The 57,671-nt window shown below is 66.8% G+C and carries 45 protein-coding genes (2 of these 45 cut by a window edge); 24 read left to right on the top strand and 21 right to left on the bottom strand.

Annotated features, from left to right (window positions below; all coding sequences use genetic code 11):
* Positions 1-984, bottom strand: the 5' portion of a protein-coding gene (locus ACSU04_RS07410) for an L-aspartate oxidase (protein WP_439288928.1). 747 nt of this gene lie to the left of the window's left edge; only the first 984 of its 1,731 coding nucleotides appear in the window; its start codon is at positions 982-984; the stop codon falls past the left edge of the window.
* Between the two features lie 70 nt (positions 985-1,054).
* On the opposite strand from ACSU04_RS07410, the gene ACSU04_RS07405 reads away from it, so the two are divergent.
* Complete coding sequence (locus tag ACSU04_RS07405) at positions 1,055-1,987, top strand: LysR family transcriptional regulator (protein ID WP_439281449.1); 933 nt, start codon at positions 1,055-1,057, stop codon at positions 1,985-1,987.
* 107 nt (positions 1,988-2,094) lie between these two features.
* Here the strand turns inward: ACSU04_RS07405 and ACSU04_RS07400 are convergent, their stop codons facing one another.
* Both ACSU04_RS07400 and ACSU04_RS07395 read right to left on the bottom strand, forming a co-directional pair.
* Positions 2,095-2,358, bottom strand: coding sequence for a hypothetical protein (locus ACSU04_RS07400; RefSeq protein ID WP_439288927.1), 264 nt, complete (start codon positions 2,356-2,358; stop codon positions 2,095-2,097).
* 276 nt (positions 2,359-2,634) lie between these two features.
* Positions 2,635-2,904: a glutaredoxin domain-containing protein gene (locus ACSU04_RS07395; protein ID WP_439281447.1), complete on the bottom strand. Its 270-nt coding sequence runs from the start codon at positions 2,902-2,904 to the stop codon at positions 2,635-2,637.
* Positions 2,905-3,088: 184 nt separating this feature from the next.
* Between ACSU04_RS07395 and ACSU04_RS07390 the strand changes: the two genes are divergently transcribed.
* Complete coding sequence (locus tag ACSU04_RS07390; RefSeq protein ID WP_439288926.1) at positions 3,089-4,732, top strand: beta-N-acetylhexosaminidase; 1,644 nt, start codon at positions 3,089-3,091, stop codon at positions 4,730-4,732.
* A 20-nt stretch (positions 4,733-4,752) separates the two neighbouring features.
* Positions 4,753-5,931, top strand: coding sequence for an ROK family protein (locus ACSU04_RS07385; protein WP_439288925.1), 1,179 nt, complete (start codon positions 4,753-4,755; stop codon positions 5,929-5,931).
* Here ACSU04_RS07385 and ACSU04_RS07380 read toward each other — a convergent pair.
* Positions 5,812-6,813: a DMT family transporter gene (locus ACSU04_RS07380; RefSeq protein ID WP_439288924.1), complete on the bottom strand. Its 1,002-nt coding sequence runs from the start codon at positions 6,811-6,813 to the stop codon at positions 5,812-5,814. The genes ACSU04_RS07385 and ACSU04_RS07380 overlap by 120 nt on opposite strands.
* A 40-nt stretch (positions 6,814-6,853) precedes the next feature.
* On the opposite strand from ACSU04_RS07380, the gene ACSU04_RS07375 reads away from it, so the two are divergent.
* Positions 6,854-7,339, top strand: coding sequence for a MarR family winged helix-turn-helix transcriptional regulator (locus ACSU04_RS07375; RefSeq protein ID WP_439281443.1), 486 nt, complete (start codon positions 6,854-6,856; stop codon positions 7,337-7,339).
* Here ACSU04_RS07375 and ACSU04_RS07370 read toward each other — a convergent pair.
* The 4 genes from ACSU04_RS07370 to ACSU04_RS07355 all read right to left on the bottom strand — a co-directional run bounded on the left by ACSU04_RS07370 (position 7,329) and on the right by ACSU04_RS07355 (position 9,944).
* The gene (locus ACSU04_RS07370) at positions 7,329-8,357 is read right to left on the bottom strand and encodes an FUSC family protein (protein WP_439288923.1); all 1,029 of its coding nucleotides are present in this window, start codon (positions 8,355-8,357) and stop codon (positions 7,329-7,331) included. The genes ACSU04_RS07375 and ACSU04_RS07370 overlap by 11 nt on opposite strands.
* 64 nt (positions 8,358-8,421) lie before the next feature.
* On the bottom strand, positions 8,422-8,655 hold the full coding sequence (locus tag ACSU04_RS07365) for a hypothetical protein (RefSeq protein ID WP_439288922.1): 234 nt from the start codon (positions 8,653-8,655) through the stop codon (positions 8,422-8,424).
* A gap of 99 nt (positions 8,656-8,754) precedes the next feature.
* Positions 8,755-9,495, bottom strand: coding sequence for an SDR family oxidoreductase (locus ACSU04_RS07360; protein WP_439288921.1), 741 nt, complete (start codon positions 9,493-9,495; stop codon positions 8,755-8,757).
* Positions 9,492-9,944 carry a hypothetical protein gene (locus tag ACSU04_RS07355; RefSeq protein WP_439288920.1) on the bottom strand — a complete coding sequence of 151 codons (453 nt, stop codon included), beginning with the start codon at positions 9,942-9,944 and terminating at the stop codon, positions 9,492-9,494. The genes ACSU04_RS07360 and ACSU04_RS07355 overlap by 4 nt, the downstream gene beginning before the upstream one ends.
* Before the next feature lie 92 nt (positions 9,945-10,036).
* Between ACSU04_RS07355 and sigJ the strand changes: the two genes are divergently transcribed.
* The 3 genes from sigJ (at position 10,037) to ACSU04_RS07340 (ending at position 13,825) form a co-directional block, all read left to right on the top strand.
* Complete coding sequence (sigJ, locus tag ACSU04_RS07350) at positions 10,037-10,924, top strand: RNA polymerase sigma factor SigJ (RefSeq protein ID WP_439288919.1); 888 nt, start codon at positions 10,037-10,039, stop codon at positions 10,922-10,924.
* 91 nt (positions 10,925-11,015) lie between these two features.
* The gene (locus tag ACSU04_RS07345; protein WP_439288918.1) at positions 11,016-12,356 is read left to right on the top strand and encodes a M20/M25/M40 family metallo-hydrolase; all 1,341 of its coding nucleotides are present in this window, start codon (positions 11,016-11,018) and stop codon (positions 12,354-12,356) included.
* Between the two features lie 8 nt (positions 12,357-12,364).
* A complete protein-coding gene (locus ACSU04_RS07340; RefSeq protein ID WP_439281436.1) occupies positions 12,365-13,825 on the top strand; it encodes an MFS transporter in 1,461 nt (486 codons plus the stop codon).
* Here ACSU04_RS07340 and ACSU04_RS07335 read toward each other — a convergent pair whose 3' ends face one another.
* From ACSU04_RS07335 to ACSU04_RS07325, 3 genes are read right to left on the bottom strand one after another with little or no spacing between them, the layout of a single operon-like run.
* Positions 13,826-14,230: a VOC family protein gene (locus tag ACSU04_RS07335; RefSeq protein WP_439288917.1), complete on the bottom strand. Its 405-nt coding sequence runs from the start codon at positions 14,228-14,230 to the stop codon at positions 13,826-13,828. It lies immediately after the preceding gene.
* A 14-nt stretch (positions 14,231-14,244) separates the two neighbouring features.
* On the bottom strand, positions 14,245-14,637 hold the full coding sequence (locus tag ACSU04_RS07330) for a methylated-DNA--[protein]-cysteine S-methyltransferase (RefSeq protein ID WP_439281434.1): 393 nt from the start codon (positions 14,635-14,637) through the stop codon (positions 14,245-14,247).
* 34 nt (positions 14,638-14,671) lie between these two features.
* Positions 14,672-15,436: a siderophore-interacting protein gene (locus tag ACSU04_RS07325; RefSeq protein ID WP_439281433.1), complete on the bottom strand. Its 765-nt coding sequence runs from the start codon at positions 15,434-15,436 to the stop codon at positions 14,672-14,674.
* An 86-nt stretch (positions 15,437-15,522) separates the two neighbouring features.
* On the opposite strand from ACSU04_RS07325, the gene ACSU04_RS07320 reads away from it, so the two are divergent.
* The 4 genes from ACSU04_RS07320 (at position 15,523) to ACSU04_RS07305 (ending at position 19,367) form a co-directional block, all read left to right on the top strand.
* Positions 15,523-16,515 (top strand): siderophore ABC transporter substrate-binding protein, encoded by a 993-nt coding sequence (locus tag ACSU04_RS07320; protein ID WP_439281432.1) that lies wholly within the window; start codon positions 15,523-15,525, stop codon positions 16,513-16,515.
* A 74-nt stretch (positions 16,516-16,589) separates the two neighbouring features.
* Complete coding sequence (locus tag ACSU04_RS07315) at positions 16,590-17,573, top strand: ABC transporter permease (RefSeq protein ID WP_439281641.1); 984 nt, start codon at positions 16,590-16,592, stop codon at positions 17,571-17,573.
* On the top strand, positions 17,566-18,615 hold the full coding sequence (locus tag ACSU04_RS07310; RefSeq protein WP_439281431.1) for an iron chelate uptake ABC transporter family permease subunit: 1,050 nt from the start codon (positions 17,566-17,568) through the stop codon (positions 18,613-18,615). Before ACSU04_RS07315 ends, ACSU04_RS07310 begins: the two co-directional genes overlap by 8 nt.
* A complete protein-coding gene (locus tag ACSU04_RS07305; protein WP_439288916.1) occupies positions 18,612-19,367 on the top strand; it encodes an iron ABC transporter ATP-binding protein in 756 nt (251 codons plus the stop codon). Before ACSU04_RS07310 ends, ACSU04_RS07305 begins: the two co-directional genes overlap by 4 nt.
* 3 nt (positions 19,368-19,370) lie before the next feature.
* Here ACSU04_RS07305 and ACSU04_RS07300 read toward each other — a convergent pair whose 3' ends face one another.
* The 3 genes from ACSU04_RS07300 to ACSU04_RS07290 are packed head-to-tail and all read right to left on the bottom strand — an operon-like array spanning position 19,371 to position 21,342.
* Positions 19,371-19,580, bottom strand: coding sequence for a hypothetical protein (locus tag ACSU04_RS07300; RefSeq protein ID WP_439288915.1), 210 nt, complete (start codon positions 19,578-19,580; stop codon positions 19,371-19,373).
* Between the two features lie 40 nt (positions 19,581-19,620).
* A complete protein-coding gene (locus ACSU04_RS07295) occupies positions 19,621-20,577 on the bottom strand; it encodes a DNA-3-methyladenine glycosylase family protein (protein ID WP_439288914.1) in 957 nt (318 codons plus the stop codon).
* Positions 20,578-20,625: 48 nt separating this feature from the next.
* The gene (locus ACSU04_RS07290) at positions 20,626-21,342 is read right to left on the bottom strand and encodes a winged helix-turn-helix domain-containing protein (protein ID WP_439288913.1); all 717 of its coding nucleotides are present in this window, start codon (positions 21,340-21,342) and stop codon (positions 20,626-20,628) included.
* 327 nt (positions 21,343-21,669) lie between these two features.
* Between ACSU04_RS07290 and ACSU04_RS07285 the strand changes: the two genes are divergently transcribed.
* From ACSU04_RS07285 to ACSU04_RS07245, 9 genes are all read left to right on the top strand, one after another.
* Complete coding sequence (locus tag ACSU04_RS07285) at positions 21,670-21,978, top strand: GNAT family N-acetyltransferase (protein ID WP_439281426.1); 309 nt, start codon at positions 21,670-21,672, stop codon at positions 21,976-21,978.
* A 164-nt stretch (positions 21,979-22,142) separates the two neighbouring features.
* On the top strand, positions 22,143-23,162 hold the full coding sequence (locus ACSU04_RS07280; protein WP_439281425.1) for a hypothetical protein: 1,020 nt from the start codon (positions 22,143-22,145) through the stop codon (positions 23,160-23,162).
* A complete protein-coding gene (locus tag ACSU04_RS07275; RefSeq protein WP_439288912.1) occupies positions 23,159-33,358 on the top strand; it encodes a DUF6603 domain-containing protein in 10,200 nt (3,399 codons plus the stop codon). The genes ACSU04_RS07280 and ACSU04_RS07275 overlap by 4 nt, the downstream gene beginning before the upstream one ends.
* A complete protein-coding gene (locus ACSU04_RS07270) occupies positions 33,355-35,364 on the top strand; it encodes a hypothetical protein (protein ID WP_439288911.1) in 2,010 nt (669 codons plus the stop codon). Before ACSU04_RS07275 ends, ACSU04_RS07270 begins: the two co-directional genes overlap by 4 nt.
* Complete coding sequence (locus tag ACSU04_RS07265) at positions 35,361-36,470, top strand: hypothetical protein (protein WP_439288910.1); 1,110 nt, start codon at positions 35,361-35,363, stop codon at positions 36,468-36,470. Before ACSU04_RS07270 ends, ACSU04_RS07265 begins: the two co-directional genes overlap by 4 nt.
* Positions 36,471-36,483: 13 nt before the next feature.
* Positions 36,484-40,530, top strand: coding sequence for a hypothetical protein (locus ACSU04_RS07260; protein WP_439288909.1), 4,047 nt, complete (start codon positions 36,484-36,486; stop codon positions 40,528-40,530).
* A 166-nt stretch (positions 40,531-40,696) separates the two neighbouring features.
* A complete protein-coding gene (locus tag ACSU04_RS07255) occupies positions 40,697-42,178 on the top strand; it encodes an MFS transporter (protein WP_439281420.1) in 1,482 nt (493 codons plus the stop codon).
* A gap of 81 nt (positions 42,179-42,259) precedes the next feature.
* Positions 42,260-43,456 (top strand): exonuclease SbcCD subunit D, encoded by a 1,197-nt coding sequence (locus tag ACSU04_RS07250; RefSeq protein ID WP_439288908.1) that lies wholly within the window; start codon positions 42,260-42,262, stop codon positions 43,454-43,456.
* Complete coding sequence (locus ACSU04_RS07245; RefSeq protein ID WP_439288907.1) at positions 43,456-46,452, top strand: AAA family ATPase; 2,997 nt, start codon at positions 43,456-43,458, stop codon at positions 46,450-46,452. The genes ACSU04_RS07250 and ACSU04_RS07245 overlap by 1 nt, the downstream gene beginning before the upstream one ends.
* Before the next feature lie 22 nt (positions 46,453-46,474).
* Here ACSU04_RS07245 and ACSU04_RS07240 read toward each other — a convergent pair whose 3' ends face one another.
* The gene (locus tag ACSU04_RS07240; RefSeq protein WP_439288906.1) at positions 46,475-47,428 is read right to left on the bottom strand and encodes an aldo/keto reductase; all 954 of its coding nucleotides are present in this window, start codon (positions 47,426-47,428) and stop codon (positions 46,475-46,477) included.
* Positions 47,429-47,529: 101 nt separating this feature from the next.
* Here ACSU04_RS07240 and nadE point away from each other — a divergent pair, with 101 nt between their 5' ends.
* Positions 47,530-48,348, top strand: coding sequence for an ammonia-dependent NAD(+) synthetase (nadE, locus tag ACSU04_RS07235; protein ID WP_439288905.1), 819 nt, complete (start codon positions 47,530-47,532; stop codon positions 48,346-48,348).
* Positions 48,349-48,500: 152 nt separating this feature from the next.
* Entirely contained in the window at positions 48,501-51,974 is a 3,474-nt protein-coding gene (locus ACSU04_RS07230) for a TM0106 family RecB-like putative nuclease (RefSeq protein WP_439288904.1), read from the top strand.
* A 30-nt stretch (positions 51,975-52,004) separates the two neighbouring features.
* Here ACSU04_RS07230 and upp read toward each other — a convergent pair whose 3' ends face one another.
* Positions 52,005-52,637: a uracil phosphoribosyltransferase gene (gene upp / locus ACSU04_RS07225; protein WP_439281414.1), complete on the bottom strand. Its 633-nt coding sequence runs from the start codon at positions 52,635-52,637 to the stop codon at positions 52,005-52,007.
* Between the two features lie 60 nt (positions 52,638-52,697).
* Positions 52,698-52,832 carry a hypothetical protein gene (locus ACSU04_RS07220; protein WP_439281413.1) on the bottom strand — a complete coding sequence of 45 codons (135 nt, stop codon included), beginning with the start codon at positions 52,830-52,832 and terminating at the stop codon, positions 52,698-52,700.
* A gap of 105 nt (positions 52,833-52,937) precedes the next feature.
* On the opposite strand from ACSU04_RS07220, the gene tadA reads away from it, so the two are divergent.
* Positions 52,938-53,393 carry a tRNA adenosine(34) deaminase TadA gene (gene tadA, locus ACSU04_RS07215; RefSeq protein WP_439288903.1) on the top strand — a complete coding sequence of 152 codons (456 nt, stop codon included), beginning with the start codon at positions 52,938-52,940 and terminating at the stop codon, positions 53,391-53,393.
* Between the two features lie 100 nt (positions 53,394-53,493).
* Here the strand turns inward: tadA and ACSU04_RS07210 are convergent, their stop codons facing one another.
* Positions 53,494-54,465: a cation diffusion facilitator family transporter gene (locus ACSU04_RS07210; RefSeq protein WP_439281411.1), complete on the bottom strand. Its 972-nt coding sequence runs from the start codon at positions 54,463-54,465 to the stop codon at positions 53,494-53,496.
* A gap of 99 nt (positions 54,466-54,564) precedes the next feature.
* On the opposite strand from ACSU04_RS07210, the gene proC reads away from it, so the two are divergent.
* Positions 54,565-55,404: a pyrroline-5-carboxylate reductase gene (gene proC, locus ACSU04_RS07205; RefSeq protein ID WP_439288902.1), complete on the top strand. Its 840-nt coding sequence runs from the start codon at positions 54,565-54,567 to the stop codon at positions 55,402-55,404.
* 6 nt (positions 55,405-55,410) lie between these two features.
* Here the strand turns inward: proC and ACSU04_RS07200 are convergent, their stop codons facing one another.
* The 3 genes in view from ACSU04_RS07200 to ACSU04_RS07190 are tightly spaced (at most 5 nt apart) and all read right to left on the bottom strand, a layout consistent with a single transcriptional unit that may run on beyond the window.
* On the bottom strand, positions 55,411-56,445 hold the full coding sequence (locus ACSU04_RS07200) for a DUF2804 domain-containing protein (RefSeq protein ID WP_439288901.1): 1,035 nt from the start codon (positions 56,443-56,445) through the stop codon (positions 55,411-55,413).
* 5 nt (positions 56,446-56,450) lie between these two features.
* Positions 56,451-57,314 (bottom strand): carbohydrate ABC transporter permease, encoded by an 864-nt coding sequence (locus ACSU04_RS07195; protein ID WP_439288900.1) that lies wholly within the window; start codon positions 57,312-57,314, stop codon positions 56,451-56,453.
* On the bottom strand, positions 57,311-57,671 hold the end of the coding sequence (locus ACSU04_RS07190; protein ID WP_439288899.1) for a carbohydrate ABC transporter permease. Its footprint extends 563 nt past the window's final position; the window shows 361 of its 924 coding nt (coding positions 564-924); its start codon lies off the right edge, out of view — the gene reads right to left on this strand; its stop codon occupies positions 57,311-57,313. The genes ACSU04_RS07195 and ACSU04_RS07190 overlap by 4 nt, the downstream gene beginning before the upstream one ends.

The following is a 57,671-nucleotide window of genomic DNA, read 5'->3' as shown; positions in this document are numbered from 1 at the left end:
GAAGACGCGGGGGAGGCGGGTCATGATCGTCTCGCGAGGCAGATGCGACACGTCGAGCCAGACGCCGCCGTTCTCCGTGCCGCGGCCCTCCGCGATCTCGGTGTACGCGGCCAACGCGACACGGTCGCGGGTGGACAGTTCCATCCGCTCCGGGTCGTACTTCGACATGAAGCGCTCACCGAGTGCATTGCGGAGGATGCCGCCTTCACCGCGCGCGGCCTCGGAAATCAGGGTGCCCGCGGCGTTCTCCGGCTCGATGATGCCGGAGGGGTGGAACTGTACGAGTTCGGGGTCGCGCAGCCGCGCCCCCGCGTCGACGGCGAGCCGGAACGCATCGCCGGTGTTCTCGTCACGACGCGACGAGGTGCGGCGCCAGATGCGGGTATGTCCGCCGGCAGCGAGGATTACAGCATCCGCATGGATCAGATAGCGCGTGCCGTCGGACTGATCGAATCCGTAGGCGCCGAACACGACGTTGTCCTTGACGAGAATGCGCGTGATGTAGACGCCATCGAGGATCGGCACATCGAGCTGCTCGGCTCGGCGCACCAGCGTGCGCTGGATCTCCAGCCCCGTGTAATCGCCGGCGAATGCGGTGCGGCGGAACGTGTGCGCCCCGAAGAAACGCTGCGAGATGCGGCCGTCGTCTTCACGGGCGAAGTCCATGCCCCAGCGCTCCAGATCACGGATGCCGCGCTCCGCACCCTGCGTGACGACCTCGACCGTGTGCGGATTGGCGAGGAGATAGCTCTCCTTGATCGTGTCGGCGGCGTGCTGCTGCCAGCTGTCGTCGGCATCCATCGTGCCGAGAGCCGCGTTGATGCCACCAGCGGCGAGCGAGGTGTGCGCGTCATCGCGGTGCCGTTTTCCGACCGCCAGCACGTCGACACCGCGTTCAGCGACCTCTATGGCAGCGCGGAGGCCGGACCCTCCGGTTCCGATGACCAGGACGGTGGTGGAGATCTGTCGTTCACGAGCGCTCATGCTTCCATGCTAAGAACGCACGTCCGATAACTCCAGTGCATTGTTCATATCATCTCGATAGACTCTGGACATGAATCTGGAGCAGTTGAGAGGCTTCGTCGAGATCGCCGACATTGGACACTTCACTCGTGCATCCGAGAATCTGCACCTTGCCCAGCCTTCGCTGAGTCGCCAGATCTCGACGTTGGAGCAGGAGTTGGGTGCCGAACTGTTCCATCGCGCTCGCGGGAACATTTCACTCACCGACGCGGGCCAGACGCTTCTGCCGCGTGCACGGCGCATGCTGGCGGATGCTGATGCCATCCGTTCCGAGATGGCAGAGCTGGCGGGTCTGCAGCGGGGGCGTGTGCGTCTCGGTGCCACGCCGACCCTGTGCATCAGTCTTGTCGCCGAGGCGATGGGGGCGTTCCATGTTGCGCATCCCGGTGTGGAGCTGCTGCTCACCGAGGCTGGCTCGAACGTATTGATCGAGCAACTTGCGGCCGGCGCCGTTGACATGGCGCTCATCACGCTGTCGGATGCGCTGCCGGTCACGGGATCTGCGCTGGTGCGCACGCCGTTGCTGACCGAGGAGTTGGTGGTCGTATCGTCCGCGGCGCACGCGCCTGTCGCCACCGACGAGGGTATCGATCTTGTCGGCCTCTCTCGTCTGCCGCTCGTGTTCTTCGCGGAGAGCTACGACCTTCGGGCGACGACGGATGCTGCCTTCCGTGCAGCCGGCCTCGCGCCGACGCCGGTTGTCGAGGGTGCCGAGATGGATGCAGTGCTGCGGTTCGTCGAGCGAGGACTCGGCGTCGCGGTGGTGCCGGCGATGGTGTTGCTTGACCGACCGACGCTGCGGTCCGCGCGCCTGCGTGACCCACGTCTTGCCCGTACGATCGGCCTCGCTCACCGCTCTGACGTCAATCCCACTCGTGCGGCGGCGGCGATGCGGCGAGTGATCGTGCGAACGGCCGGTGAGCTCGTCGACCGTGACCCGACGACGATGAGCCTGGTTGGGTGAACCGCGCCGCCTGCTCGGCCGGCGCGCCACGAAACAGGTGCTACCACGCACGACGAAGGCGGCTGGGCTGTCCGTCCGAACTGCCTGCCGCCTTCGAAGTCATTCTATCAAGCCTTCTCGACGAACACCACGGCTCCGCTCTTGAGCGTGAGAATCAAGGAAGTCAACCAAGTGCTGTGCTCAAATCGTCGCAACGCCTCACTGTAGATGACTGCGTCACCGAGCTCAGTCCGAGAAGTATCGAGAACAAGGCGTTCAGCACCCTGTTCCTTTGCCCGGCAGAACTGATTTGAAATCGTTCTCCGACCCGATCCTCTGGGAGTCTTGATCTCCCACGTCTGCCCGTTCATCAGGATGTCCAGGTTCTTCACTCGATCACCGTGTCTGAGAGGCAGGAACTCAACCTTCATTCCGACGGACGCGAGGCGTGTGGCCGTCTCCAGTTCGTTGAGTTGAAGTTTCAGGCCTCGTGGTACGCGTACGGGGTGTCGATGCTCTTGGAGAACAGCACCCATGACGTGCGCTCGCGTTTTCATCGCTTCATTACACAAGGCGGTGGACGCGCGGGTGGGGCGTGTTGGTCGCAGATGACGCGATCCGTGGAGAACTCGAGAAGATCGTGTGATGTGCGGAAGATCAGGCGCGGCCTAACCCGCGGGTAGCGCCTTCACCGCCGCGGCCAGCACCTGCGGCACCGTTGGTACTCCCTCGGCGCGGAATACCTGAATGCCGGCGGCATTGCGCACGATCACGGTGGGTGTGGCGCGGATGTAGAGCGCCTCAGCGGCATCCGGATCCTGAGCCACATCGATTTCGGTGATCGTCGCATCGGGGAGGAACCGCACCGCATCGGCGAGCACCGCGCGCGTTCGTGAGCATGCGCCACAGAATGCGGATGTCACCAGTGTCAACTCCACAGAGCAACCTCCCTTACTCCACCCCAACGCACACTCGGGTAATCAAATTCCGTCGAAGGTCTTGCGGTTTAATTAATAAGTGTGGATTATTAATTAACCATCCGGGTCTACTCACGATGGTCTACCTAGTGGCTCACAGAGGAGTTCAGATGCGAGAGATCATGCGAGTGGCGGTGAAGGGTTGATGCGCGCGCACACTCTCATCCCGCGTCCTCGTCTCTACGAGACGGCCGATGGCGCGTTCACAATGACGGAGTCCATCGAGGTCGTGCAGGCCCCGGATGCCGCGGATGCTGTCGCACTGCTCGCTGAACGGCTCTGGGCCGGCGCCCGCATTCGCGTGGACAAATCGGAGTGCGATGGTGCTGGCATCCGCTTCGTGGAAGACGCTGAGCTGGCATCCGAGGCGTATTCGATCGACGTGACACCGCTCGCCGTCACGATCGCAGCGGCAAGTGCCAGCGGATTCGGTCATGCGGTCGCTACGTTGCTGCAACTCATGGGCGAAGGAATCTGGCGGGCGGCATCCGCTCTGCCTCGCACCATCGAGATCCCGGCCTGTCTCATCGAAGATGAGCCGGCATTCGAATGGCGTGGGGTCATGATCGACGTGGCCCGGCATTTCCTGCCGGCGCGCGAGGTGCTGCGCATCGTCGATCTGCTCGCGATGCACAAGTTTAACCGTTTGCACCTGCATCTCACCGACGATCAGGGCTGGCGGGTTGAGATCCGCGCCTTCCCTCGTCTGGCTGAAGCTGCCTCCTGGCGTGATCGCACGCAGGTCGGCGCCGATGATGCGACCGCTCCTGAGATCACGCGTCCGCACGGTGGCTTCTATACGCAGGATGACATCCGCGAGATCGTCGCGTATGCCGCGGGCCGTGGTGTCGAGGTCGTTCCCGAGATCGATCTGCCTGGGCACTCGCAGGCCGCCATCTCGGCGTATCCCGAACTGGGTGTTCCCGGCGCGGGTGGTGCGCTGCAGGGGGTCGAGGTCTACCCGCGCTGGGGCGTTAGTGCGTACCCGCTCAACGCCGAGAACGCCACGGTCGACTTCTTCCGCACCGTTCTCGACGAGGTGCTCGAACTGTTCCCCTCCGTCGACATCGGTCTCGGTGGTGACGAGGTGCCTGCAGGTCCGTGGGAAGTCGACCCGCGTTCGCAGCAGTTGGCGCGTGAACGTGGTCTGACGGGTCCGCGGGAGTTGCAGTTCTGGTTCCTCGAGCAGTTGCGCACGCACATCCAGCAGAAGGGTCGGCGGATGCTGGCCTGGGATGAGGTGCTCGAGCACGAGGTCACCTCAGATGTCACGGTGCTCGGATGGCGAGGGGAAGCCGGGATTGGTGAGGCACTGCGCCGCGGCATCCCGGTCATCGCCTGCCCCGACAATCAGCTGTACTTCGACTACTGTCAATCCGACGATCCGCGCGAGCCGATCCCGGTCGGTGTGGTCGTCGGGCTCCGCGAGGTCTACGGGTTCGACCCGGTGCCTGCATGGGCGACACCTGAGCAGGCGTCGTTCCTGCGCGGCGCACAGGCGAACCTGTGGGCCGAGCATTTGGAAGACGCCCGCGCGCGCGACTACATGCTGTGGCCGCGCGCATGCGCTTTGGCTGAGGTGCTGTGGAGCGGCCCCGGAGGCGACTTCGATGATTTCGCCGAGCGACTCGGCGCCCACCTGCGCCGCCTGGACGAGCGCGGCGTGGAGTACCGGCGCGCGTCAGGGCCGCTACCGTGGCAGGAGCGTCCTGGTGTGAGCGGACGTGTTCAGAATCAAATGGAACGGCAGCAGGAGATCGACGAGCTGACGTCCGCGATCGTACGGTGAGCGTGCGAGAGAAGGATGACGTGGCACGACAGGGTGAGCCGTCTCGTGGGGCGACCGGCATCCTGGCGCTGACCCCGGCCGAGTTGCGTGCGCTGCGACGTGAGCCGCATGCCCCAGGCGGGGCGGCGATCCAGGTCACCAGACAGCACAATCTGTCGGTCATCCGCCGACTGCTCTACGCGAACGGACCGCAGACCAGACCCGAGCTTGCGCGTCTCAGTGGCCTGTCGCTACCTACCGTCGGCGGGCTCGTCTCAACTCTGGTGGATGCCGGCACGGTACAGGACCTCGGGGTTCTCGCACAGGCGAAGGTGGGAAAGCCTGCATCGCGCGTGGCCATAGACGCGGCCGGAAACGTCTCGATCGTGCTCGACCTCACTCATGACGACATGTTCATCGGCGCGCTGGTCGACTTGGACGGGACAGTGGTCGACCGCGTGCAGGTCAGCATTGGAGACGCCAGCGGCGAAGCCGCGCTGGAGCACGCGGTGGATCTCGCGACCCTCCTGCTCGATCGCGCCACGGCGCAGGTCATCGGCATCGGAGTGGCATCCCCCGGACTCGTGGACGATCGCGGGCAGGTTCACGTCGCCGATCGGCTGCGTTGGCGCGATGTGCCGCTCGCCGACGTGTTGCAGGAACGCACCGGCATCCCCACGGTCGTCGGCAACGATGTCAATCTTCTGGCGCTCGGTCTCAGCCGCTTCCGCAATCGCTCAGGGCGCGACGCGATCGTCGTCGCGCTCGACAACGGAGTAGGTGCTGCAGTGCTCGAGGGTGGCAAGCCCGTGCTCGGCGAGCAGTTCGCGGCGGGGGAGATCGCGCATCTCACCGTCGTCGCCGACAGCGAGATGTGCCCGTGTGGACGACGCGGATGCCTCGACATGATCGTTGGCGCTCAGCAGCTGGCGCGCCGACTCGAGGCAGAAGGCGAAGGGATTCTCGAACCGTCCGGGCGGATTCTCGGCGAGGTGCTCGCTCCCATCGTGATCATGCTGAACATCAATGTGATCGTGGTGGTGGGTCCTGCATCGCTCGTCGAGGGTCCGTTCGCGGATGGTGTTGTCAGCGGCATCCACTTACGGCTGCGCCCTGCGATCATCGAGGGCTTGAAGATCGAAGTCGGCGCAAACGATCCCGATCTGGTTTTGCTCGGTGCTGCCGCTGTCGTGATGGAGTCCCAGCTCGGCATGCGCTGAACGCTGCCTGCGCTGGACGTTGGCCAGCACGATGCTGCCGAGCACGAGAGCGATACCCAGCAGTTGCAACGCGCTGAGCGTCTCGCCGCTTATTGCGACGCCGAGTGCGACGCCCGTCACAGGGTTGAGTAGCCCGATCACACCGACGACTCCGGCGGGCAGGTGGCGGAAGCCGCTGAACCAGCAGAAGAAGCCAAGAGCGGTGGCGATCAGGCTGACGTAGCCGAATGCGATGAGCTCGGATGGTGAGACGGCGGGCGGGGCTCCCTCGAACAGGGCGGCGGCGACGGTCAGTTCGATGCCGCCGACGATCAGCTGCCATGCGGTGACGGTGAGCACCGGCGTGCCGTCGTTCCACCGTTTCATGAGGATCGCGCCGAGCGCCGACATCGCCATCGATGCGAACGATGCCGCGATGCCCCAGGCGTCTAATCGCCCGGTCGCGGTGCCGACGATGAGCAGCACGCCTGCGGCGCCGACACCGGCGCCCAGCAGTACGCGCGCGGTGGGGCGCTCGTGCAGGATCAGCCAGGCGAAGCCCGCGATCATGAGCGGCGCGACGGAGGTGATGGATGCCGCGACACTGGAGGGCAACAGCTGGGCGGCGACGTAGACGAGGCAGAAGAACAATCCCATATTCAGGGTGCCGAGCACGATCGAACGCCACCACCACGCGCCCCGGGGGAGCCTCCTCACAACGAGCAGCAAGACGAGTCCGGCCGGCAGTGCGCGGATGGCCGAGCCCCACAGTGGCGAATCGGCCGGCAGGAACTCGTGCGTGACCCAGTAGGTCGAGCCGAACACGATCGGTCCGATCGCGGCGATCAGCGGCCAGCGCAGTGTGCGCCAGACGCTGTGTTGACGCCGAGAATTATTTTCCATGGAAACGAGTATACGTTCCATGGAAAGTAAGATGGCGCCTATGTCAGAGATTGATCGCGTAGCGACGTTCGTGGAGCAGTGGCGTCGGGAGCGCCCGGAGCTCGACCCAAGCCCTATGGCCGTCATCGGGCGGATGCGGCGAGTATCGGATGACTTCACCGAGGCGTTGATCGAGAACTACCGTCGCTACGACCTCGGCGAGGGGGAATTCGACGTGCTCTGTGCGCTGCGTCGCACAGGAGATCCCTTCACGTTGCCGCAGGGAGAGCTCGCCGCGCACACGATGGTGACCGCCGGTGCGACCTCGAAGCGTGTCGACCGTCTGGCTGCGGCCGGTCTGGTTACGCGGCATCCGCATGCCGAAGATGGTCGGGGCCGTGTCGTCGGGCTCGCGGACGAAGGGCGAGCGCTGATCGATGAGATCTACCCGACGCACCTCGCCCTGGAGGAGTCGCTGCTCGCACCGCTCAGCGCCGCGGAGCGCCGGGAGCTCGAGCGCATGCTGCGCAAGCTGATCACTGGCTGACGTCGGAAGGCGGATTTTTCGGCAGCGGCTTCGCGTGCAAGATACCGGACACCGCGCCGAGCGTCGCACCGATGATCGTGTCGATGATGCGCTCAAGGGCGACATCCATCGATCCGATCTGGCCCGTGGCGGCTCCCGTCAGCAGCAGCACGAGCGGAGTGATGATCATGAGTGCGAGTGCGTAATGGCGAACCACGACGAGTTCGACCGAGAACTGCATGATGCCGAGCAGCAGCGCGATCCATAGCCCGGAAGGATGCAGCAGCACCAGCAACGCATAGACGCCGACGCCGAGTACTGTGCCCAGCATCCGGTGCATGCCGCGCTGGAAGGCCGCCTTGCGCGCGGCGGCTGATCCGATCACGGCGATGGCGGCTCCGACGATCCAGTAGCTGCGAGCAGGATCAACGAAGGAACCGATCAGTACACCGAGCACGGACACGATGGCTACGCGCAGAAGCAGCATCTTCGCATCGGTGTCGAGCGCCGGGCCGGGCAGCAACTCGCGCAGAGGGCGCGCGCGTCTGGCGCGTACGCGGGGGACGAGCAGTGGAGACACGGCGACCAGATACGCGAACAGGCAACCGCCAGCAACGGCGGCGGTGTACTCGAGCGGCGCGACCGGGGAATGGGCGATGACCTGGGCCGACAGCCCGAACATCAGCACGAAGAACAGTGGGCCGGGCGGGCCGAGTCGGAATCCGAACGCGAGTCCCGAGCTGATCAGCGCGATGGCCACGATGCCGATGCTGACCAGCCACGGCTCCGCGGCGGAGAAGGCACCGGCCGTAGCGCTCAGAGTGAGGCCGATGCCGACAAGCGGCAGCACTTTGGCGCGCTCGACCACGGGAGAGGCGCCAGCGAAAAGCACGGTGAATGCGCCGGATGCCGCGACATAACCCAGCGTCGGCATACCCAGCAGCGTCAGCACGACGATCGGTACGGTGAGCCCGATCGCCGCCTGCAATCCCAGTTGCCAACGAGGACCATGGGATGGGGCGAAGGCGAACAGACTCACGCGTCTATTGTCCTCCCGCCTCCCGCACGCTCCCGCCGCTTCCGGGCTCAGCCGCGGAGGAGGATCACTCGCGGTCGAGACCGAAGGTGCGCTTCACCAGCGCCTGCACGTCACGGTCGAGTCCGTCCATTCGGCCGTTCATCGCGTCGAAGCGTGCGTTCATCTCTGCGCGCAGGCCGCCGATCTCGGTGCGGACCACGCGGATGAACAGCGTCGACACCACAGTGAGCATGCCGAACATCAGGGCGATGAAGGCCCCGATCATCGTCCATATCTGTGCATCGTTCAACGCGTCCACCCTTTCATTGTCATCGACACGACCCATCCTGCCAAGTGGATCGTCGACAACGCGGAATCGGTGGATAACTCTGTTGAACAGACAAATGTGCAGTAAGAGTCAGTGCGCGGTGAGCCACTCTGCGAATGTCTGACGGCCGAGCGCGGCGCCCGGTCCGGGCAGCGCGTAGCCGGCGCGCATCCCCTTCATCTGCGCCGTCGGCAGATTGATGGAGGGGATCCACCCGCGGTGTCCTTCGGCGCGCGCATAGGCCTTGATCATCGCGTCGAGGGCCTCCTCGCGGGGACCGGCAAGATCTCTCGTGCGCTCCTGAGGATCTCCTGCGGCGAGGTCGGCAAGATGCGCGCCCACCTCGCGGGCAGCGATCGGCTGCACACGGGCGCGCGGGGCGAGGTGGAGCGGCCCCACTTTCCCCCGGGCGAACAGCTGCGCGGCGAACTCATGGAACTGCGTTGCACGCAGGATCGTCCACGGCACGGGAGAGTCTTCGTACACCTTCTCCTGGGCGACCTTGCCGGCGTAGTAGTCGTGCGGCATCCGATCGATGCCCACGATCGACAGCAGCACGACATGGCGGGCTCCGGCATCCGCAGCCGCGCGCACCAGCTTTCCGGATGCCGTCGTGAAGAACTTGATCGCGGCATCCGCCTTCAGTGTCGACACGTTGGCGGTGTCGATGACGGCGTCGACGCCTGCGAGCGCGGCATCCAGCCCCTTGCCGGTGATGAGATCCACACCCTGAGATCGGCTCAGCACGACTGCCTCATTGCCTGCGGCCTGCACAGCATCGACGGCTCGCCGGCCGACGACTCCTGTTCCTCCAGCCACTGCGATCTTCATGCGATGTCCTCCTTCGTTTCGATGATGGACCCTGATCTGGGGCTGCGGCTACGGGGTCCAGGAAGCATGAGCAGAAGTCCGAGCAGAACACTGCCGCCGAGGCCGATGATGTTCCCGATCACGTCGATGATCGGCATCCCGCCGAACTGGGCGGCGTGGTAGATCAGGTGAGGGATCCCGAAAACGGTCCACGCGACGCCGACGACTCGACCCGATTCGGGGCCACGCGTGAACGCCGCTGCGATGCTGGCCGCAGCCAACGCCAGATACAGCGCGCCGACGTCGCGGATGAGGTGCTCATTGAAGGGTCCGTCGACCGCGATCCAGACTCTGCCGAGGCCAGGGAACGACTCGTAGAAGCTCGACGGCCAGACGGCTGCCCACAGTCCGACGAAGCCTCCGACGACCGCGGTCGCCCACAGCAGTATGCGGCGCATGATCATGTTCATACCTCTTCGACGATGCAGCGCAGGGAAATGTGAGGATTCCGCCTCACATTTCGGCTCGCCGCATCGTCGAAGGTGGAGGAGGATGTGACGTGATGGATGGAATCGACGCGCTCGAAGACGAACGGCGTGGCCTGCTCGCGCTCTCTTACCGGCTGCTTGGAACAGTCGCCGACGCCGAGGACGCCGTGCAGGAGACATATGTGCGTTGGTACCGGATGTCGGCTGCCGAACGTGCGGTGATCGTGAACCCCGCGGCGTGGCTCACCCGTGTCGCAGGCCGCATCTGTCTCGACATGCTTGGATCCGCGCGCGCCAGGAGGGAGCGCTACGTCGGCGAGTGGCTGCCCGAGCCGGTTCCCTGGTCATCGTCCGTTGTGTCTGTACGGTCGGTTGATCCTTTGGATGCCGTGACACTCGACGACTCCGTCAGCATGGCGTTGCTCGTCGTTCTTGAATCACTTACCCCAGCCGAGCGCGTCGCATTCGTGCTTCACGACGTGTTCGGGATGCCGTTCGCCGAAATCGCAGCAACCGTGGGCCGAACGCCGGATTCCGCGCGGCAGCTCGCCTCACAGGCCCGTCGGCGTGTGCAGGAGCGCCGAGTCGGGGCGGCGTCTCGTGAGCAGCACGATGCGGTCGCACGGGCCTTCGCGGCGGCAGCTGCGACTGGAGAGCTCTCGGCGCTGATCGCGCTGCTCGACCCCGACGTGGTGCTGCGCTCGGACGGCGGGGGCAAAGTTTCCGCGGCCCGCCGACCCGTGTTCGGCGCCGACCGGGTGGCACGATTTCTTCTCGGGCTGCCGCACCTCAACCCGGGCATGGTGCTCGCTCCGACACTGATGCCGGATGGTGTGGCGTTCCTCGCGAGCATCGATGGCAGGGTCGACACGATCATCTCCCTCGCGGTGAGGGCCGATCGCGTCGCCGAGATCTATCTGATGCGCAACCCAGACAAACTCACACTCTGGCACGCGTCCTGACGTTCCAGTCGCAGTTTCCGTCGCCTGGCAGCCGTCATAGCGACAGAAACTGCGACCGGAAGGATGCCGACTCACCGGATAGTCTGGCCCGATGACTGCAGTGACAGCGCGGCCGGGCATCGCTGACCGGCTCTCTCGGATGATTCAGCTGCCGACGGTGTCTGCTGAGCTCGAAGAGCGCGGGATCGAGCCTTTCGAAGATTTCGTCGTGCTGATCGCAGAACTGTATCCGCTCGTCCACGCGCACCTCCCACTCGAGCGTCACACTGAGTTCGGACTGTTGTTCCACTGGAATGGTCGAGCTGCCGCATCCGACGGCCCGCTCGTGCTGATGGCGCACTATGACGTCGTCCCGGTCGACGAGAGCGACCCATGGACGCACCCACCGTTCTCTGGCACCATCGCCGACGGCCACGTCTACGGGCGCGGTGCGCTCGATGACAAGGGTCCGCTCATCGTGATGCTCGAAGCCGTCGAGAATCTGCTCGCCACGGGTTTCATCCCCGCACGAGACGTGTACCTCTCCTTCGGTGGAAACGAGGAGACCTTCGGTGCGGCCGCCGTGGAGATCGCCCGAGTTCTAAAAGACCGTGGGATCGTGCCGTGGCTCGTGCTCGACGAGGGCGGTGCCGTGGTGGATGCGCCGCTGGCGTTCGTACAGGGCCGTGCCGCGATGATCGGTGTCGGGGAGAAGGGCGTGCTCACGCTGAAGCTCAGCACCCGCGGTGACGGCGGACACGCCTCAGCGCCGCCGACGCTCACTGCCGTGCGTCGTATCGCCCGTGCGGTGAACCGGCTCGATCCAGGAACGTTTCGACCCCGCACGCCGAAGGCGATCTCGCGGATGCTGTCGCAGTTCTCTGAACAGGCATCCGGACCATCGCGGCTGCTGCTGAAGGTGCTGGCCGGCGTGCCCTTCCTCACAGCGCGCGTGTTCGCGGCGCTCGGCGGAGAACCCGCCGCGATGGTGCGCACCACAGTCGCTGCGACCATGCAGTCCGGAGGGACAGCGGCCAACGTCATCCCCTCACAGGCATCCGCCACCATCAACCTGCGTATCGCGCTCGGCGAGACGGTCGAGGATGCCGTCGTCCGCGTGCGCAGGCGAATCAACGACCCGCTCGTCTCCATCGATGTGCTCGAGGGCAGTGCGCCGTCACCGGAATCTCCCACCAACAACGCGCAGTTCGCTCTGCTCGGCGAGGCACTGGAACAGGCATTCCCCGGCGTCCGACCGGTGCCCTACGTGATGATGGCGGCAACCGACTCACGCCACTTCCACCGGTACTCGCCGGCCGTCTACCGCTTCGCGCCGCTGGAGATGTCGAACGCCCAGCGGGCCTCGATCCATGGTGTCGATGAGAGTGTCGAAATTTCCACGCTGGAACGCGGCGAGATCTTCCACCGAGCGTTGCTCGAACACCTGAACTGAGGACGAAGATGTCACGTACTGCCAGCCTGGGCGCTGTCGCCTCGATCGTCGGATTCCTTGCATTCGTCGAGTTCACCAGCGGAGTGCTGCAGGGGTATTACACGCCGATGCTTTCTGACATCGCCCGTCACTTGCAGATCCATGATGCGGATGTGAACTGGTTCGAGGGCACGCAACTCATGCTTTCGGCCCTCGTCGTGCCTGCGTTCGCCAAGCTCGGCGATATGGTCGGCCACAAGCGGATGCTGCTGATCTCCACCGCCCTCACGGCCGCGGCCGCGCTGGCGCTGCCGTTCACGGACTCGTTCTGGGTGTTCCTCGTTGCGTGGACGTTGATGGGCTTCTACGTCGTCTGGTTACCGTTGGAGATCGCGCTGATCTGGTCGCGATCGCGGCGGATCCAAGGTCGCTCGATCATCACCGCTCGCGCTGCGGGAATGCTCGTCGCAGCGCTCGAGACCGGCGCCATTGCGGGCGCACTCGTCGGCGGCGCACTCATCGACGTGCTGCCGCTCACGATCGTGCTGCTGATTCCGGCGCTGCTCGTCGTGGTGTGCTTCTTCGTCATCCTGTTCGGTGTGAAGGAGTCGCCGGAATCCAACGGCGGCGTGCTCGACACGGTCGGTCTCGTGCTCATCTCGATCGCTCTCATCTGCTTCACCGGCGGGCTCAGCCTGCTGCGCTTGGAGGGCGGCCTGGTCAATCCGTGGTCGTGGGCCGTCGTCGTTCTCGGAATCCTGCTCATCGTGCCGTTCGTGCTGTGGGAGCTGCGTCACGACGACCCGCTGATCGACGTGCGCATGTTCCGATCTCCCGCGCTCGGCCCGGTCTTCCTCACGGCCGGTCTGTTCGGGGTGAGCGTGCTCGGGGCTCAAGCGCCGCTGTCGACCTTCGCGCGCACCGATCCGGATGTCTACGGGTACGGTCTGGGAACGACCGGGTTCGCGACCTCGCTGATCATCGGCATCTATCTCATCGGCATGATCACCGGTGCCCTGCTTTACTCGCGGATCGCCCGCCTGATCACGCCGAGGCGCACCCTCATCGGGGCGGCGCTGCTGGTGGGCGTCGGGTTCCTGCTGTTCTTGCCTTTCCATGACACCTACGCGCAGGTGATCATGAACATGGTGATCGTCGGCATCGGTTCCGGGGCGCTCGTCGCGGCTCTCCCGGCGGCCGCGGCATCCGCTGCTCCCGAGACACAGACCGGCGTCGCGACCGGACTCACCAACTCGGTGAAGACGCTCGGCGGGGCGATCGCCTCGTGCGTGTTCGGTATCGCGCTGATGCACGGCGTTGCCACGACGGCCGGTGCGACCGAAGGAACGGCCGGGTCGCTGGAGGGCTACATGACGGTGTGGATCGTCTGCGGCGTGACAGCGCTTGTGGCAGCGGTGCTGCTGGTGTTCGTGCCGAAGCAGGCGTTCACTGATCGTGCGGTCGACGAGGTAGAGGCGATCGCCCAGTAGTCAATCCCAGCCCTTCGGATTGTGCATGAACTCCAGTCGGATGCCGTTCGCGTCCTCGACGAAAGCGGCGTAGTACCCGTCTGTGAAGCGCGGATACTCCTTCGGCCTGCGCACTTCGGCCCACCCTGCGGCGACCGCAATGTCGTGGAGCTGGTCGACCTCCGCCTGCGAATCGACGGCGTAGGCAAGGTGCTGCCAGCCGACGCGACCGTGCCGGTGAGGTCCGGTTCCTTCCTCGCGTGCCGGGTATAACAGAAGCTCGGGCTCGCCCTCCTTTTGCCAGTACGCCAGATCCTCCGCGTCATGAGCGCGGGTGTAGCCGAGCGCTTCCAACACCGGATTGAACTGCGCGGATGCGCGCGGGACGTCGTCAACGGTGATGCCGAGGTGATCGAAGGTCGCCATGGGTACAGTCTCGCTCAGAACAACGCGGTCGGAAGGGCACCTTCGAACTCCAGCAGCCGGCGCTTCGTCACGAGTCCCTGTTCACTGTCGCCGCCCGAGTATCCGCCCAGTCCGTCGCTGGCGACGACGCGATGGCAGGGGACGATGATCGGGATCGGATTCGCTCCCATCACGGCGCCGACGCCACGGGCGGGGATGCTGGTGCCACTCCGGGCCGCGAGCTCACCGTAGGTGATCGACTGCCCATGCTCGACGGTCTCTGCCAGAGCGGTCAGGACCGCGCGGGTCGTGTCGGTCTGCAGACCGAGATTGAAAGGGATGTCGAACGTCGTCAGCCGGCCGTCGAAGTAGGCGCGAAGTTGCCGCAGGGCTTCGGTCAGAAGGGGATCATCTGCACGATCGCCCACCGGTGGGATGCCCCAACCCTGGTAGCGGCGCGGATCAGTGCGGGGCGTGGTACTCGGCCTCGTCGCGCTTCCAATAACCCTTCACTATCGCCTGTGCGGTGTCGACGCTCCAGCGCTTCAGCAGTGCACGGCCGGGCTTGACGATGGCCTGCTCGGCCGCGATGAACACGAACGGGTCAGCGCCCACGGCATCCGCTTCGGTGAGCGCTTCCAGGAAAGTGATCAGCGCGGAGCCCGCCAGGGCATCGCCGCGGTGCAACCATTCGACGTCGACGGGTGCCTCGATGTCGAGCTCTCCGTCGCCACCCTGCACTTCGATGACGATGCGTGCCGGTTGGTCGCCGATCAACGCTGCGAATCGGCGGATCGCGGGGATTGCCGTCTCGTCGCCCACCAGGAGCCATGAGCCGGGCGTTCCGGTGATCACTGCAGACCCTCGCGGTCCACCGACGCCGATCTTCGCGCCGATCGGGGCGCCTGCTGCCCAGACAGCAGCAACGCCCTCGTCGCCATGCACGGCGAACTCGACCTCAAGCCAGTTGTCGCCCCACACCAGCGGCGTGTACTCGCGGCTGGGTGCGGCCCGCATCTCCTCCACGGTTTCCGGCGTCTCCTCCGGGAAGAACAACCGCATGTGGTCGTCACTGCCGAGGGAATCGAAGCCCAGGAGGTCATCGCCCTCGAGCCGTACGCGCACGTAGTTCGCGGCGAGAATTTCGCGTGCAGTGAGCGTCACGGTGCGGAACTGGAGATCGAGCGGATGGCGCACCAGCGAGAAGCCGGATTTCAGATCGGTCATGAAGTTAGGCTAGCCTACATAACAGCGAGCTGAGGTAAGCCTTACCTAGCTCTACCGCCTTCCCCGCATCCCTTCAAAGGAGCCCTATGTCTTCGCGACGTCCACTCGCCGCAGCATCCTTCGTCCTCATTTCTGCGCTCGCGCTCGCCGGCTGCGCATCGACACCGGCTGCGGAACCTGAGAAGCCGACGTCGTCAGACGAGCCCGTTTCGGTCACTGTCGAAGACAACAACGGCACCCACACACTCGACCTTCCGCTGACCTCCGTCGTCGCGACGGACAACCGCACCTTCGAGACTCTCGAATCGTGGGGCGTCGAGCTGACCGCCGCAGCCGTTTCGCTGATGCCCAACACGATCTCGTACACCGAGGATGCCTCGATCATCGACCTGGGTAGCCACCGTGAGCCGAACCTCGAGGCGGTCGTCGCCGTCGAGCCCGATCTCATCATCAACGGCCAGCGCTTCGCCGAGTTCCACGAAGATTTCGTCTCGCTTGCTCCGGACGCGGCCGTGCTCGAACTTGACCCTCGAGAGGGTGAGCCTTTCGACGAGGAACTCAAGCGTCAGACCACCGTGCTCGGCGAGGTCTTCGGCAAGCAGACCGAAGCCACTGAGCTCAACGACGCCCTCGATGCCGCGATCGACCGGGTCAAGGCCGCATACGACGACAGCGAGACCGTCATGGCAGTGACCACATCCGGAGGAGCAATCGGCTACATCGCGCCCACCGTCGGACGCACCCTCGGCCCGGTGTTCGACTTCGCCGCGCTGACTCCTGCGCTCGAAGTCACCGATGCCACCGATGACCATCAGGGCGACGATATCGCCGTGGAGGCGATCGCCGACTCCAACCCCGATTGGATCCTGGTGATGGACCGTGACGCTGCCGTCGGCGCCGATGACCCCAACTACGCACCTGCCGCCGACATTCTCGAGAACTCGGAGGCACTGGCCAAGGTCACCGCTGTCTCCGAGGGCAACATCGTCTACATGCCCGCCGATACGTACACGAACGAAGGCATCCAGACGTACACCGAGTTCTTGAACGACTTCGCGGACGCACTCGAAGCACGCTGAGCGCGACGCATGATGGGGGCCGTCGAGGCGATGGCGGCCCCCGTTTATGCGAGAGAATCTACTGAAACACCATGATGCGATCGACACTGAGCCCACAGCCGCGCACGCGCGGCAGATTATTCGACCCCACGCTCCTGATCGGCATTGTGATCGTTGCGCTGCTGCTGGTCGCGTCGCTGTTCGTCGGGGTGTATGACATCTTCGGTGCCGATGACGGAGCCGAGATGTTCGCCATTACTCGGATTCCGCGTACGGCTGCGCTCATGCTCGCCGGTGCAGCGATGGCCATGTCCGGACTGGTGATGCAACTGCTCACACAGAACCGCTTCGTCGAACCGACGACCACAGGAACTACCGAATGGGCAGGCCTCGGGCTGCTCGCCGTGATGATCATCGCGCCGACCGCTGGCATCGTGCCCAAGATGACCGGCGCCATCATCGCGGCGTTCATCGGCACCATGGTCTTCTTCCTGTTCCTGCGCCGAGTGTCGCTGCGTTCTTCGCTGATCGTCCCCATCGTGGGCATCATGCTCGGAGCTGTCGTGGGGGCGGTGTCCACCTTCATCGCCCTCCAAACCGACATGCTCCAGAGCCTCGGCATCTGGTTCGCCGGTAGCTTCACCTCGGTGCTGCGCGGACAGTATGAAGCCCTGTGGATCGTCGCGATCGTCGGCGTCGTCATCTTCATCGTCGCCGACAGATTCACCGTCGCCGGTCTCGGCGAGGAAATCTCCACCAACATCGGAGTCAACTACAACCGCGTCGTGCTCCTCGGCACCGCACTCATCGCCGTCGCCACCGGCGTCGTCACCGTGATCGTCGGCAACCTCCCCTTCCTCGGGCTCATCGTGCCGAACATCATCTCGATGGTCAGGGGCGACGACCTGCGCAGCAACCTGCCGTGGGTGTGCCTGCTCGGCATCGCCATCGTCACGGTGTGCGACATCATCGGCCGTACCATCATCATGCCGTTCGAGGTGCCGGTCTCGCTCATCCTCGGCGTCGTCGGATCGGTCGTATTCATCGCGCTCCTGCTGAAGCAGCGTCGTCGTGCTTAGGGCTCTGCGTGGCACCACGCCGCTGCATCGTCCTCCCGCCGAGCGCCGTGCAGGACCGCTTCCGCATGGGCGCGCGCGGCGCAAGTACTTCACGGTTCTCACCATCCTGATCGTGCTGGCAGTGGCGTTCGGAATCGGCATCCTGGTGTGGGACAACCCGGTGCCCTTCGGCACAGACGGGTTCTGGCGCATCACGCAGATGCGCGGCACGAGCATTGTGGTGATGATCATCGTCGCCTTCTGCCAGGCGATCGCCACCGTGAGTTTTCAGACTGTCACGGAGAATCGCATCATCACTCCGTCGCTGATGGGGTTCGAGGCGCTCTTCATCGCAGTGCAGACCGCCGCGGTGTACTTCCTCGGAATCAGTGGGCTGGTGGCGCTGCAGGGAAATCTGCAGTTCGTCCTGCAAATCGCCCTGATGGTCGGACTATCCGTGCTGCTGTACGGTTGGCTGCTGTCGGGACGCTACGCGAACCTGCAGGTCATGCTGCTGGTCGGCATCATCATCGGCGGCGGTCTCGGATCGGTGTCGGCATTCATGCAGCGTCTGCTCACTCCGAGTGAGTTCGACGTGCTCACCGCGCAGATGTTCGGCAGCATCTCCAATGCCGACCCCGAACAGTTGCCGATCGCGATCCCGCTGTGCCTGGTCGCGGGCATCCTGCTGTGGACGAACGCCAGGCGGCTCAACCTGCTCGCCCTCGGCAAAGACATCGCGATGAACCTGGGCCTGAATCATCGGCGTGAACTCATCCGGACGCTGCTGCTGGTATCGATCCTGATGGCGGTGTCGACCGCGCTCGTGGGGCCGATGACCTTCCTCGGTTTCCTCGTGGCGACACTGGCGTATCAGTTCGCCGACACCTACGACCACCGCTACATCTTCCCGATTTCGGTGCTGATCGGGTTCGTGGTGCTTGCTGGCGCAACGTTCGTCATGAAGAACCTTTTCTACGCGCAGGGCGTTGTCTCGATCATCATCGAGTTCGTCGGCGGCATTCTCTTCCTCATCGTGATCCTCAGAAAGGGTCGGCTGTGATCAACCTCACCGACGTACGCAAGGACTACAGCGACGAAGTCGCGATCGGGCCGGTCAACCTGCAGATTCCGGCCGGGGGAGTGACTGCGCTGGTCGGACCCAACGGCGCGGGAAAGTCGACCCTGCTGACCATGATCGGTCGACTTCTGGGTCTGGATGCCGGCACGATCGAGATCGGCGGATTCGACGTCGTCAGCACGCCATCGAAGGACCTTGCCAAGATCGTCTCGGTGCTGCGTCAGGAGAACCACTTCATCACGCGGCTGACGGTGCGCCAACTGGTGGGATTCGGACGTTTCCCGCACTCCAAGGGACGCCTCAACGTGGAGGACGAGCGAGTCATCAGCGAGGCGATCGACTTCCTCGGTCTCTCCGACCTGGAGTCGCGCTATCTCGACGAGCTGTCAGGCGGTCAGCGCCAGCGGGCGTATGTGGCGATGGTGCTCGCTCAGGACACCGACTACGTTTTGCTCGACGAACCGCTGAACAACCTCGACATGCGGCACTCGGTGCAGATGATGCAGCACCTCAAACGCGCAGCCGCAGAGCTGGGTCGCACGATCGTGATCGTGCTGCACGACATCAACTTCGCCGGTCACTATGCGGATCACATCTGCGCGGTGAAGGAAGGCAAGATCGTGCAGTTCGGTACGCCGGACGAGATCATGACGGATGCCGTGCTCAGCAGCGTCTTCGACACCGAGGTGCAGGTGATCGACGGGCCGCGGGGGCGGCTTGCGGTGTATTACTGAGCGCTACAACTCGATGCCGCGGGACTCGTCGTTGACGCCGCTGTTGCCGCCCTTTTTCGACTCGGCCGCAATCAGCCAGACCAATGAGACGATCCCAGCGAGCAGCAGACCGAGCCACACGTTCTGCAGGATGAGTCCGATCACCACGCCGAGTACGATCAGGGCGATGGTGCCACCAAGCCACGTCCACCGCTGTTTCTTCGTCGCTGCCATGCGGCCAGCCTAGTGGTCAGCCCAGTGGTCAGCCCAGTGGTCAGCGCGTGCGATGGTCCTCGGGCGCCAGGCGCGGCCCGCGCCGGGCCTCGCGGGGGCCGCCGGCGAGGATGAGGCGGATGACACGCTGACGGTGGCCTGCCCAGGGAGCGAGGAGCTCCAGCATCCCGTCGTCGTCGACGCGGGAACCGGTGAGCGCGAAGCCGACCTCGTGGGCGAGGTGGTAGTCGCCGATGCTGACCGCATCGGGGTCGCCGAGCGCGCGGATGCGGGTCTCGGCCGCTGTCCACGCGCCGATTCCGGGCAGGCTGGTGAGGATCCGGTCTCGGTCGGCGCCGGTCTCGGCTGCGATCACAGCATCGGCGATGCGCTGCCCGCGCTCCGCCGCGCGGACGATCGCGCGGGACTGCGGCGGTTCGACACCGGCGCGATGCCATGCCCAGGAAGGAATGCCGCGCCACCCATCGATCGTGGGCGGTGCGAACATCGGTCGCGGCGTCGGACCAGGGGCGCGCTCGCCGAAGCGGGTGATGAGCACGCGCCAGGCACCGAAGGCTTGCAGCGAGGTGACCTTCTGCTCGATCGTGGCACTCACCAGCGCGTCGAAGACCAGGTCGGTGCGGGTGAGGCGGCTGCTGATAGTTCGACGGGCGATGTCGGCGAGAATCGGATGCCCTGACACGTCGAATCCGCTCGCATCGTCGTCAGCGCCGCAGAGCACGGGCAGCTGTTCGAGCATCCAGGATGCGCCAGGGCCCCACGCCGTGGCATGGATGCCCTCGCCGCTTTGCCGCAGCGCCAGGGTGGCGATGCCTTCGGGCGTGCGGCTGGCGCGCCACAGTGTCACGCCATCGACGAGCATCGTCGGATCCCTCGGCCCGCGCATGAGCACGCCGACCGTGCGGAAGAGGTTCAGTGGATGTGCGGGGTGGTACGTCGTCGTGATCGGAGTTGCGGGGGCCGGTGCATCAGGCACGGCATCCGCTGTCATCGACATGCGAACACCCTACGCGGCACGTCCGACAGAACCCACGGCTGGCTGAACTCAGAAGCGGTCAGGCGAAGGCGTGCCGTGGCCGTAACGGATGACGACGTCGGCGTGACGGTCGAAGCGGTAGCCGACGCCACGCACGGTGCGCACGATGTCCTCGTAGCGGCCGAGCTTGGCGCGCAGGCGACGCACGTGCACATCGATGGTGCGCTCGCCGGGGGTCTCGTCATCCGGCGACTGCCAGAGTGCGCCCACCAGTTCGGTGCGCTCGATCGTGCGGCCCTCGCGAAGTACGAGGTACTGCAGCAGTTCGAACTCCTTGTAGGTGAACGCAGCGGAATCGCCGTCGATCAGAACACGCTTGCGGGAGATGTCTACGGTGACGCCGTAGTTCTCATCCTGCTCTTCTTCCTCTGCGGCCTTGGTGCGAGCGATCGCACCGGGCTCCTGCAGAGCGAGGCGGACGACGTCAAGGTCACGACCACCCGAACCGTGCGGTGCGAGAGCGACGGTGGCGTGCGTCTCAGCGCCGGGAGCGAGTTCGGCGAGTGTGCGACGGAGTGCGTCGACGAGAAGCGGCAGGCTGACGCCGGCTTCGGCGGCCTTGATCTCGTCGAGGCCGACGTACAGGGCGAAGCCGCGAGGAGAACGGGTAGCAGGAAGATCAGCGGTGGCAACGGGAGCGGGAGCAGGCTGCTCGGCGATGGGCGCAACAGCACGGAGGTGAGAGGTGCGGGTGGCGGGACGCTCGAGGAGTGCAGAGTTCGACATGATGATGAGTCCTTGCGAAGGGTGAGCCGATACGGCTCGAATGTGTTGCGTGAATGACCGGGAGGGCCGGGAGCGAGCACGCAGGTGGGTGCTCGGTGGCTCAGACGTCGCAGATCGCGAAAATCGTCGAGCCGGGCGGGGCGGCTGGGGTCAGCTACACATTCGGCAACACATGCCAACGCAGCCGGGCATCATCATCCCGGCAGTCCTGTTCGCCTCCTGGGCGGACAAAGGGCGTGCGTTGGTGGTCATGGGTGGATTATTACTGACGAAGTCACACCGTGTCAAAACGAGTCCCCGCGTGACTTTGAGATATAGCGTGGAGATGTGACCATTTCGAGCACCATCGACGGCTTCATCCTCACTGATGAGAAGGATGCTTCGCGCTACACGCTGATGCGCGATGGAGTGCTCGTCAGCGCTCTTGACTATCGCGACGACGGGAAGACGATCGCGCTCACCAGAGCCTTCACAATCCCGACTTTCCGCGGGCACGGGCATGCGGCACGTGTGGTCGCCGGGGCTGTCGCCGACATCGAGAGTCGAGGGGAGCGCAGGGTCGATCCGGTCTGCTGGTACGTGGCCGAATGGTTCGAGCAGAACCCTTCGCACGCCGGGCTGCTGCGTCGATCCTGAGAGTATGTCGCACTGTTACGCCGGGCGTCGCATCCGGGAAGGACGCAGGAGGTGAAACTCGCCGAGGCGTAACAACCCGCGGTAGGTGAGTTTCCGCGTTCCCCTGTTGCGCGAGGCGGCCCGGGTGTACCCTGGCGTCGTTCTCGCGAAAGAAGAACCTCATCATGGGTGATGATTTCGGCGCCGGGGGGCTGGGGGACGGCGTCACAACCACTTCACTGATCGTCCGGTGCAGGGTGCCGGACGGCAGCGACGACGGGCGTGCGATCGACTCCATCGGAGGAATCGATGCGCGGGGCCGGCAGTGGCATCTGCCGCTGGCCGAGGCCGTCGCACTCGCGCGCAGCGGCCTGCGTTTCGTTCTGCAGGGTCCGCCGCCGCTGACGCATTCCGGACCACCCCTGTATGTGCCGCTGCTGGTCGCGGTCAACGAACGGGGCACGGCATACCTGCGTGCGGAAGCGGGCAAGGGCCTGCGTCTGGCGGATCTGCCGCAGTGCACTCACCGATACCACGCACCGCCCGAGCTAGACGACGGCCCGCTTTCGCGTGGATGCCGTGAAGCGGTCGAGTATCTGCGCACGCATTGCCCAGACGTCCTTCCCACCCCGCTCGCTCCGGGCGAGGAATCGGCACCGGTGCCGCTGGAGAAGAAGCGCATGTCCGCGCTTATCCAGGCGGCTGCGGCGCAGAGCGCCTGGCGCTCAGTCGGGTTCCGCGGGGATGAGCAGGATGCCCCGCACGCTGTGCTGTGGCGAGATGGGCCGGATGCGCTGCTCGTACTGCTTGACACCGTGCGGGTTGACACAGCAGAGGGCGTCGTCACGGTCTCCGTCGAAGTCGCGTGTGACGAGCTGCCGGCGCGCGGCGGCCACAGGGCGAGAGTGTGGGTGGACCTTGTGGTCGGCACTGTGGAGCGGCCGACCGGGGCGATGCTCGCGGCGACGCCGCCGCGCGGCCCTGACGTAGTCACCCAGCGTTGGGCAGATGCCCTCACTGCGTTTGCCTGGCGGGCGCTGATCGACGTGTCTGCAGCGATGGGCTCGACTCTCGGTCACGACGAGGACGGTGCCGCGCTCGTGCCCAGCCGGTGGTTCGCCACTTCGGGTGGCTTCTCGCTCGGCGTCCAAGCACGCCACACCTTCGACCGGATGGGCCTCGGCATGGCGCAGGCACGCAGATGAGCGATCTCTTCGGCGACATCGGTGGGATTGCGACAGCCCTCGGCGTCACGAAACCGGGCTGGTTCTCTCAGCCGGACACTCACCTCAAGACGATGCTCTCTGACCCGGAGCAGCGCGCGGCGCTCATCGAGGTGATCGACACTCTGCTCGGCGGTGAGGATGCCACGGCGGAGGGCGATCGCACCCTGATGCCGATCGCAGATATCGGCGTCGTCAAGGTCTTCGGCACGCTCACCGAGCGCGCAGAACTCCTCGATATCGGGCTGCTCGTGCGGGTGCGGCTGGCAGGTTCCGCGACGGAGGTCGGCGGACGCCTGGACTTGGAAGTGCCGCTGTTCGCGGCATCCGGAGAGCCCCCGTCCGGCGGAGGGCCAGAGTCCACCGAGCCGCTCCTGCTCGGCACCGAGCACGGCGTGATCCGCCTCGACGTCGGCATCGACCTGCCGACGGGAGCAGCCCCAGGTCCCGGCGGGCTCAGCCTCGGGGCGGCCGAGCTGACGCTGCGCATCCCCACCGACGGCGCGCTTCCCGACCTCGACCTGGCGCTGCGCGGTCTGCGGATGCCGGGGGCCGCTGAACCCGTCGACGTGGTCGTCGCGCCCGACTCTCTCGCGGATCATGGCGATTCGCTGCTGCAGTTCGTGATGGGGCTGGTGAGTGCGCAACTGGACGGGCTCGGTGGGAGTGACCCGGTGCGCGCGCTCGGCGGGCTGTTCGGTCTCGTCGCAGCCGACGGCGTCCCCGATTTCCCGATTGCGCAACTCGTAGCGGAAGGCCCTGGTGCGCTCGCACGGTGGTGGGGTCTCGCGCTGTCTGGCGGTTCCGGCGATGCCTGGTTCGCGCATCTGCGGACGCTGCTGGGCGGCACATCGTCGACACTCCATGGACTACCGGCGGTCGACGTCGACCTCACGAGCACGGTCCGGCTGCGCGTCGCCGTGCGCACTGCTCCCGGAGCCGCCGGACTCCCCGTGGTGACGCCGGTGATCGCGATCGTCGCGGCCGCAGCGGCCGGTGTCGAGCTCGCCGCCGAGGTCGAACCGATCTCGCTCGATCTGGCATCGGGGGCTGCCGTCGCGCTGCCCAGCCTTCGCGTCGTCGCCACAATCGCGGGGGAGGGCGGACCGCTCCTTCCTACCCAGAGCGTCGGCGGGTTGTCGATCGGCGTGGGCAGCATCACCGCTGGTTTTGCGCTCACCGCAGACCGCACACCGCAGTTCGTGCTCGCAGCCCGCAACGCCGTCGTGGGGACGACGCCTTACGACGTGCTCGATCTGTCGAATGGCGACGCGCTCGCGGCCGCAGGCGGCACGGTGCTCGGCGACGCCGCGGAGGTGCTGCTCGACCAGCTCGGTGACGTGGGCGGCGTGCTCGGCCGACTCGTCGGGCTGGACGGCGGTACGACACCGCAGATCGACCCGGTGCGGTTGCTGTCCGATCCGATCGGCGCCATCAGGGACCGGTGGCTGGAACTGTTCGACGAGACACCGGTCATCGTGCGGGGCGTGCTCGAGCAGCTGCGCGACGCGTTCGCCTCCGACGCGGGCCGTGCACTGCCTGTCGAAGGCACCGGAACCCCCAAAGACCCCTATCGACTCATGCTCGTGCCCGGCCTCGTGCTGGAGCTCGTCCGCGTCGGAACCCGCATCGCCGTCGCGCTCTCGGCTCATGTCGACCAGGAGCTGCAACCATCGATCGATTTCGCCTTCGACGCGCGGGTGGCTCTGCTGCGTGCGGACCTGGATCCGTCGCATCCGTCGGCATCCGTGCTCGGCGACCTCGCCGCCGCCGTATCGGTGGTGCCGTCCGGAGCATCTCCGATCGAGCTCGGTGACGAGCAGGTCTCGGTGCGCACCCGGGGACTCGGCGCCCGCGTCCGCTGGCGTCCAGGGGCGGATCCTGCCGTCACACCCTGGCTGCGGGAGGCGGAACTGCGCATCGGGTCGGTCACTGTCGACCTGGACACCCTTCACGCGGCAGGGGTACTCGCGGGTGGAGCCACCCCGCTCGCGGAGGTCGCAGAGCAGGCCGTTGCGGATGCGGCGATGGATGCCGCGCACGTTCTCGCCGAGCAGGCAGTGGATGCCGCAGCCGCGTGGGGCGATGCGGCATCTGTCGCCCTCGCCACCGCGGTCGAGCACCTCGGTGCGGGGATTCTCACGGCTGCGGGCTCCGATGCGCTCGTCGCCCTGCGCGACCTTGTCGCCTGGGGTGACGCCGGCGGAGGGGGCGCGCCCGGCGGAGAGACGCTGTCGATCGCCGCGCTGGTCGCCGACCCCGCCACGGAACTGCGGCGCTGGTGCGCTGCTGCCTTCGGCATCGACCCCGCCGCGGGCGAGGTCACCGATCCTGATCGGCTCATCGGGGCGGTCGCTCGCGTGGCGAGGCTCGTCGGCCTCGACATTCCAGACGCTGCGGGACTCGCGGACGATCCGCTGCGATTCGTCCTGCCGGGTATCGAGCTCCTCGCTGGCGTCGCCGGGGAGGACGCCCAGCGGCTCGTCTCGCGCGTCACCGGCATCCTGAACGGCTGGACACCCGGCGACGCACTGCCCTCGTCGACCGAGCTGCTGGAGGGGCTCGCTGTCGACGCCGGGATCGACAACGTCCTCGCCGACCTGCTCGCGGGGCGCTCGCTCGGTCCGGACATGATTGAGGGGCTCGTCGCGCGCTGGGCGGACACCGACGGCGTCGTCGCCGTCGCGACGGCCGCGCTGCCGACGGGGCTGGATCTCACCCGCATCGACGGTCTCGTGCACGGGATGCCGCTGGACGGCGCCGGAGTGCGCGACGCCGTGGCCAGCGTGCTCGGCTCGGCGCCGGCGCGCCTCGTGCTGGTCGGCGTCGAAGCGGAGGGTGAGCCCACACTGTTGCCCGCGCGGGGCGACGCCGCGATCGAACTCGATGTCGACCTGACTGCGGCCGGGGCGCCCGCGGCATCCTTCCCGCTGCCCGGCGTCGCCCCCGTCGGCATCACCGTGGTGCGCCTTGCGGGCAAAGGAGCGAGCAGTGTCCAGGGCGCGGTGGTGACGGCGGACTCCGGATTCGACGCGCAGGTGGCGCGGCTCGCCCCTGCGCTCGCCGCGCTTTCGTCCGGTGGGGGCCCCGTCGTCATCGTCGCAGGAGGCGCAGCCGGACGCGTTGCGGTCGCCGCAGCCGCCGGCAGCGACGTTGCCGCAGTGCTGACCGTCGGCACACCGTGGAGCCCGCTCGCCCTCGGCGACCTGGACTCAGGGCCGGCTTCCCAGGGCCTCCGACTGCTTGCCTCGCTCGCCGACCTCGGCGATGACGGGGAACCCCTGGATGCGGTGGCGGATGCCGCGGTGAGGCGAGGACGCGACCTCGTCGCCGCACTCCTCGGCCGCGACGTGCGCGGCGATCCATTGACAGAGCTGTCGGCGCCGGTGCGTGCGCTTCCCGCAGGGCTGGACGTCCGCGCGATCGTCGGCCGGATCGACGCCGATGCGGTGCGCGAGGCCATCACGGCGCTCGTGCGCCGCGCGCTCGATGTACGTAGCGCTGTGCGGGCGGTACCGGCTACGGCGGAAGCCGCGCTCTCGCGACTCGGCGTGCGGATCCCGCTCGCGTGGGGGGATCAGCCGGGCGGGCTGCGGGCGAAGCTCGACACGGACCTCGATCTCGCAGCCTTCGCGAGTGCGGCACTCGCCGGCGGAGACATCCCGCGTCGCATCGCGCCGCGACTTCGCCTCTGGGCGGACGGACGCTGGCTCATCGGGGGACCGGACCCGGGGCGTGCGCCTGTGCCACGGCCGTTCGGGCTGCGCGCGGTCACGCTCGAGGCGGAGATCCCGCTCCCGGCCGTGGGCGGGAGCGCCGCAGCCGCACCGCGCGGCAACGGCCGACTCATCCTGCACGACGCGTTCGTGTTCGGTGTGCGCCGCGCTCGCTGGGTCATCGATCTCTCCGACACCGGTGCCCTGCTGCCGGAGGCGCGGGCGCTGCTCGGCGAGCTCGCGACCGCGCTGCGCCGCGCTGCCGGTGAAGTCGCCTCGTCTGCCGCCAGCGCTCCAGGCGCTGTCGTCGACACCGCCGCCCGTGCACTGCTGGATCTGCTGCGCACACTGGGACTCATCGGCCCAGACGGCGGGTTCGACGCGGTCACGCTCACGACCTTCCTGTCCGACCCTGGTGCCGTGCTGCAGACGGCGCTCGCGAGTGCGCCGTCTGCGCTCGCCGCGGCCCTCCGTGACGCGATCGGCGATACGCGGACCGACGCGGGTTCCACGGTCGAAGTGCAGGTGGGCCCCGCAGTGGCGAGCATCGACCTCGCGGCCCGCACGCTCACTGTGCATACGGAAGGCGCGCACGCCGAAGTCGCGTCTGCGGATGCGGCGGCTCCGCGCATCTCGCTGGAGCTCTCCGCATCGCGCGCCGGCGTTTCGCTCGGCCTCGAACTCGGCTGGACGGGCGGCCTCAAGATCGAGGCGAGCCTCACTGGCGGCGACGAACTCGTGGTGTCTGCGGGCCTCGCATACGACGCCTTCGGCGAAGCGATCCCGCTGTGGCCGCCGGAGGCGGCTCTCGCGTCTGGGCTGCGGATCGGGGAGCTGGCGCTCACCTTCGCGCGGGATGCGGCGCTGGCCGTCGCCACCCGCGCGCTGCGGGGAACGCTCGGCTCCGGCTCGCCCGAGCGCGCGCTGGTGGACGGCCTGCTCGGCACCGTAGGGCTTCTCGACGGTGACCGCCTCGTCTGGCCGGGCGGGCTCATCGCGGATCCGGCAGGGTGGCTGAGCGATCAGGTCGGCGGTGCGGCGGCTGCGCTCCCGCAGTTGCTGGATGCCGCGGCATCCCTTGCCGGTATCACCACGACTCCAGGCCGGCTGAGCTTCGTCGACGGGTTCGATCTCACCGCGCGCACCGTCGACGGAGCGCTCCGCGTCGGCGTCGAGGTCGACGCTGCACGCTTCTCGGGAGCGGCGCCGGGCTTCGTCCTTGGTCTCACCGGAGCGGCCCTCGTCCGGGCAGATGGGGTGGTGGTGCCGGAGGCGACGCTCACGGTCGGCACCGCCGAGGGCTCGCTCGATGTGACGCTGGGTGCGCAGGCGGGCGGTGTCGGCGACGCCATCGGCCTCGCGGTCGCACTTCGTCGCGCCGGCGGTGCCGCTTTCCCCCTGTGCCCGGGCGGCCACGGTGTCGGCTCCGCCGTCGACCTCGCCACCACGGCGGCCGTCGCAGCCCTGCCGCGTCTGCTCGACGCCCTCGCGTCTCACGACCCCGCTGGCGTACCGGATGACGCCCTCGAGATTGCTGCGCGGGTCGTCGCGACCGCGGGGCGCGCCCTCGGGCTCGCCACAGCGACCAGCGGGATCACGACGTTCGATGCGACAAGGTTCGCGGCGTTCGCGACCGCCCCGACCGCCGCACTGCAGGCGGCGCTCGGCGCTGCGGTGGGCGAGTCGCTCGGCCTACTGCGGGACGCAGCGGAGGCGCTGTTCGACGTCGGAGACCTGTTCGAGGTCACCGTCACCGGTGGCGTGCTCGCGATCGAAGCGGGACCAGCCGAGGCCCGAGTGCGGCTGGAATGGGAAACCTCTGCAGGCGCGATCTCGATCGACGTTGCCTGCGACAGCATCCCGGTGCTCGGTGCGATCCACGGCGGCGCCAGGATCACCCCGGTCGGCGTGCAGCGCGTGAGTGCGGTGATCGGCCCCACCCAGATTCCGATCGGGCCGGTCATGCTCACCCCGCTCGCCCGATTCTCGTGGACCCCCGCCGCCACTGCGATCGAGGTCGGCCTGGCCGCGAGCGATGAGTCGCGGGTCATCGCCCGGCTGACGCGGACGGGCACTGCCGCATTCGTCTTTGCGCTGGTGGCTGAGATCGGTGAGATCGATCCAGACACGCTCCTCGCCGCGAGTGGCGGAGTGCTCGAAGAGGCAGAGGCGGTGGCAGCCGCGCTTGCGCGCACCATGCTCTCGCTCGCCGCCGACGTAGTCCTTTCTCTCGAGGACGTCTCCGACTTCCTCGACGACACCACGCTGCCGATGCCCGCCCCTGCAGGCACACCCCTGCGCGACGTGATCGAGGGCGTAGTGCTCATCGGCGGCAGGCTCGATCTCGGCATCATCGATGACCTCGACGAGCCCGGCGCACTCCTTGCGCGTGTCGGGCGGCTCGCCGCCAATCTCGCACCCGCGCTGCCTGCAGTGCCCCTCGGCGGCGGCTACGGAGTCGGCATCCTCGCGGAACCGGCGGACGCAGGGCGGACGCTGCTCGGGCTCCGCCTCGATGTCGCAGCCGAGACGCCGCTGGGCGGCGACGACGTCGTCGTGAGCCTGGTCGCGGATGCCGCGTGGATCGACGATGAGGATGGTGGTCCAGCCGGGATCCGCGTGCCGATGATCACCCTCGGCGCAGCAGATGTCGAGATCGCCCTCGGCATCGAGGTGCGCGGTCTCGGCATCCGGCTTTCCCGAGTGAGCGGGCCGCTGCTGGATGCCGGCCTGCGCATCGAGTCCGTGCAACTGCTCACCTACGGGAGCATCCAAGACACCGCCGACGGAGTGAAACTCGGCGGTGGAGTGAGCGTTGCTCTGGAAGGCCTCGGGCTGGCACTCGGCGGTGCGGGCGGCGGCGGGGGATCCAATCCGATCGCCGAAGGCGTCATGCCGTCGGGTGGCGCAGGCGAAGATGCGCCGAAGCCCGCGTTCAGCCCGTCGCTCAGCATCCTGAAAAAGCCGGACGTGCCGTTCGAGTTCGACGTCCGAGCGGGCACCGCACCGGGACCGTGGTGGCTCACGGTGCAGCGCGAGTTCGGGCCGATTTATCTCGAACAGGTCGGTCTGGATGTCACGACCGCGGACGGCGGGATCACCCGCATCAGCGTGCTCATCGACGGAGCCGTCTCGTTGTTCGGATTCGCGGCGGCCGTCGACAATCTCTCCCTCACCTATCACGCGCCTGGCAGCCCGTTCGCACCGGCTTCCTGGGCGGTGGACGTCGAAGGGTTCGCGATCTCGGCCGATGTGGGCGGGCTCACTCTCGCCGGCGGACTGCGCAAGTTCGAGCCCCTCGAGGGCGGCACCGAGTACCTCGGCATGCTGCTCGCCCGATTCGGCACGTACGGGCTCACCGTCTACGGCGGGTTCGGGCAGGTTGGGGAGGGGGAGGATCAATACCTCTCGCTCTTCCTCATCGGCGGTGTCAACGGGCCGATCGGCGGCGTGCCCGCCTTCTTCATCACCGGCATCGCCGGCGGATTCGGCGTCAACCGGCGTCTAAAGATTCCGACCGACCTGAACGAATTCCCAACATTCCCCCTCATCCGCGTGCTCGATTCCGCCGCCACCGACGTCGATCCGTTCGCGGAGATCGCGGAGCTGCGAACGAAATTCCCGCCGGAACGCGGATCGTTCTGGTTCGCTGCAGGTCTCTCGTTCAACAGTTTCGTGCTGGTCGACGGCATCGTGGTGGTGGCCATCGAGTTCGGAAACGGCTTCGAGCTCAGCATTCTCGGCCTTGCCCGTATGGCCCTGCCGCGTCCGCAGTTGACGCTGGTGTCGATCGAACTCGCCCTCGTCGCCAGAGTGTCGAGCCGCGAGGGCATCATCCTCGTCCAGGCGCAGCTGACCGACAACTCCTGGCTGCTGCTGCCGAGCGTAAAGCTCACCGGCGGCTTCGCGTTCACGGCCTGGTTCGCCGGACCCAACAAGGGTCAGTTCGTGCTCACCATTGGCGGCTACCACCCCGACTTCGTGCGGGAGGGATACCCGGTCGTCCCGCGCCTCGGCATCGAGGTCTCCATTGGCGACTTCGTGGTCATCATGGGCAAGTCGTACTTCGCGCTGACCAGCGAGGCGCTCATGGCTGGCGTGCGGATCGAGATCCATGCGGAGCTCGGCCCCGCATGGGCGCACGTTGTGCTCGGGGCGGATGCCATCATCTACTTCGATCCGTTCTGGCTGAGCGTCACCATCTATGCCTCGATCGACGCCGGCATCACGATCGACGTGTGGATCGGCAAGATCACCCTTTCGGTGCACATCGGAGCGCGGGTCACTCTCACCGGTCCCCCATTCCACGTGATCGCGACACTGGAGATCGGACCGGCAGAGGTGACGCTGGAGATCGGACCGTCCGTCAGCGTGCCGAAGCCGCTGGACTGGCCGAAGTTCCTCGAGAAGTATCTTGAGGATGCCGGGTCGAACACGGCGCGCGCACTGAGCATCATCACCGGCAAGGGCACGATCCCGCCGGCGGGCGGGGCCGCCACCGGAGGGGCCGCGTCTCCGGATGGGCAGCCCGATCGCCCGTTCCGCGTCGTGGCGGAGTTCCAGGTGACGCTCACCTCGACCGTGCCGATCACGTGGTACCGCGGGGCGCCGTTGAAGACGGCCCAAGGACCGGTGACCTCGTCGGGCGCGCTCGCGCTGCCAGGTATCCTGCCGATGGCAGTCGCCCCCATGCGCAAGGGGCAGGTTCTCACCTGCCTGACGCTGAGGGCGAGAGCGCGAAGCGCCTCCGGCGGGATCGACGAGTCCGATCCGAACGACTACCTCGAGCTGCCAGGTGTAACAGGAGCGCACGCGACCGGCGACTTCCCGATCGGCGTGTGGGGGCCGATGCCCGACGAGGAGACCGTCCCTCAGGGCGATCTGCTGAAGGCGCCGAACACGATCTCCATCGACGTCGAAGCCGTCATCGCGATGACGCCAGCGCCGCCGGCGATCAAATACCGGCAGGTGCGCACCGGCAGGCGGCGAGTGTTGCCGTTGCTGCCTTCGGTCGCTGCCCTCCAGCGCACGGCGATGCAGCAGGGCGCGGCGCTGACCGCGGATGCAGTGCAGGCGCTGCGCGCAGCATCCGGAGGCGCTGATGACACTACGATCGCGATGGGCCTGCTCGCGGATCGGGGCGGCATCGGTCACCTGAGGGCGCAGGACTGGCGGGCCGCCCTTGCCGCCCCGGTACGGCTGGGATCGCTCGGTCAGGACCTGGGGCTGCTCACACCAGAGCCCGCGATGGCAAACGTCACCGTATCGCCGGTGGCCGCGCACCAGATTCGTCCCGCCCGGATTCGCACGGTGATGACGGCCCCCGTGCTGCACGACAGCGTCGCGGCCGCGATTATCGGCGGCACCAGCGTCTCCGCGGCGTTGATGTCCACGCTGGCAGGCAAGGCCGCTGCACGCAGCATGACGGCGCCGAGCGTGGCCGCGGTGGCGTCCTCGCTGGACGGCGCGATCGCCACCCGGCTCGTCCGGGCCGGTTCCGCAGCCAGGGTGTCCGGTGCGACGGTGCTCGCAAGCACTCCGCTGCCTGCCGCCGTCTTTACGGCGACCGCCGCGAGCACGGCATCCCGGCTGGCGGATCCCGGGAGCGTTCGCACCGTGCGCGGCGCCTCGCAGGAGCTGACGGATCGGGGATGGACGCTCCGCGACGGCGATGTCGCGATGCTGGAGGTTCCGGATGCGGCCCGTGACGGGCGCACCGCGCGGCCCGCGCTGCGGGTGGAGAAGGGCGGCGCGCGGATCGTTTGCTTCGGAGGCGGCGGCATCGTGCTCTCCGATTCCCACTACACGCGGGAGCAGGCGATCATCATTCCGGCCGGCGCAAGCGGCCTGACGGTCATTGCCGGTCCGGACGTGTCTGCCACCGCAGGCGTCGCGGTGCACGGCGGCTGGCACGACACCAGCATGCTGCCCTCGGCGACCGCCGGTTCTTTGGTCGGTGTCGGATGCGTTGTCGCAGCGGTCGGAGTCTTCGCCCGCACGGCGGCGGATGTCGACACTTCGTGGACCACACCGTCTGGCATCACCGCTGACCTCGCCCCCACGACCACCACGCTGAGGGCCCCCGCCGTGGACCGCGCGATCGCCGCGATCGCGGTGGGGGTCACCGGGTCGGGTTCCGACGGGGTCGCGGTCGGGCTGGAGAACGCAGAACCACTCGGTGCGCCGCTGGTCACCGTGGACACCGACGGAACCTCGGTGCTTGTCTTCGCGATCCGTCAGAGCGGGCCGGGCGTCGTCGTGGTCAACGCCTCCGTCGAAGATGGGCGCGACGTCACCGGTGTCTTTGCGGCATCCGCTCCGCTGGTGGGGGCGCAATCCGATCCCGAGGCCGCAGCGCGGTGGCTCGCGAACGCGATCGGCGCCCGCGGGCTCGCCGGTCTCGATCGCCCGGTCTCGGCATCCGGCGCCGGCACCACACGCATCCGTTGGAGGCAGTCATGAGCAGGCCACCGGCAGGAACGTTCCGCATCTACCCGGCTGCCATCCCGCCGATACCGATCGGCAGGTACGTCGTCGATGGGGAGATTGAGATCATCGACGTCGCGGACAAGGCCGCAGCGGCTCCGCAGCCGATCGGTACGCCGGTCGGCACGTTCGAGCCGCTGCAGGGTGCGTTCGACGTCGAGGGGCCGCGATATCAGCTGCCGCCGGACCAGGTGCTCTCCACCTATCCGCCCTCAGGCTCTCGTGGCGCGTACAGCAGGCGGTTGCCGCAGATCGTGATCAAGCGGCGCACGCTGCCGTGGGAGTGGTCCATGCCGCCGGGGCAGGGGGGAGCGCCAATGCCATGGCTCGCCCTGGTGCTCATCGGGCCAGGGGAGGGAACGATCGTCGTCGACCGACCGGTCGCGGAGTGCGTGACGTCAGGGACGACGCTGCCGCATCCGGACGTGTTCGACACTCCGAAGGGTTCGTATCTCAAGGTTCCGCAGTCCGTCGTCACCAGGACCTTCCCGACCGCAGACGACCTGCCGCTGCTCACGCACGTGCGTGAAGTCGACATGAGCGACACCGAACTCGCCATCGGCGACGATGACGGCTGGCTCGCAGTGATTCTGTGCAATCGTCTACCGCAGGCGGGCGTGACGTACACCGCGTGCCTCATCAACATCGATTCGCAGACCGCGCACCTGCCGGACGACCCAGCCGTCGAGAACTCCTTCGACCCGTTCAGCGTGGTCTTCGACATCGGCGAGTTCACACAGGTGCTCGCCAATACTCACCCCGTCAGCGTGGATGCCGCAGTAATGGGGGCGACGCAGGTCGGCTCCGTCGCTGCGACCGAGGCGGTCGCGGGCTATGCGGTCGCGAACACCGGAGCAGTGTGGGCTGCGGGCACCAAGCGCGACGTGTCGATGACTGTTCCGGTCACAGCGGGCGTGACGAGCGTTTCTGCGCAGCCACTTCTCGGCCTGCTCAACTTCCCCTACGAGCTGCTCGATACGGTGCGGCATTTCCCGGTGCTGACGTCCTGGTCGTTCACCTGCGACGGCGACGGCGATTTCGCAACGCTTGCGAACGAGGTCTCCTCGCGGCTGCTCGGCCATGTCGCATCTGCACCAGAGGACCCGGATGGCGGACCGCGCACCAAGGACCTGCCCACCCTCACCGAACCGCCGTCGAACCGCCCGCTGCCGCTGGTGACCGAGTCGGGCCACATCGTCACCGCCTATCGGACCCGCGTCGGCGACGAAAGTCAGGCGTATTTCCGCGGGCCGCTGATCCCCAATCCGAGTGTGAGACCCACCCCCGGTGACTCCGATCGAGTGGTCCTTGCGCATCACGCCGACCAGTTGCGGCTGATCGTCCCGGACGGCTTGCAGGATCTCACCTATTCTTCAGCGTTCGAGATCGGGCGCCTGCTGGCACTGAGCAGGCCGGGAGTCGTTGCGCTGCTTGCACGCTGGCGGCGCGAGAAGTTTGCCGCGGCTGCGACCGCCGCGGTCCAGGCCCACGTCTTCGCACAGCTGCCGAGCGCGCTGCGCGAAAGCATCCGAATGGTCGACCCGCTGCGGCAGGGGATACCGATCGCGGTCGGCATCGACCTGCCGGGGCCGACTCCTGATCGGTTCGAGAAGGCGCCGACCGGCAGGCAGTTCATCCGTGGGCTGCTGTCGGCGCTCGATGCCTCGGCCGCAGAGATCGCGTCGCCGCTGCCTGCCGTGAACGCGGGATTCGCGCGCGACGACACGGCGAAACTCACCCGGTCGAGGGCGACGCGCCTCGCCAAGGGGCTGGCACTGGACGTCGATCTGACGGTGCCGGCGGAAGAGCTCGCCAGGCAGCTGGCCTCGACCCCGCTCGCGAGGGCCGAGCGCGACCAAGCGGCCGAGCTCGCCGGGGCACGCATCGCGATGGAGGGCCTCGTCGCCGAGCTGATCGAGGGAGCGGATGCTCTCCAATCGGGCGGTATCGAAATATCGGACATTCTCGGGAGGATGAGATGAGCGTCACGCTGTCGACCGCGCAGCTCGTGAGCGCGGTGGCGGAGATGACCACGCACATCCTCGCCACGATGGAACCGGAACAGGAGGTACAGGACGCGCCGGACCCTGGGCCACGGCGAACGCCGCGCGCGCTGCGGCTGTGGCTTGCGCGTCTGCGCCTGTTGGAGGCTGTTCCGTTCAGCCATCTGGTCGCCGATGCGACGCTCCTCCCACCGGAGTCGATCCGCTTTTTCCACGTCGATCGTGGGTGGACGGATGCCCTGGTCGAGGGGGCCCTCTCCGTCGGCACTGTCACGACGGCGGATCGCGCGACGCTGGAGGCGATCTACCCGATGCTGCGCCCTGAAGTCGATGAGGCAGAGCGACTCGTGCGTTTGCCTGGCTGGGAGCGCGGCGCGAACGTCCCGTCGGGTCCAGCGGGTCCGATCTCGGGATTCCTGCTCCGCTCGCGCCTAGTTTCGGGATGGCCCGCGATGACCGTGCGCGGATACGGCCGAGACAATTACCGGCTGACTGGCCCGCTGCATGCCGATGACGAGCATGTCGGAATGGGGAACGCGGCCAATGCTGCCGCGCAGGAGCGCGCGATGCAAAAGCGGGAGGTGCTCCGCTTCGAGCGCCTCGCGCCCGCCGTCCTGCTCGTCCTTTTCGACGGCGTGCCGGAGGTCGTGCACCTGGAGGAGCCCCGCGCCGGCGTGCAGTTCGGATTCGAGGACACCACGGCGCCCAGCGGCAGGGTGTCGATGACTTCTCGCACTCGCGATGTCACCAACGGGGACGGTCTCAGCGAGACCGTCCCGGTCCCGTTCCGCAGGGGTGCTCCTGGCGTCGTCCACATCGGAGAGCTGATGAACCGGCTCGCAGAGGTAGATGAGACCAATATCGGCAGCAGAAAGGATGCCGCGACGCTTGCGATGCAGCTGCTGCAGTTTCCGTGGCGTGCCGTCTTCGGCGACCAGTCGCTGCAGGAGGATGGCGGGGCCGCGCCAGACATGTCTGTGGTGTTCCATCCCGAGATCTCCTACGAGATCATCCAGGACCGTATCGCACAGGGCCCGTTGGGACACCCCTATCCCGTGTCCGGCGTCGCCGTGAACCGCGTCTGAGAAAGCCGATGACATGATCTACGACCCGGACAAGGCCAGAAAGATTCTCGGTGCACCCGAGTTCTCCCTCGCTCAGCGCTGGGGTGGCGACCTCGCCCAGGCTGTCGACTGGGATAACGAGCTGCTGCGCGAACCGCGCGTCTGCGTGCCGATCGATGTGCAGGCGCTCGTGGTGCTGGGCGATGATCCGGACTCGGCCGGCGTGCGCCTGGATGGCCCGCTGACGCCGGGGAGGGCCGTTCCGGCTGACGCGGAATCTGACGTCAAACGCACGGCGCTGACGGGGTCCGACCCGTTCGATGAGCCGGCGCCGCGCGAGACGGGCATCCACCTGCATTGGGCGATGCCCGACGCGTTGATGAAGGGGCGGGCATCGGATGGCGCGCCCGCCGCCCGCGACCTTGGAATGGCTCCGTTGCCGGACCGGTGGGTCATCACACGGATCCTCGTACCGGCGACGGGGACGAAGGCTGTCACACAATCCTGGGCTGTCGACGCGCTCACCGGGGCGGTCTGGCCGCTGGGTGAGAGCGGTGCGCCCGCGCCCGCCGACACTGAATCCGTGGCGGCGGGCACTCTCAACGGCACCTCGGGCGGCACGCTCACCTGGACGGCCGCCTACGACGCCGCGCGGGGACGCTTCACCTTCCACGATTCGCAGGACGACCTCGCCAGAGATGCGACGCTCGGCGGCACCGTGGCAGGTGGGCCAGTGGGCGGACGTGCCACATACCTTGTCGTCGGCTGGTGGGCGGATGCTGATCTCGACCCGCTCGACGGGATTCACGGCACGGCGGCTCGCGGTCGCCGGCTCACCGCACTGAAATGGAAGCTGGTAGAACAGGCGGCGCCCAACCATTCTGCTGTGCCGACCGGCGCCGCAAGCACCTCCACCGGAACACCGAGCTCGGGCGCGAGTGTCGTCTCGGACTCCGCTTCCGCCTTCCGGTACAAGGGGGTGTCGGTCTCGCCCTCGCTGCTCGCCGGGTTGGGCATCGCCGATGCCCAGCACATCCGTCCGGCGAATCCACCGCGGCCGGAGGCCTCCACGCTGCTGCATGGGGCAGTCATCGGCGTACCCGCTCTCGTCGAGGGTGCCCGCGAGCGAGTGGCACCGGCAGAACAGCGTCCGTCCGCCGAGCGCGTTTCGATCGCACTCGGCTCTTCACTCTCCGATGCGCTGGGGGCGCTCGCCGTACGCTCACTGGCACCGGCAGCTGTGGGCGAGGAGCGTGAACTTTTCGAAGAGCTCGTTGAGGCGTTCATCCGCGGCAGGCTCACCGATCTCGATGACCCGGCGGGGGCTGCTGAGATCGACGAGGGTCTTCATTCCGGTGGGTTCGAGACCGTCGCATCGCCGTTCCCCGGAGTCACAGACCGGCTCGTCGACGGCGCGGTGCCGCTGAACGACCAGGGGCGGCGTATCGGCACGGTGCGCTCGGGTGTCTTCGCCGGCATCAAGAAAGCCGACTCGTACAAGATCACCGCAGACCAGAGTTCGCTGTACTTCGTCGGCGGGTATAAAAAGGGCTCGCCCATCGGTGTGGGCGACGCCGCCCAGACGGCCACGGTCGCGGGCGCGTACAAGAGCTCGCCCTACAGCGTGCACGCCGATGTCGCGCATGCGGCGTTGCCGATCGCGGCGGCGCAGTCCGCGGCATTCCAGCAGGCGGCCGGTGCCGAGCATCAAGCGGGATCCGCCGCGCGGAAGGCGGCTGCGGCCCCGAGGGTGCGCACAGAGGTGCGGCCAGAACCGCCGTTCTTCCAGGCATCCGACCCTTATCTGCTGGTGCGAGGCGCCGGGCGCTTTCCGCGTCACGGCGGAGATGGCGCGTGGCTCGACGACGGGCGGCTGAAGGTGCGCTCGCCCAGCCTGATCTCTGACCACTACAAGGACGTGCTGGCGGGATCCGAGGTGCTCGCGCCTCTGGCCTCCGGTGCGATCCCCGCCGAGACTACGGCGCTCGCAAGAGAAGCACTGCTGCTCAGCGACTTCGCCTCCGGGTGGCTCGCGCAGCGCGCTGCGGAGAAGACCGCGCCGAAGGGGCGGAGAGGACCCGACGCGAAAGTGGTCCGCGCCTACGAGCGGCGCTTCGAGGCGGAGCTGCTGCTGCGCTATGACGAGTCGGGTGCGTACACGGGCGATGCCGTCTCGGTAAGCGCGAAGCTCGACACCGCCGACCCCCGCGTGCGCGAGCAGGTGACGCAGGGGCTGCTGTATCAATCGGTGCTGGGAGGTACCTCCCCCTCACCGGTCGGGATCACGGCGTGGGCGCAGCCCTGGTGTCCGCTGTGGCTCGAGTACCGCGTCGATGTCGAGGGCCGTCCCGGCTTTGCCGGATGGGATCTCGGGTCGCATGACTTCACCGCCGTTGAGGGGCCCTCGGGCGACGTCGTGCGCACGGCCGTCGCCCGGGTGCCGCTGACCACCGGCGTCGCGCACGCACTCGGCGACAGCATCGGGCAGTACCTCAAGGAGGAGCGCACGCGCGATGCGGACAAGAAGGCCCTCACCGACGATGAGCTCGTGGGCGCGCTGGGATTGCTGCGCAATTTGGGGGCGAGCGCCGATCTGCTCGGTGCGTCTCTCGATGGTGTCCGACGAAGGATGCTGGGGCTCCTCGAGAGGGCATTCCAGGCGACGGATGCCGACGGCGAGGTCCTCCTGGAAAGTGCAGAGGATCCGGTCCTGCTGCTGGGCGGTGCGGTACGCGTCACGGGGCTGCGCGTCGTGGACACCTACGGGCGCGTGCTCGACCTCGACCCGCAGTCGGCGATCGTTCCGGCCCGGCTCGAGGCCGGTGCCGGTGCCAGCGCCAGTTCGGGTGCGGGTGCGATGCTGCGGGCGCCGCGGTTCACCCCGCCGACCCGGGTGCGCGTGCGGTTCGTCGGTGCGGAGTCGACCGGCGTCGACGGGGCGAGGGATGCCCGCATCGACGAGTCGGATGCCTCGGCGCAGGTGAGTCCCGTATGCGGGTTCCTGCTGCCGGATCACGTCGATGAATCGATCGAGGTGTTCGGTCCGGATGCGACCGCGCTCGGCGAGCTTCTGGTCACCGGTCAGATCGGATCCTCTGGCGGTGGCGTCATCTGGGAGCCCGCTCCCGGTCGCCCGGTACCGGCGGATGCCGCGCCCTCGGTCGGTCTGCTTGCCGACGAGCATGTGCTCGGCCGGTTCGCCACCGGAATCGTCGTCGCGGATGCTGCGGCCCGAGGGTCCGAGCGAGCCACGCCCGATGCCGAATCGGCGCTCGCCGCCCTGCTGCGCTCTATCGACACGACGCTGTGGACGGTGGACGGCAACGCCGGCGCCGGGTCCGCCCAGCTGGCGTCGATCGTCGGTGCGCCGCTCGCCGTCGTTCGCGCGGTCGTCAGCGTCGACCTGCTCGATGACACGTCGTCTCTCGCGCTGTCGGAGGATGAGGCATCCGCTCGTCGCGCGGCATACGCCGATCTCTCGCAGGATGGTGTCCCGGTGCGCCTTGGTGCGCTCAGCCGACCCGACGACGGGCTCGTGGCCTGGTTCGTTGACGATGACTACTCGCGCGTACATCTCGTCGACAAGGCGATCCTGAACGCCGCATCGCCCGCCGGGCACGGCAAGGGATTCCTTCAGGGCTGGGGGGTCGTCGTTGATCCGACCGGTGTCGAGCCGATCACGCACGAGTACGTCTCGTCGGAGACCGAGCTCATCGTGCATCCGGGTGTCCCGCGGATGCTGACACTGCTGATGACGCCCGGTGCCGCCGTGCACTTCACGAGCGGGATCGTCCCGCAGGGTCGGGTGCAGCTGCAGCGTGGATGGTTCACGCCCGCGTTGGACGAACTCGTACCGGCGGTGCGAGTGGGGCCGGTGCTGATCGATCCGGGCGATGTGCGGCTGCCGCTGGTCGCGGCCCTCGGCGAGAACCAGTCCCTCACCGTGCGAGAAGGACCCACCGCGTGGCGTGACGACGCGATCCTCGCGGCGACCCAGTCGGCCGTGCTCCCCGACCGGGCGACGGTTCTGCGCGAGGGGTGGATTCGGGTCAGTCCCGGCGCGGAATCGGACCGTCGGTGATGCCGGTCGGCCGCCGTGGCGCGGCATCCGTCTCAAATTCTCAGGAATACGCGCGTTAGTATGGAACTCTGCTCAGCAACGTTCGCTGAGGCGGTCAGCTTCCGAACGGTAACTGGTCCGAGGCTTGAAACCTCCGGCATCCTCATCAGACACCGGAGGTTTTTTCATGTCTCAGACCCTGCGCGCCCACCCCAAAGCCAAATGGTGGGCCCTGTTCGTCATCTCTCTGACTCAGCTCGTCGTTGTCCTGGACGGCACCATCGTCAACATTGCCCTGCCGCAGGCTCAGATCGCCTTGGAAATGGACGATCACCTGCGCCAGTGGGTTGTCACTGCCTACGCGCTCTCGTTCGGAGCACTGCTGTTGCTCGGCGGACGTATCGCCGACTACTGGGGTCGCAAGCGCACCTTCATGGTCGGCATGGTCGGCTTTGCCCTGGCATCCCTCTATGCGGGTCTAGCGGCCGCAGGGTGGGAGCTGATCCTCGGACGCGCCCTGCAGGGTGTCTTCGCCGCGATGTTGGCGCCCGCCGCACTCGCGCTGCTGACGACGCTGTTCCCGTCCGGCAAGGAGCGCAACGTCGCCTTCGCCGTCTTCGGAACGGTCGCCGGCACCGGGGCCGCCGTCGGCATGGTGCTCGGTGGATTCCTCACCGAGTTCTTTGACTGGCGCTGGTGCCTGCTGGTGAACCTGTTCTTCTGTGCGGTCGGTTTCATCGGTGGTGCGCTGTTCCTCACCGAGAGCCGCGCTGCCGGCGACAAGCGGTACGACCTGTGGGGCGCGCTGCTCGTCACTGCCGGCCTCGCGTCGTTCGTGTATGGCTTCAGCCTCGCGGAGACCGGCTGGACCAACCCGCTCACGATCGGCTTCATCGTGCTCGGCCTCGTTCTTCTCGCGGTGTTCGTGTGGGTCCAGGCGAAGGTTTCCAACCCCCTGCTGCCGTTACGTGTGGTCACGAACAAGGTGCGCGGAGGGGCTTTCCTCATCCAGGCCGTCGCCGGCAGCGTCATGATCGGCGCGACCCTGTACCTCACCTTCCATCTGCAGATCGTGCTCGGCATGGGCGCGCTCGAAGCCGGCGTCGCCAGCCTGCCGCTGCCGCTGGGCACCATGGTGCTGGCCGGAGTTGCGACGAAGATGCTCGGTCAGATCGGTCCGCGCCTGATGCTCATCAGCGGACCCCTCGTGGTCGCAGCGGCGCTCGTATATCTCTCGTTCATCACCGCGGATGGCAACTATTTCATCCAGGTTGCCCCGGCGCTGCTGGTCATGGGACTCGGAATGGCGTTCGTCTTCATTCCGCTGCAGAACCTCGCCCTCACCGGCGTGGCACCGCACGACGCCGGTATCGCCTCCGCAGTCACCAACTCGGCGATGCAGATCGGCGGATCGGTCGGGCTGTCGGTGTTCACCGCGGTGTATGCGGCCGTCGTCGGTGGTCACGCGCAGGGCGAGGTCGGACTCGACGTACTCACGGACGGCTACGGTGCAGTGTTCCTCGCCGCAGCGGTCGCCATGGTGCTGGCATCCGTCGTCGCGTTCACGATGGTGCGCGGCCGCAAAGAAGACCTGATGCCCCAGCACGCTGTGGTCGCCGCCGACAAGCCCGTCTCCTCGGATACCGACACGCTGTCGCTCGCGCACTGAGTCTCGCGCACTGAATCTCGCGCTTGGGATGCCGCGGCGGGCCTCGGCGGTAATGTCCGAGGCCCTCCGTACGGTGTAAATATGCGAATCCTGCACACCTCTGACTGGCATATCGGCCGCACCTTCCATGGCAACTCGACCATGGATGCGCTGGCCGAGGTCTTTGGTGCGCTGATCGCCCAGGTGCGCGAGCTGTCTGTCACCGAAAACCCCGTCGACGTGGTGGTCGTCGCGGGAGACGTGTTCGACTCCTCGGCCCCGGCTGGCCCCGCGTACACGCTGCTCGGTGACACACTCGCCGCTCTCCACGACACCGGCGCAAAGGTCATCGTCACGAGCGGCAACCACGATTCTGCGGCTCGACTCGGGTTCCAGGCGCGACTGCTGCGCGACGGTATCCACATGATGACCGACCCGCTTTCGATCGGCGAGCCGGTCACGGTCGACGATGCCGACGGCCCGGTGCACTTCTACGGCATCCCCTACCTCGAGCCGGCGATCGTGCGGCAGTACTGGCCGGTGTCGGCGTCGAGCGACGACTCCGAAGGGCGTCCGCTTCGCACTCAGGCGCAGACCATGGCGCATGCGATGTCGCTGGTACGGGCAGGCATCGCGTCGCGCGGGGGTCGCTCCGTCGCGATCGCGCACTGCTTCGCGGCGGGTGTCGATGCCACGGCCGGCCTCGAACGCGAAGTACGCCAGGGCGGGCTCGACGTCGTACCGCTGAGCGTCTTCGACGGACCGGACTACGTCGCTCTCGGCCACATCCACGGGCGCCAGACGCTGAGCGAACGGGTGCGGTACGCCGGAGCGCCGCTGCACTACAGCTTCGGCGAGCAGCACAAGGAGCGCGGCTCTTGGCTGATCGATCTCGATGCCTCGGGCTTCGCGTCGGCCGAGTGGCTGGCACTGCCAGTGCCGCGCCGACTCGTCACGCTCACCGGAACACTTGACGAGATCCTCTCCGACGACAACATCGCGGCACATGCCGACGACTGGGTGTGTGCGGTCTATACCGACGTACTGCCGCAGGCCGAACCGATGCGGCGGCTGAAGGAACAATTCCCGCACTGCGCGATGGTGCAGCATGCACCTGTCGGTGGTGCCGAGCGGGTAGAGCGCTCCTACGCTGCGCGGCTGGAATCCGCCGTCACTGACACCGAGCACATTGAGGCGTTCCTTGAGCACGTGCGTGCTGGCCAGGGCCCGAGCGAGCGTGAGAGCGAACTCATTCGTGAGGTGCTCGACGAGCGCGTGGTCGCCGAGGCTCTCGTCTAGTGCGTCTCCACAGCCTCGAAATCGAGGGGTTCGGCCCGTTCCGCGAACGACAGATCGTCGACTTCGACAGCTTCGCCGACGACGGTATCTTCCTCATCGCTGGGCGTACCGGCGCCGGTAAGTCGAGCATCCTGGATGCTGTCTGCTTCGGCCTGTACGGGGGAGTGCCACGATACGAGAGCGGCGACAAACGGCTGCGCAGTGATCATTGCGACCCGGAAGATCTCAGCGAAGTCGTCGTCGAATTCAGTACGACGGCTGGCAGATATCGGGTGACGCGCTCGCCGGAGTACATGCGGCCGGCGAAGCGCGGTGGCGGATTGACGAAGCAGGCTTCGGGTGTCCAGCTCGATACTCTCACCGACGCCGGCTGGGTCACGCTGGCTGCGAAAGAGCGGGAGGTCGGGCACGAACTCGACGAGATTCTGCAGCTGAGCCGTGAGCAGTTCCTCCAGGTGATCCTGCTCGCCCAGAACAGGTTCGCGCGGTTCCTGCTCGCCGACAGTAAAGAGCGGCAGACACTGCTGCGACGGCTATTCGGCACAGAGCGCTTCGAAGACGTGCAGTCCCGTTTCGATGATCGCCGTAAGACGGCAGAGAACGCGCTCTCCGGACGCCTCGCCGCTGTCAACGCGGGCCTTCAGCAGGCGGAGCGGATGGTGACCGCTGCAGAGCTATGGGGCGAGCATGAGCCCGTTGATGTAACTGCGGAAACGACCCCAGAGCGCCTCGAGCAACTTCGCGTCGCGCTCGAGCGGGCCGAGTATCAGGTCGAGCGCCGATCTGCCGAGAGCACGGAAGCCGAGACCAGAAACACCGCGGCGGAAGTAGCCCTGACCAGCGCACGCGAGGAGCGCAAGGCGCAACAGGATCGAGACGCGGCCCGGGTCGCGATGCAGCGAATCGACGCCGAAGAACCCGAGATCGCATCGGCACGGACGACGCTGCAGCGTGCGAGGACGGCCGAGGCGCTGCGCGCAACGCTCAACGCCGCCGAGCGGGCCGCGAGCGACCGTGAGAAGGCCGAAATTGCCGAACGTGCAGCCCGTGAGGTCTGGGGTTCCGCTGAAATCGAGCTCGTTGACATCGAACTAGGCGGGGTCACCGCCGAGGCGCTGGAAACATGGGCTGAGCAGCGGACCAGCCAGAGCGGCGAGTGGAAACGCGCGGCCGAGCTCGAGCAGAGTGTCCCGGCTCTCGCTGTGGAGCAGACCGACGCTGAGGAACAGGTCGCCGAAGCGTCCGCTCTCGTCGACGCGCACGACACGGAACGGGCGGAACTGCCCGCCCGGGTCACCGAGCTGACCGCCCAGCGGGACGCCGCGCGGCGCAGCGCCGACCGCATCGATGACCTGCAGACAACGCTGAACGCCGCGAAGGCACGCCGAGACGCGGCAGTGAGGGCCGAGCGGCTTCGAGGCGACCTCGACAAGGCCGAACGCGCGCTCGTCGCGGCCAGCAGTGTGCTCGATGAGGCGCAGCTCGCGCTCACGCAGCTGCGTCGCCGCCGTCTGGACGGCTTCGCCGGAGAACTTGCGACCGCACTGGTGTCGGGTGAGGCCTGCAGCGTGTGTGGGGCGACCGAGCATCCTTCACCGGCCGAGCACAGCGATCCCGTCTCGCCGGAAGACGTCGAGGCGGCCGAAGGCGTGCGCGACACCGCAGCAAAGGGCGATCGTGAGGCGCTCGACAGGGTGTCCGATCTGAAGCGCGATCTCGCCGCTGCCGCAGCCATGGCGGAAGAGCGCTCTGTCGCTGCGGCAGAGGACGAGGTAGCCGCTGCGACAGCCGTGCACGCCGCGGCACAGGCAGCCGTCGGTGCACTCGCCGCCGCGGTTGCGGCGCTGGGCGAGGCTACGGCGCGTTCGGTGCAGCTCGAGAAGGATCGTGCAGCAGCGGCGGATGCACTGGCGAAGTCGCGCGAGACGCTCGCCCTGATCGCCCAGCGCAGCGCTGAGGCGCAGACTGTCGTCACCGCAGCACGTGGATCCTTCGGCACTGTCGCCGAGCGCATCGCCGAGGTCACCGCGCACGTCGCGGCCGCCCACGCGCTGGCGGATGCTCTCGAAGAGAGCGCCCGGCGTGAGGTGGCACTCACCGATGCCGCGGCGGAGCAGACGCGCGCGCTCGCGGCATCCGATTTCGACGGCGCCAATGCCGCACGCGAGGCGCTGCGGTCGGCAGCCGAGCAGCAAGGGCTGGAGGAGCGCATCACTGGCCACACCGTGCAGCGTGAGAAGCAGCGCGAGCTGCTGCTGGCGCTGGAGATGCGGGCGCTTCCCGAGGAGCCGATCGAGCTCAGCGCGGTGGAAGAATCGGCGGCTGTCGCTCGTACGGTGTGGAGGGCCGCGATCGATGCGGGAGGGCGAGCGGAGACCACCGTCGATCAGCTGGGCGCACTCATCGACTCCGCCGCGGCCGAGTATGCTGGCAGCGCCGCGCAGCAGGCAGACTTCGAGGTGCTGAAGGGCCTCGCTGACACCATCGCCGGGCGCGCCGGAAATACGCACAAGATGACGCTGGAGACATTCGTGCTCGCCGCCGAACTCGAAGAGATCGTGGGGGCAGCCAACCGCCGCCTCAGTGACATGTCAACCGGACGCTACCAGCTGCAACACTCTGATGCGCTCGCGGCCCGTGGCGCGGCATCCGGGCTCGGGATCGTCGTCTTCGACGCGTTCACCGGGCAGACGCGTCCCGCGCAGTCATTGTCAGGAGGGGAGACCTTCCTCAGCTCACTCGCGCTGGCGCTCGGCCTCGCCGAGGTCGTTACGGCGAGAGCCGGCGGCATCCAACTCGACACGCTCTTCATCGATGAAGGCTTCGGGTCCCTCGACGCCGACACTCTCGAGATCGCCATGCGCACGCTCGACGAACTGCGCTCTGGCGGGCGCACCGTTGGCATCATCAGCCACGTCGAGTCGATGCAGGAGCAGATCCCCGCGCAGTTGGTGGTAGAACAGACCGCCAGCGGGCCCAGCCGCATCCGCCCCTGACGCGGAGCGGCCGGGACTCACTTCACGCGTTCGCGGGAATCCAGGCAGAAATCTCGTCGAGAGCGTGCAGCTCTTCCGTGGCCAGCTCGAGCGTTGCTCCGGCCAGCAGGTCTGCCACCTGCTCCACCCGAGATGCGCTCGCGATGGGAGCGGCGACGGTCGACTGAGCACGCAGCCACGCCAGAGCGACCGAAGTGACCGAGGCATTGTGGGCCGCGCCGATGCTCTCCAGCTCTCCGATGATGCGCAGGCCGTGTTCAGTCGCGTACTTCGAGGCGCCGCCTGCGCGTGCCGACGCGACAGCCGTCGCATCCGTTGACCGGTACTTGCCGGTGAGGAATCCGCTCGCCAGTGCGTAGTACGGAACCAGGCTGAGTCCGAACTCCTGGGCGACAGGGATGATGCTCTCCTCGATGTCGTTACGGTGCACGAGGTTGTAGTGCGGCTGTACGGCGACGGGCAGTGCAGTGCCGGCATCCTGCGCGAGGGAGATCCAGGAGCGGATGCGGTCTGCCGCGTAGTTCGACACGGCCGTGTGGCGCACCAGGCCGTCGGTGACGAGCTGTCCGAACGCCGCGACCGTCTCCTCGAGCGGAGTCTCGGCGTCATCGAAGTGCGCGTAGTAGAGGTCGATCGTGTCAACGCCGAGACGGTTCAGCGATGCCTCGGCAGCGGCGCGGATGTTCTTGGCCGAGAGACCGCGGAACTCCGGGTGGCTGCTGACCTTTGTGGCGATGATGACATCCGAGGGCCCCCGAGCGGCGAGCCACTCTCCGATGATCGTTTCGCTCTCGCCGCCGCTGTTGCCCGGCACCCAGGCACTGTATCCGTCGGCCGTATCGATGAAGTTGCCACCGCCGGCATGGAAAGCATCGAGAATTTGGAACGACGCATCGCGATCGGCGGTCCAGCCGAAGACATTGCCGCCGAGGGCAAGCGGGAACACATCGAGGTCGCTACGGCCGAGGAGGGTCATGGAATCTCTCTTTCTTTCGTCTACTCGAGTCAAGCGCATCTGGGGCGGCCATATTCCACTTCCGTCACAGCGATGTAACACGCAGGGGCGATACTGGACGCATGACGCTTCAGCAGGAGATCGCGCAGACTCTCGGTGTGCGGGCCGACATCGACCCGGCAGCCGAGATCGAACGGCGTGTGCAGTTTCTCGTCGATTACCTGGTCGCCACCGGCGCGAAGGGCTTTGTGCTCGGCATCTCGGGGGGCCAGGACTCCACGCTCGCGGGACGCCTGGCGCAGCTCGCCGTCGAGCGCGTGCGCGCGGGCGGCGGCGTTGCCGACTTCACCGCGGTGCGGTTGCCGTACAAGATCCAGCATGACGCGGATGACGCGAACGCTGCCCTGGCATTCATCGGGCCGGATCGCTCCGTCGAAGTCAATATTCAGGGCGGCGTAGACGGTGTTGAGAAGGACATCGAGCAGGCGGCCGGCGCCGACATCTCCGACTTCAACCGCGGCAACATCAAGGCCCGCATCCGGATGGTGACGCAGTATGCGCTCGCCGGACACGATTCTCGCCTCGTCATCGGTACTGACCACGCGGCCGAGGCCATCACCGGTTTCTACACGAAGTTCGGTGATGGGGCCGCCGACATCCTGCCCCTTGCTGGTCTCACCAAGCGCCAGGGCAAGAGTTTGCTACGTGAGCTCAACGCTCCGGACCGGCTGTGGATGAAGGTGCCGACGGCCGACCTCCTTGATGGGCAGCCTGGTCGCGCCGACGAGGATGAGCTCGGGCTCACCTACGAGCAGATCGACGACTACCTTGAGGGCAAGCCGGTGGATGCTGACGTCGTTGCCAGGCTTGAGGGTAAGTACCTCGCCACCCGGCACAAGCGACACCTGCCGGTCGGCCCTGCAGATGACTGGTGGCGCTGAGGCGCTCCTGCCCCGCCCGCTCGGGAGGACTTCACCCTTACGGGAGGAGCTTTTCGTCCATCGGCTCCGCCTGAGCGTGCGTTCTCCTCCCGAACGGGTGGGCATTTCGTGCGGGTGTGAGGACTGTCCGAGGCCCCGGCTAATCTCGAAGCATGCGGATTGATAGCCATGCCCAACGCGTCATTTTCAGCGCCACTGACCTGAAGGCGGCCGCTGAGTGTGAGTTCGCCTGGGCGCGGGCGATCGACGCGAAGCTGGGGCGGGTGCCTGCTGTGGAACAGCCGGTGGATGCCACACTCGCTCGTGCGGCAAAGCTCGGTGATGCGCATGAACTGAAGGTGCTCGAGGCCTACCGCGAACGCTTCGGTACGGATGCTGTGTACGAGGTGTCGAAGGTGTCATCGGCCGATCCGGCGTCTCTCGCCGCGGTCGTCGCCGAGACCGGGGAGGCTCTCCGCTCCGATGCCAAAGTGCTGTTCCAGGGTGCGTTCTCCACCGACGAATTCGTCGGATTCGCGGATTTCCTGCTGCGCGAAGACGACGACCGCTGGCGCGTGCAAGACTCCAAGCTGGCCCGCACGGCGCGCGTTACGGCGCTCATGCAGCTGGCGGCATATGTCGACCAATTGGATGATCTCGGCATCCCGCGATCCGACAGGGTCGACCTCATCCTCGGCGACGGAACGATCAGCACGCATGCAGTCGATGATCTGCTGCCGCTGTTTCATGTTCGAAGGACTCGGCTGCGTGCCGTGATCGCGGATCGGGACGTACCAGCGGGGGCAACGGGTGTGCCGCTTGCCTGGGGCGATGGCAGGGGAGACCTTGACATCACGGCGTGCGGACGATGCGCGACGTGCACCGAGCAGGTAGATGCTGCGCGTGATCTGCTGATGGTCGCTCGCATGCGTCCGACGCAGCGGGCGCGACTGCGTGCGGCCGGTGTCGAGACGATCGATGACCTCGCCGCAGCGACGGATGCTCCTGACGGAATGAACGTCGACTCATTCGAGTCGCTACGTGCTCAAGCGCGCCTGCAGCTGCGCGCCGACGCCGATGATGCTCCGACATTCGACGTCTACTACCCGCAGGCCATCCACAATCTGCCACGACCGAGCCGGGGTGACATCTTCTTCGACTTCGAAGGTGACCCGCTGTATACCGAACCCGCGCCTGACGGCAACGCGCAGTGGGGCATCGACTATCTGTTCGGCTGGGTCGACAACGAAGATCAGTACACGCCGCTGTGGGCGCACTCTTTTGTCGATGAAAGGCATGCACTCGAGCAGTTCCTCGACTTCGTGAATGTTCGAAGGGCCGCGCACCCGGACATGCACATCTACCACTACGCGCCGTATGAGACATCTCATCTTGTCGCGATGGCGGCGCGCTACGGCATCCGTGAAGGCGAGGTCGACAAGCTGCTGCGCGAGGGCGTGTTCGTCGACCTGTACCCGCTCGTGCTGCGGACGGTGCGCGTCGGGTCCCGCTCGTATTCGATCAAGAAACTTGAGCCGCTCTACATGGGCGAGGACGTGCGCACGAGCGACGTGCAAAAGGGTGACGACTCGATCGTGCAGTACGTCGCCGCGCGCCAGTTGTTGGCTGCGGGGGAGACTTCCGACGCCGAGGCAGTGCTCGCCGACCTCGCTGATTACAACCGCTACGACTGTGTCTCGACCCGGCGCCTGCGTAACTGGCTGATCGAGATTGCCAAGGACAAGGGCGTCAACCCCGCGCCGCCTGACGAGCCAGACGAGCTGGTCTATGAGCCATCGCACCGTTCGGTCGCGCTGCTCGCGGATGCCGAGCGTGACGTGGAGGCGGGCGGCGACGGCGAAGTACACCGCGTCGCTGCGGCGGCGATCGACTACTACCCGCGTGAGGCGAAGAGCTTCTGGGTGTCGCATTTTCAGCGACTGCGTGAGCCGGTGTCGATGTGGGATCAGACCCGTGACGTCGTACGGGTGGATGTCACCGCGTCCGTGCTGCGACGCGATTGGAGCGTCGCAGAGGGCCGCCGCGTCATGTCTCGCGACATCGAGATCCGCGGTGAGATTTCGCCGGGTACGACGCTCGGTGAGGGGTCGAACCCCTTCTCGTTGTATCCGTTCCCGGCTCCCTTCGATGTGGAGGCGCCATCGCGCGCAGTCCACGTGCCGCGCACGATCACCGTGACTGAGATACTCGACGACGGCTACGTGATCACCGAAACTGCGGTGAGCGGGCAGACCTGGGACGAGTTCCCGGTCGCGTTGACCCCGGCAGCACCGCCGCGTGTCGTCTCGCTGCAGGGCGCGATCGATGAATGGGCAGACACTGTGCACGAGGCGGCACCGGCATTCCCCTCGGATGCGGCGACCGACATCCTGCGCCGCATCCCTCCGCGCACGGTCTCCGGTGCGGGGCTTCCATCGGCCGGCGATGACACGATCGATGCGATCGTGCGGGGCATCCTCGATCTCGACCACAGCTATCTCGCAGTGCAGGGGCCTCCGGGAACGGGTAAGACCTATACGGGCTCACGTGTGATCGCGCGGCTCGTGAACGAGTACGGCTTCCGGATCGGGGTCGTGGCGCAGTCTCACGCGATCATCGAGACGTTGCTGGAGCGTGTCGTCGCCGACGGTGTGCCACCGGGACAGGTGGCGAAGGCGCCGAAGGAAAAGGGGAGTGAACCGAGCTATACGATGATCCCGAAGAGCGGCATGGCGTCGTTCCTCTCCGAGCGCCAAGGTCAGGGCGTCGTCGTCGGCGGCACCGCCTGGGACTTCAGTAACACCGGGCGTGTCGAGCGACACGGCCTCGATCTGCTCGTGATCGACGAGGCCGGCCAGTTCTCGCTCGCATCCACAATCGCCGTCGCAGCGGGGGCGAAACGCCTGCTGCTGCTCGGTGACCCGCAACAGCTGCCGCAGGTCAGCCAGGGCGCGCACCCAGAGCCGGTCAACACCTCGGCGCTCGGTTGGGTGATGGACGGCGATGCCGTCGTCAGCCCGGAGTACGGATACTTCCTCGATCACAGCTGGCGGATGCATCCGGCAGTCGCGGGTCCGGTCTCGCGGCTGTCCTACGCCGGGCAGTTGGCGTCAGCGCCCGGCACGGAACGACGCGCGATCGATGGGGTGGAGGCAGGGCTGCATGTCGTTTCCGTGCGACACCGTGGCAACGCGACGCAGTCCGCCGAGGAGGCTGCCGAGGTCGTGAGGATTGTGCGCGAACTACTCGGCCGCGAGTTGACTGACATGGGCCCCGAGATGGCGCCCCGGCCACTGATCGAGGCAGACTTCATTGTCGTCGCGCCGTACAACGCGCAGAAACAGCTCGTGATCGATGCACTCGCGGCGGCGGGTCTTGCCGGGGTTCCCGTGGGTACGGTCGACAATTTCCAGGGCAAGGAAGCCGCGGTGTCCATCACGACGCTTGCGGCGTCGAGCGGCCGGGATGCGCCACGCGGTCCGGAGTTCCTGCTGCTGCAGAACCGGCTGAATGTGGCGATCTCACGTGCTCAGGTCGCGGCGTACCTGATCCACTCGCCGGCGCTACTGGACGACCTGCCGTACACGCCAGAGGGAGTGGGGCGACTCAGCGCCTTCGCGCACCTTGTGGGGGCAGACCGCGACTGAGCACCGCAGCGCGAAGCGCCATGAATGGGGTCAGACCGTGCCGTAGAGGCGGTCGCCGGCGTCGCCAAGGCCGGGAACGATGTAGCGGTTCTCGTCGAGGCCCTCGTCGAGGGCGCCGAGCACGATGGTGACATCGCGGTCACCAACCAGCTTCTCAATGGCCGCAAGGCCCTCCGGGGTGCCGAGCAGGCAGATCGCGGTAACGTCCTTCGCTCCGCGGTCGAACAGGAACTGGATAGCCACGGCCAGCGAGCCGCCAGTGGCAAGCATCGGGTCGATGGCGAAGCACTGGCGGTCGCTGAGGTCTTTCGGAAGACGCTCGGCGTACGTCGTCGGCTCGAAGGTCTCTTCATCGCGCACCATGCCGAGGAAGCCGACCTCGGCGGTGGGGAGAAGCTTCACGAGCCCCTCCAACATTCCGAGACCCGCACGCAGGATCGGAACGACGATCGGGCGCGGCTCGGAGATCTTCGCACCCATCGTCTTAGTGACCGGAGTGGTGATTTCGACGGGAGTGACCTTAACGTTGCGGGTCGCTTCGTAGGCGAGCAACGTCACGAGCTCTTCGGTCAGCTGCCGGAAGACAGGAGACGGGGTGCGCACATCGCGCAGCACCGTGAGCTTGTGGGTGATGAGAGGGTGGTCGGCGACGTGAACACGCATAAACCTAAGGTTAGTGCGCTGAAGCCTGCTGAACGGTGTGGATTTCCCAGCGAACAGGTCTCAGGCGCGTGTCGCGAGCCGCGCGGCGCGGCGTTCTCGCCACTGTGCGTTGATCTTCTTCGAGTTCAAGGTGATGCACAGAGCGGTGATGAGAGGTCCGGCAGAGATGAGGAGGACGTGAGCGAAAGTTTCCATGCCTTGAATCTACGGAGCCACAGAATCCCGCGCATCCGGCGCAGGGCGGATCATTTGCAGCGCCGTGGACCGCAGTATCCCCCACAAGGCGGATACGCTCGAACCATGCGCAAGGCGGATGAAGACGGGATGCGGCGAGCTCTCGCGCTCGCCGCAGAAGCCGCAGTCGCGGGAGAAGTCCCCGTCGGTGCCGTCGTGCTTGATCGCACCGGCCGCATCATCGCCGAAGGGCGCAACATCCGCGAAGAGACCCACGACCCGACCGCGCACGCGGAGGTCGTCGCGCTGCGGCTGGCCGCGGCATCCATCGGATCATGGAATCTTGAGGGTCACACCCTCGTCGTCACACTTGAGCCGTGTGTGATGTGCGCGGGCGCGATCCTGCAGTCCCGAATCGGACGCGTGGTCTTCGGCGCCTGGGACGAGAAGGCGGGTGCGGCGGGGTCGATGTACGACGTGCTGCGCGATCGTCGCCTGCCGTATCGCGCCGAGGTCGTCGGGGGAGTCGACGAGGTTGCCTCGACCGCACTGTTGCGCGACTTCTTCGAGCAACGCCGCTGAGGTTGAGCGCACCGGCAGGTGTCGCGGGTTGCCGCTCCCGGGCGGGAGTGGCGACCATCTGCGACCCCTCCTGCCGTCCGGCGGAGCTCGACAGTGCGGGTCAGTCGGCCGACTTCAGCACGAACGCGTCCGTCGGGGGCTCCGGGTCGATCGCCGGCCGGTACACGTCCGGTTCGATGTAGATCGCGCGGGCGACGGGAACGGCATCCCGAATCTGTTTCTCGATGTGGTTGATGTCGTCCGCTGCCTCGCGCACCGTCTTGTCTGAGGTCAGCGCGATCTTGGCGGCGACCAGCAACTCATCTGGGCCGAGATACAGCGTCTTCAGGTGGATGATCTTCTCCACGTCGGGGCATCCGATGATCGCATCCATGATGAGGTCGAGATCGGACTGGTTCGCGCCTTCGCCCACCAGCAGGCTCTTGGTTTCGATACCGAGAATCACCGCGATCAGCACGAGCAGCACGCCGATGGCAAGCGTGCCGAGTGCGTCAAACACGCTGTTGCCAGTGATGACGGTGAGCCCGACACCGAGCAGCGCGAAGGTCAGGCCGATGAGAGCACCGATATCTTCTAGCAGCACCACGGGCAGCTCAGGTGCCTTCGAGTGTCGAATGAACGACACCCAGGACTGCCCGCGCTCGCGCACCAGGTTGCTCTCCTTGACCGCGGTGCGCAGCGAGAACGACTCCAGCCCGATCGCGACGACGAGTACGACGAGCGGCAGCCACCACCACACCGGATCAAGTGCGTGCGGGTGAGTGAGCTTGTCGATGCCCTCGTAGATCGCGAACAGTCCACCGACCGAGAACAGGATGATCGATACCACGAACGCGTACACGTAGCGCTCGCGGCCGTATCCGAACGGATGCTCGCGGTCAGCCGCGCGCTTGGCCTTGCGGCCGCCGAGCATGAGCAGCAGCTGGTTGCCGGCATCGGCGACCGAGTGGATCGCCTCGGCGAGCATCGAGGCAGACCCCGAAAGAGCCCACGCGACGAACTTCGCAATCGCAATGCCCAGATTCGCCAGAAACGCCGCGACGATCGCCTTGCCACCACCGGATGCACTCATGCCGCGATTCTAGTTCCGCACAGATGGAAGCGCAGGAGCGACCTCGGCGCTGTCGGATGCCAGCAACAGGACGACGGATGTCGAGAATAGGATGGCCGCATGGCTCAATCGCTTCCCTCTCTTGCGTTCCTCGGTGCCGGTTCGATGGGGGGCGCGATCCTGCACGGCGTCGTCGCCTCGGGGCTCGATGTCGACGGCGGCATCATCGCGACCAATCGCACGGCGGCGAAAGCCGCGAGTCTGGCAGGCCTCGCGGGCGTGACGGCGATTGCGCTGGACGAGCAGCCGAGCGGAAACACGGATGCCGCGGCCGCCGCCCGCATCATTCTCGTCGGCGTGAAACCGGCGATGGTCCCCGATCTGCTGCGCGAGATTGCGCCTGTGCTGCGTGACGACGCGATCGTCGTGAGCCTTGCCGCTGGCGTCACCCTGGCGACATTCTCTGCGCATCTCGGCGCTGACGTCAGCGTCATCCGCTCGATGCCGAACACTCCTGCCACCGTGGGCAAGGCCGTTACCGGGTTGGCTGCCGGGGCGGCGGCATCGGCTGAGGATCTCGCGGTCGTCCGCCGCCTATTCTCACTCGTGGGCGCCGTGGTCGAGGTGCCAGAAGACAAGATCGACGCGCTTTCCACCATCTCCGGATCAGGGCCCGCCTACGTGTTCCTGCTCATCGAGGAGCTCACGAAGGCGGCGATCGGCAAGGGGTTCAGCGAGGCGGATGCTCGTCTGATGGCTGAGCAGACCTTCATCGGTGCGACCGCTCTGCTCGCGGCATCCGGAGAAAACCCCGCCGAGCTGCGTCGCAGGGTGACGAGCCCGAAGGGCACCACAGAACGGGCGGTCGCCGTGCTGCAGGACGCCCATCTCGATCGGCTGTTCGCCGAAGCGACGGATGCGGCGCTGGCCCGTTCCAAGGAGCTCGCCGCTGGCGTCTGAGCCTGCTCACCAGCGCCGCTCGACCTCCTCGACATGGCCGGCGACGTCGGAGAACCGGACGACGGCGCCATCGTCAAGGGTCACTTCGCCGGTGTAGGTGCCGTAACAGGTGTCGCCGCGGCTGAGGATGATCCAGCGATTGAACATATGTCGGACGTGTCGTTCCGGTACGAAGCGGATCTTGGCGCGCGGCCCGGTGATCGTCCAAGGAGAAAGCCAGTTTTGCGGGTCGTACTGCCAGTCAAGATGGTCACTCACCTTGTGCAGATGGCCGTCGATGCGAAGCCAGTTCTCCGTCGACGGGGTCGCATCGGTCCATTTGCCGCCGAACTGCAGACCGAGGGCGCGGCCGTCTTCGTCTTCGCCGCGACCGGAGCCCCAGTTCCAGAACGTGCGGTACGGCCACCGGCCGCGACCGCGATCGTGGACGGCCGCTGAGGAACGACGCTCGACGCGGTGTTCGACACCATCGACGATCACGACGCCTTCAGCTGTGAGGTCGTTGTCTTTCTTCGTGTACTGGAACAGCCGATCGCTCCAAGGCACCAGGACGCCCATGGACTCGTGATCTGGATCCGCGTGCACCGTGAGATCCACGCGGATGCGCGCAGACGCGGCATGGAGGTGCGTGCCGCGGTCGCGGGGGGTGAGTCTCACGACGACGTCGCGACGTTGCGCTTCCATCGGAAGACTGTTCTTCGGATCTCGCATGCCCGCGTGGCCGGGGAACCAGGTGTTTCCGCCCTGACGGATCTCTGTGGTGCTCTCTCTCTCCCAGTACGAGACGGAGACGTTCGCACGGTAGTCGTGATGGGAGATGTTGAGCGTGATGATCGCGGTGGGCGTGGTGATTGCCCAGTATTCGAAGCGCTTGTTCCGTCCCCATCCCCGCAGATTGGTGCGGTGCAGCGCGGAGCGCGTCCATCCCACAGCATCCGGGTTGAGGCGCCCCGACGGCAGACAGAGATCCACCGGCTCGGTGATCTCGCGTTCGATGATGCTCTCGCCGCCGCGGAGTACCGGTCGCAGTGGAAGTCTCACAGATGTCATCCCTTCGTCGCGCCCTCTGCGAGGCCGCGGATCAACCATTTCTGTACGAGCAGGGCGAGGATCACGACCGGAATGACGGTGATCATTCCGGCTGCCGCGAGCGCGCCCCAGTTGGCGCCGTTCTCGGTGTCACCCGCCATTCCGGCGATTGCCACGGGGAAGGTGGTCGCGTTGCGGTTCGTCAGCACCAGAGCGAACAACAATTCCTCCCACGCCAGGATGATGCTGAAGATGAACGTCGACAACAGACCGGGCAACGAGATCGGGAGGATGATGCGGAAGAACGCGCCCATTCGCGAGCATCCGTCGATCATCGCCGATTCTTCGAGTTCCTTCGGCAGGGCGAGGAAGAAGCCGCGCATCAGCCACATCACGTAGGGGACGATGAACGAGCAGTACGCGATGATCAGCGTGATGTGCGTGTCGGTGATGCCGAGAGACCGCGCGACGAGGAACATCGGCACGGCCAGCGCGATCGGCGGCACGCCGCGCGATGCGAGGATCAGCGCGCCGATGATGCCGGCACCGCGGATGCGAAGCCGGGAGAGCGCGTAGCCCGCCATGGCGCCGGCGATCAGCGACAGCACGGATGCTCCGACGGCGACGATCACGGTGTTGAGCATCTGCCCGGCGAAACCGCCGCGGGTGAGCACGTCGACGTACTGCGCGATGGTCGGCTCGAAAAAGAAGGTCGGCGGCGAGGAGAAGATATCGCGTTGCTGCTTGAACGAGGTCAGCAGCATCCACACCAGCGGCAGCATGAACAGGATGCACACGATGACGCCTGCCCAGATGCGGGCGCGGTGTGCGTTCGCGCTTCGCCGGCGGTGTGAGGCGACGGCGGGGTTCAGAGCGGTCACAGTCGGTCCTCCATTTTCTTGCTGCCCCACAGAAATACGAAGGTGAGCACCATGGTGATGACGAGCACGATGATCGCCATGGCCGAGGAGGTGCTGAACTCCAGCAGTTGGAAGGCCTGACGGTAGATGTAGAGATTGACGACGTTCGTGGCCTGACCGGGTCCACCGTTCGTCGTGGCGACGACCACGTCGAACATCTTCACGGCGCCAAGCCACCGCACGACGAAGGTCGCGGCGATGATCGGCGCGAGCATGGGCAGGCTGATGGATTTCAGCGTCTGCCACCAGTTCGCACCATCGACCGAGGCCGCTTCGAACACGTCCTTCGGCAGGGAGAGCATGGCGGCCGCAGCGATC

It is taken from the genome of Microbacterium sp. A84 (assembly GCF_051842815.1).
In the GTDB taxonomy this organism is placed as follows: domain Bacteria; phylum Actinomycetota; class Actinomycetes; order Actinomycetales; family Microbacteriaceae; genus Microbacterium.
This window is presented reverse-complemented; position numbering and strand designations above follow the sequence as displayed.

Bases quoted from the DNA above. Each gene is read 5' to 3' on its own strand.
- ACSU04_RS07325 (WP_439281433.1), bottom strand. From the start codon at position 15,436: ATGACCGATCTGAAATCCGGCTTCTCGCTGGTGCGCCATCCGCTCGAT.
- ACSU04_RS07265 (WP_439288910.1), top strand. From the start codon at position 35,361: ATGAGCGTCACGCTGTCGACCGCGCAGCTCGTGAGCGCGGTGGCGGAG.
- sigJ (WP_439288919.1), top strand. From the start codon at position 10,037: ATGGATGGAATCGACGCGCTCGAAGACGAACGGCGTGGCCTGCTCGCG.
- ACSU04_RS07210 (WP_439281411.1), bottom strand. From the start codon at position 54,465: ATGAGTGCATCCGGTGGTGGCAAGGCGATCGTCGCGGCGTTTCTGGCG.
- ACSU04_RS07270 (WP_439288911.1), top strand. From the start codon at position 33,355: ATGAGCAGGCCACCGGCAGGAACGTTCCGCATCTACCCGGCTGCCATC.
- ACSU04_RS07360 (WP_439288921.1), bottom strand. From the start codon at position 9,495: ATGAAGATCGCAGTGGCTGGAGGAACAGGAGTCGTCGGCCGGCGAGCC.
- ACSU04_RS07405 (WP_439281449.1), top strand. From the start codon at position 1,055: ATGAATCTGGAGCAGTTGAGAGGCTTCGTCGAGATCGCCGACATTGGA.
- ACSU04_RS07260 (WP_439288909.1), top strand. From the start codon at position 36,484: ATGATCTACGACCCGGACAAGGCCAGAAAGATTCTCGGTGCACCCGAG.
- ACSU04_RS07220 (WP_439281413.1), bottom strand. From the start codon at position 52,832: ATGGAAACTTTCGCTCACGTCCTCCTCATCTCTGCCGGACCTCTCATC.
- ACSU04_RS07290 (WP_439288913.1), bottom strand. From the start codon at position 21,342: ATGTCGAACTCTGCACTCCTCGAGCGTCCCGCCACCCGCACCTCTCAC.
- ACSU04_RS07240 (WP_439288906.1), bottom strand. From the start codon at position 47,428: ATGACCCTCCTCGGCCGTAGCGACCTCGATGTGTTCCCGCTTGCCCTC.
- ACSU04_RS07345 (WP_439288918.1), top strand. From the start codon at position 11,016: ATGACTGCAGTGACAGCGCGGCCGGGCATCGCTGACCGGCTCTCTCGG.
- ACSU04_RS07390 (WP_439288926.1), top strand. From the start codon at position 3,089: ATGCGCGCGCACACTCTCATCCCGCGTCCTCGTCTCTACGAGACGGCC.
- ACSU04_RS07295 (WP_439288914.1), bottom strand. From the start codon at position 20,577: ATGTCGATGACAGCGGATGCCGTGCCTGATGCACCGGCCCCCGCAACT.
- ACSU04_RS07300 (WP_439288915.1), bottom strand. From the start codon at position 19,580: ATGGCAGCGACGAAGAAACAGCGGTGGACGTGGCTTGGTGGCACCATC.
- ACSU04_RS07255 (WP_439281420.1), top strand. From the start codon at position 40,697: ATGTCTCAGACCCTGCGCGCCCACCCCAAAGCCAAATGGTGGGCCCTG.
- ACSU04_RS07375 (WP_439281443.1), top strand. From the start codon at position 6,854: ATGTCAGAGATTGATCGCGTAGCGACGTTCGTGGAGCAGTGGCGTCGG.
- ACSU04_RS07315 (WP_439281641.1), top strand. From the start codon at position 16,590: ATGCGATCGACACTGAGCCCACAGCCGCGCACGCGCGGCAGATTATTC.
- proC (WP_439288902.1), top strand. From the start codon at position 54,565: ATGGCTCAATCGCTTCCCTCTCTTGCGTTCCTCGGTGCCGGTTCGATG.
- nadE (WP_439288905.1), top strand. From the start codon at position 47,530: ATGACGCTTCAGCAGGAGATCGCGCAGACTCTCGGTGTGCGGGCCGAC.
- ACSU04_RS07320 (WP_439281432.1), top strand. From the start codon at position 15,523: ATGTCTTCGCGACGTCCACTCGCCGCAGCATCCTTCGTCCTCATTTCT.
- ACSU04_RS07335 (WP_439288917.1), bottom strand. From the start codon at position 14,230: ATGGCGACCTTCGATCACCTCGGCATCACCGTTGACGACGTCCCGCGC.
- ACSU04_RS07355 (WP_439288920.1), bottom strand. From the start codon at position 9,944: ATGAACATGATCATGCGCCGCATACTGCTGTGGGCGACCGCGGTCGTC.
- tadA (WP_439288903.1), top strand. From the start codon at position 52,938: ATGCGCAAGGCGGATGAAGACGGGATGCGGCGAGCTCTCGCGCTCGCC.
- upp (WP_439281414.1), bottom strand. From the start codon at position 52,637: ATGCGTGTTCACGTCGCCGACCACCCTCTCATCACCCACAAGCTCACG.
- ACSU04_RS07380 (WP_439288924.1), bottom strand. From the start codon at position 6,813: ATGGAAAATAATTCTCGGCGTCAACACAGCGTCTGGCGCACACTGCGC.
- ACSU04_RS07275 (WP_439288912.1), top strand. From the start codon at position 23,159: ATGAGCGATCTCTTCGGCGACATCGGTGGGATTGCGACAGCCCTCGGC.
- ACSU04_RS07250 (WP_439288908.1), top strand. From the start codon at position 42,260: ATGCGAATCCTGCACACCTCTGACTGGCATATCGGCCGCACCTTCCAT.
- ACSU04_RS07230 (WP_439288904.1), top strand. From the start codon at position 48,501: ATGCGGATTGATAGCCATGCCCAACGCGTCATTTTCAGCGCCACTGAC.
- ACSU04_RS07340 (WP_439281436.1), top strand. From the start codon at position 12,365: ATGTCACGTACTGCCAGCCTGGGCGCTGTCGCCTCGATCGTCGGATTC.
- ACSU04_RS07280 (WP_439281425.1), top strand. From the start codon at position 22,143: ATGGGTGATGATTTCGGCGCCGGGGGGCTGGGGGACGGCGTCACAACC.